At 41.8% G+C, this 57,671-nt stretch carries 54 protein-coding genes and 1 other RNA gene; 19 read left to right on the top strand and 36 right to left on the bottom strand.

Translation table 11 applies throughout. The features are described from left to right. Positions 1-144: 144 nt before the first annotated feature. The 3 genes from KCG35_RS01835 to KCG35_RS01845 all read right to left on the bottom strand — a co-directional run bounded on the left by KCG35_RS01835 (position 145) and on the right by KCG35_RS01845 (position 2,816). Positions 145-960: a substrate-binding periplasmic protein gene (locus tag KCG35_RS01835; protein ID WP_215817964.1), complete on the bottom strand. Its 816-nt coding sequence runs from the start codon at positions 958-960 to the stop codon at positions 145-147. Positions 961-1,510: 550 nt separating this feature from the next. Next, on the bottom strand, positions 1,511-2,374 hold the full coding sequence (locus KCG35_RS26815) for a transglycosylase SLT domain-containing protein (protein WP_309227261.1): 864 nt from the start codon (positions 2,372-2,374) through the stop codon (positions 1,511-1,513). Then, positions 2,367-2,816, bottom strand: coding sequence for a YMGG-like glycine zipper-containing protein (locus KCG35_RS01845; RefSeq protein WP_215817965.1), 450 nt, complete (start codon positions 2,814-2,816; stop codon positions 2,367-2,369). Before KCG35_RS01845 ends, KCG35_RS26815 begins: the two co-directional genes overlap by 8 nt. 789 nt (positions 2,817-3,605) lie before the next feature. Between KCG35_RS01845 and KCG35_RS01850 the strand changes: the two genes are divergently transcribed. Next, positions 3,606-4,961 carry a DegQ family serine endoprotease gene (locus KCG35_RS01850; protein ID WP_215817966.1) on the top strand — a complete coding sequence of 452 codons (1,356 nt, stop codon included), beginning with the start codon at positions 3,606-3,608 and terminating at the stop codon, positions 4,959-4,961. Between the two features lie 67 nt (positions 4,962-5,028). On the opposite strand, the gene KCG35_RS01855 is transcribed toward KCG35_RS01850, so the two are convergent. Then, entirely contained in the window at positions 5,029-5,631 is a 603-nt protein-coding gene (locus KCG35_RS01855) for a hypothetical protein (RefSeq protein ID WP_215817967.1), read from the bottom strand. Between the two features lie 300 nt (positions 5,632-5,931). Beyond that, positions 5,932-6,804 carry a patatin-like phospholipase family protein gene (locus tag KCG35_RS01860; RefSeq protein ID WP_215817968.1) on the bottom strand — a complete coding sequence of 291 codons (873 nt, stop codon included), beginning with the start codon at positions 6,802-6,804 and terminating at the stop codon, positions 5,932-5,934. A gap of 222 nt (positions 6,805-7,026) precedes the next feature. Between KCG35_RS01860 and ffs the strand changes: the two genes are divergently transcribed. Beyond that, positions 7,027-7,123, top strand: an RNA gene (gene ffs / locus KCG35_RS01865) — signal recognition particle sRNA small type. A gap of 256 nt (positions 7,124-7,379) precedes the next feature. Here ffs and KCG35_RS01870 read toward each other — a convergent pair. From KCG35_RS01870 to KCG35_RS01880, 3 genes are all read right to left on the bottom strand, one after another. Continuing rightward, entirely contained in the window at positions 7,380-8,117 is a 738-nt protein-coding gene (locus KCG35_RS01870; protein WP_215817969.1) for a substrate-binding periplasmic protein, read from the bottom strand. Positions 8,118-8,453: 336 nt separating this feature from the next. Beyond that, complete coding sequence (locus KCG35_RS01875) at positions 8,454-9,050, bottom strand: peptidylprolyl isomerase (RefSeq protein ID WP_215817970.1); 597 nt, start codon at positions 9,048-9,050, stop codon at positions 8,454-8,456. 289 nt (positions 9,051-9,339) lie between these two features. Then, positions 9,340-9,879, bottom strand: a complete 540-nt coding sequence (locus tag KCG35_RS01880) for a hypothetical protein (protein WP_215817971.1) — start codon at positions 9,877-9,879, stop codon at positions 9,340-9,342. 348 nt (positions 9,880-10,227) lie between these two features. On the opposite strand from KCG35_RS01880, the gene KCG35_RS01885 reads away from it, so the two are divergent. After that, on the top strand, positions 10,228-11,604 hold the full coding sequence (locus KCG35_RS01885; protein WP_215817972.1) for a substrate-binding domain-containing protein: 1,377 nt from the start codon (positions 10,228-10,230) through the stop codon (positions 11,602-11,604). 97 nt (positions 11,605-11,701) lie between these two features. Here KCG35_RS01885 and KCG35_RS01890 read toward each other — a convergent pair whose 3' ends face one another. The 3 genes from KCG35_RS01890 to KCG35_RS01900 form a co-directional block, all read right to left on the bottom strand. Then, positions 11,702-12,319 carry a YecA/YgfB family protein gene (locus KCG35_RS01890; protein WP_215817973.1) on the bottom strand — a complete coding sequence of 206 codons (618 nt, stop codon included), beginning with the start codon at positions 12,317-12,319 and terminating at the stop codon, positions 11,702-11,704. A gap of 227 nt (positions 12,320-12,546) precedes the next feature. Then, positions 12,547-13,050, bottom strand: coding sequence for a SprT-like domain-containing protein (locus KCG35_RS01895; protein ID WP_215817974.1), 504 nt, complete (start codon positions 13,048-13,050; stop codon positions 12,547-12,549). Positions 13,051-13,266: 216 nt separating this feature from the next. Continuing rightward, a complete protein-coding gene (locus tag KCG35_RS01900; RefSeq protein WP_215817975.1) occupies positions 13,267-13,875 on the bottom strand; it encodes a Yip1 family protein in 609 nt (202 codons plus the stop codon). A 407-nt stretch (positions 13,876-14,282) separates the two neighbouring features. Between KCG35_RS01900 and KCG35_RS01905 the strand changes: the two genes are divergently transcribed. Then, complete coding sequence (locus KCG35_RS01905; protein WP_215817976.1) at positions 14,283-15,098, top strand: DUF547 domain-containing protein; 816 nt, start codon at positions 14,283-14,285, stop codon at positions 15,096-15,098. A gap of 69 nt (positions 15,099-15,167) precedes the next feature. Here the strand turns inward: KCG35_RS01905 and ttcA are convergent, their stop codons facing one another. After that, positions 15,168-16,085: a tRNA 2-thiocytidine(32) synthetase TtcA gene (gene ttcA / locus KCG35_RS01910; protein ID WP_215817977.1), complete on the bottom strand. Its 918-nt coding sequence runs from the start codon at positions 16,083-16,085 to the stop codon at positions 15,168-15,170. A gap of 152 nt (positions 16,086-16,237) precedes the next feature. Between ttcA and KCG35_RS01915 the strand changes: the two genes are divergently transcribed. Continuing rightward, positions 16,238-16,573 (top strand): TraR/DksA family transcriptional regulator, encoded by a 336-nt coding sequence (locus KCG35_RS01915; protein WP_215817978.1) that lies wholly within the window; start codon positions 16,238-16,240, stop codon positions 16,571-16,573. A gap of 140 nt (positions 16,574-16,713) precedes the next feature. Here the strand turns inward: KCG35_RS01915 and KCG35_RS01920 are convergent, their stop codons facing one another. The 14 genes from KCG35_RS01920 to ccoN all read right to left on the bottom strand — a co-directional run bounded on the left by KCG35_RS01920 (position 16,714) and on the right by ccoN (position 30,687). Next, entirely contained in the window at positions 16,714-17,877 is a 1,164-nt protein-coding gene (locus KCG35_RS01920; RefSeq protein WP_215817979.1) for a glycerate kinase, read from the bottom strand. Positions 17,878-17,914: 37 nt separating this feature from the next. Further along, the gene (locus KCG35_RS01925; RefSeq protein ID WP_215817980.1) at positions 17,915-18,409 is read right to left on the bottom strand and encodes a hypothetical protein; all 495 of its coding nucleotides are present in this window, start codon (positions 18,407-18,409) and stop codon (positions 17,915-17,917) included. A gap of 453 nt (positions 18,410-18,862) precedes the next feature. After that, positions 18,863-19,396, bottom strand: a complete 534-nt coding sequence (locus KCG35_RS01930; protein WP_215817981.1) for an adenine phosphoribosyltransferase — start codon at positions 19,394-19,396, stop codon at positions 18,863-18,865. A gap of 20 nt (positions 19,397-19,416) precedes the next feature. Further along, positions 19,417-20,178, bottom strand: a complete 762-nt coding sequence (gene fnr, locus KCG35_RS01935; RefSeq protein WP_215817982.1) for a fumarate/nitrate reduction transcriptional regulator Fnr — start codon at positions 20,176-20,178, stop codon at positions 19,417-19,419. Positions 20,179-20,293: 115 nt separating this feature from the next. After that, positions 20,294-21,676, bottom strand: a complete 1,383-nt coding sequence (hemN, locus tag KCG35_RS01940; protein ID WP_215817983.1) for an oxygen-independent coproporphyrinogen III oxidase — start codon at positions 21,674-21,676, stop codon at positions 20,294-20,296. Between the two features lie 110 nt (positions 21,677-21,786). Further along, positions 21,787-22,515, bottom strand: a complete 729-nt coding sequence (locus KCG35_RS01945; protein ID WP_215817984.1) for a sulfite exporter TauE/SafE family protein — start codon at positions 22,513-22,515, stop codon at positions 21,787-21,789. Beyond that, on the bottom strand, positions 22,508-22,705 hold the full coding sequence (gene ccoS, locus KCG35_RS01950; protein ID WP_215817985.1) for a cbb3-type cytochrome oxidase assembly protein CcoS: 198 nt from the start codon (positions 22,703-22,705) through the stop codon (positions 22,508-22,510). The genes KCG35_RS01945 and ccoS overlap by 8 nt, the downstream gene beginning before the upstream one ends. 19 nt (positions 22,706-22,724) lie before the next feature. Further along, positions 22,725-25,259, bottom strand: a complete 2,535-nt coding sequence (locus tag KCG35_RS01955) for a heavy metal translocating P-type ATPase (RefSeq protein WP_230408949.1) — start codon at positions 25,257-25,259, stop codon at positions 22,725-22,727. Between the two features lie 15 nt (positions 25,260-25,274). Beyond that, on the bottom strand, positions 25,275-25,835 hold the full coding sequence (locus tag KCG35_RS01960; RefSeq protein ID WP_215817986.1) for a FixH family protein: 561 nt from the start codon (positions 25,833-25,835) through the stop codon (positions 25,275-25,277). An 11-nt stretch (positions 25,836-25,846) separates the two neighbouring features. Continuing rightward, a complete protein-coding gene (ccoG, locus tag KCG35_RS01965) occupies positions 25,847-27,256 on the bottom strand; it encodes a cytochrome c oxidase accessory protein CcoG (protein WP_215817987.1) in 1,410 nt (469 codons plus the stop codon). 113 nt (positions 27,257-27,369) lie between these two features. After that, positions 27,370-28,359 carry a cytochrome-c oxidase, cbb3-type subunit III gene (gene ccoP, locus KCG35_RS01970; RefSeq protein ID WP_215817988.1) on the bottom strand — a complete coding sequence of 330 codons (990 nt, stop codon included), beginning with the start codon at positions 28,357-28,359 and terminating at the stop codon, positions 27,370-27,372. Further along, positions 28,352-28,537 (bottom strand): cbb3-type cytochrome oxidase subunit 3, encoded by a 186-nt coding sequence (locus KCG35_RS01975; protein WP_230408955.1) that lies wholly within the window; start codon positions 28,535-28,537, stop codon positions 28,352-28,354. The genes ccoP and KCG35_RS01975 overlap by 8 nt, the downstream gene beginning before the upstream one ends. Beyond that, positions 28,537-29,244: a cytochrome-c oxidase, cbb3-type subunit II gene (gene ccoO, locus KCG35_RS01980; RefSeq protein WP_215817989.1), complete on the bottom strand. Its 708-nt coding sequence runs from the start codon at positions 29,242-29,244 to the stop codon at positions 28,537-28,539. Before ccoO ends, KCG35_RS01975 begins: the two co-directional genes overlap by 1 nt. Positions 29,245-29,259: 15 nt before the next feature. Further along, complete coding sequence (gene ccoN / locus KCG35_RS01985; RefSeq protein WP_215817990.1) at positions 29,260-30,687, bottom strand: cytochrome-c oxidase, cbb3-type subunit I; 1,428 nt, start codon at positions 30,685-30,687, stop codon at positions 29,260-29,262. 744 nt (positions 30,688-31,431) lie between these two features. Between ccoN and KCG35_RS01990 the strand changes: the two genes are divergently transcribed. Together KCG35_RS01990 and rlmM are read left to right on the top strand one after the other, a co-directional pair. After that, a complete protein-coding gene (locus tag KCG35_RS01990; protein ID WP_215817991.1) occupies positions 31,432-32,073 on the top strand; it encodes an alpha/beta fold hydrolase in 642 nt (213 codons plus the stop codon). Between the two features lie 136 nt (positions 32,074-32,209). Next, on the top strand, positions 32,210-33,301 hold the full coding sequence (gene rlmM / locus KCG35_RS01995; RefSeq protein WP_215817992.1) for a 23S rRNA (cytidine(2498)-2'-O)-methyltransferase RlmM: 1,092 nt from the start codon (positions 32,210-32,212) through the stop codon (positions 33,299-33,301). A 69-nt stretch (positions 33,302-33,370) separates the two neighbouring features. Here rlmM and KCG35_RS02000 read toward each other — a convergent pair whose 3' ends face one another. Further along, positions 33,371-33,694 (bottom strand): antibiotic biosynthesis monooxygenase family protein, encoded by a 324-nt coding sequence (locus tag KCG35_RS02000; protein ID WP_215817993.1) that lies wholly within the window; start codon positions 33,692-33,694, stop codon positions 33,371-33,373. Between the two features lie 119 nt (positions 33,695-33,813). Next, positions 33,814-34,047: a hypothetical protein gene (locus KCG35_RS02005; RefSeq protein ID WP_215817994.1), complete on the bottom strand. Its 234-nt coding sequence runs from the start codon at positions 34,045-34,047 to the stop codon at positions 33,814-33,816. Here KCG35_RS02005 and KCG35_RS02010 point away from each other — a divergent pair. Both KCG35_RS02010 and tusA read left to right on the top strand, forming a co-directional pair. Continuing rightward, positions 34,028-34,924 (top strand): hypothetical protein, encoded by an 897-nt coding sequence (locus tag KCG35_RS02010; protein ID WP_215817995.1) that lies wholly within the window; start codon positions 34,028-34,030, stop codon positions 34,922-34,924. The two genes, KCG35_RS02005 and KCG35_RS02010, sit on opposite strands and share 20 nt — an antisense overlap. 126 nt (positions 34,925-35,050) lie before the next feature. Further along, positions 35,051-35,296, top strand: a complete 246-nt coding sequence (gene tusA, locus KCG35_RS02015) for a sulfurtransferase TusA (RefSeq protein WP_215817996.1) — start codon at positions 35,051-35,053, stop codon at positions 35,294-35,296. Between the two features lie 110 nt (positions 35,297-35,406). On the opposite strand, the gene KCG35_RS02020 is transcribed toward tusA, so the two are convergent. The 4 genes from KCG35_RS02020 to KCG35_RS02035 all read right to left on the bottom strand — a co-directional run bounded on the left by KCG35_RS02020 (position 35,407) and on the right by KCG35_RS02035 (position 39,513). Continuing rightward, the gene (locus tag KCG35_RS02020; protein WP_215817997.1) at positions 35,407-36,102 is read right to left on the bottom strand and encodes a hypothetical protein; all 696 of its coding nucleotides are present in this window, start codon (positions 36,100-36,102) and stop codon (positions 35,407-35,409) included. Between the two features lie 134 nt (positions 36,103-36,236). After that, entirely contained in the window at positions 36,237-37,331 is a 1,095-nt protein-coding gene (locus tag KCG35_RS02025; protein WP_215817998.1) for a DUF3080 family protein, read from the bottom strand. Continuing rightward, the gene (locus tag KCG35_RS02030) at positions 37,331-38,716 is read right to left on the bottom strand and encodes an MATE family efflux transporter (protein ID WP_230408950.1); all 1,386 of its coding nucleotides are present in this window, start codon (positions 38,714-38,716) and stop codon (positions 37,331-37,333) included. The genes KCG35_RS02025 and KCG35_RS02030 overlap by 1 nt, the downstream gene beginning before the upstream one ends. Before the next feature lie 251 nt (positions 38,717-38,967). Continuing rightward, positions 38,968-39,513, bottom strand: coding sequence for an elongation factor P hydroxylase (locus KCG35_RS02035; RefSeq protein ID WP_215818000.1), 546 nt, complete (start codon positions 39,511-39,513; stop codon positions 38,968-38,970). Positions 39,514-39,950: 437 nt separating this feature from the next. On the opposite strand from KCG35_RS02035, the gene zapB reads away from it, so the two are divergent. Further along, complete coding sequence (gene zapB / locus KCG35_RS02040) at positions 39,951-40,160, top strand: cell division protein ZapB (RefSeq protein WP_215818001.1); 210 nt, start codon at positions 39,951-39,953, stop codon at positions 40,158-40,160. A gap of 222 nt (positions 40,161-40,382) precedes the next feature. On the opposite strand, the gene KCG35_RS02045 is transcribed toward zapB, so the two are convergent. Further along, positions 40,383-42,506 carry a methyl-accepting chemotaxis protein gene (locus KCG35_RS02045; protein ID WP_215818002.1) on the bottom strand — a complete coding sequence of 708 codons (2,124 nt, stop codon included), beginning with the start codon at positions 42,504-42,506 and terminating at the stop codon, positions 40,383-40,385. 252 nt (positions 42,507-42,758) lie between these two features. Here KCG35_RS02045 and aceK point away from each other — a divergent pair, with 252 nt between their 5' ends. Both aceK and KCG35_RS02055 read left to right on the top strand, forming a co-directional pair. Continuing rightward, positions 42,759-44,513: a bifunctional isocitrate dehydrogenase kinase/phosphatase gene (aceK, locus tag KCG35_RS02050; RefSeq protein WP_215818003.1), complete on the top strand. Its 1,755-nt coding sequence runs from the start codon at positions 42,759-42,761 to the stop codon at positions 44,511-44,513. A 113-nt stretch (positions 44,514-44,626) separates the two neighbouring features. Next, on the top strand, positions 44,627-49,186 hold the full coding sequence (locus KCG35_RS02055) for a PAS domain-containing protein (RefSeq protein ID WP_215818004.1): 4,560 nt from the start codon (positions 44,627-44,629) through the stop codon (positions 49,184-49,186). A 435-nt stretch (positions 49,187-49,621) separates the two neighbouring features. Here the strand turns inward: KCG35_RS02055 and KCG35_RS02060 are convergent, their stop codons facing one another. Next, on the bottom strand, positions 49,622-51,154 hold the full coding sequence (locus tag KCG35_RS02060; RefSeq protein WP_215818005.1) for a methyl-accepting chemotaxis protein: 1,533 nt from the start codon (positions 51,152-51,154) through the stop codon (positions 49,622-49,624). A 320-nt stretch (positions 51,155-51,474) separates the two neighbouring features. After that, a complete protein-coding gene (locus KCG35_RS02065) occupies positions 51,475-52,131 on the bottom strand; it encodes a substrate-binding periplasmic protein (protein ID WP_215818006.1) in 657 nt (218 codons plus the stop codon). Here KCG35_RS02065 and KCG35_RS02070 point away from each other — a divergent pair. The 7 genes from KCG35_RS02070 to KCG35_RS02100 all read left to right on the top strand — a co-directional run bounded on the left by KCG35_RS02070 (position 52,130) and on the right by KCG35_RS02100 (position 56,868). Continuing rightward, positions 52,130-52,327, top strand: coding sequence for a hypothetical protein (locus KCG35_RS02070; RefSeq protein WP_215818007.1), 198 nt, complete (start codon positions 52,130-52,132; stop codon positions 52,325-52,327). The genes KCG35_RS02065 and KCG35_RS02070 overlap by 2 nt on opposite strands. Before the next feature lie 272 nt (positions 52,328-52,599). Continuing rightward, positions 52,600-53,658: a DUF2157 domain-containing protein gene (locus KCG35_RS02075; protein WP_215818008.1), complete on the top strand. Its 1,059-nt coding sequence runs from the start codon at positions 52,600-52,602 to the stop codon at positions 53,656-53,658. Beyond that, the gene (locus KCG35_RS02080; RefSeq protein ID WP_215818009.1) at positions 53,655-54,713 is read left to right on the top strand and encodes a DUF4401 domain-containing protein; all 1,059 of its coding nucleotides are present in this window, start codon (positions 53,655-53,657) and stop codon (positions 54,711-54,713) included. The genes KCG35_RS02075 and KCG35_RS02080 overlap by 4 nt, the downstream gene beginning before the upstream one ends. Further along, a complete protein-coding gene (locus KCG35_RS02085; RefSeq protein ID WP_215818010.1) occupies positions 54,710-55,219 on the top strand; it encodes a GDYXXLXY domain-containing protein in 510 nt (169 codons plus the stop codon). The genes KCG35_RS02080 and KCG35_RS02085 overlap by 4 nt, the downstream gene beginning before the upstream one ends. Positions 55,220-55,354: 135 nt before the next feature. Continuing rightward, positions 55,355-55,852 (top strand): beta propeller repeat protein, encoded by a 498-nt coding sequence (locus tag KCG35_RS02090; RefSeq protein WP_215818011.1) that lies wholly within the window; start codon positions 55,355-55,357, stop codon positions 55,850-55,852. A 41-nt stretch (positions 55,853-55,893) separates the two neighbouring features. Then, positions 55,894-56,535: a WD40/YVTN/BNR-like repeat-containing protein gene (locus tag KCG35_RS02095; RefSeq protein WP_215818012.1), complete on the top strand. Its 642-nt coding sequence runs from the start codon at positions 55,894-55,896 to the stop codon at positions 56,533-56,535. 30 nt (positions 56,536-56,565) lie between these two features. Then, positions 56,566-56,868: a MoaD/ThiS family protein gene (locus KCG35_RS02100; RefSeq protein ID WP_215818013.1), complete on the top strand. Its 303-nt coding sequence runs from the start codon at positions 56,566-56,568 to the stop codon at positions 56,866-56,868. Positions 56,869-56,901: 33 nt separating this feature from the next. Here the strand turns inward: KCG35_RS02100 and KCG35_RS02105 are convergent, their stop codons facing one another. Next, positions 56,902-57,399 carry a YbaK/EbsC family protein gene (locus KCG35_RS02105; protein WP_215818014.1) on the bottom strand — a complete coding sequence of 166 codons (498 nt, stop codon included), beginning with the start codon at positions 57,397-57,399 and terminating at the stop codon, positions 56,902-56,904. Between the last annotated feature and the right edge of the window lie 272 nt (positions 57,400-57,671).

Raw genomic sequence — 57,671 nt, forward strand, 5'->3', positions numbered from 1 at the left:
GGTCCTTCACAATTCATTTTTAGGCTTTGTTGTCAGCGTTCTTCACCCCAGTCACTTATTAATATAAGCTCCTGGGGTTTCATCACTTGACGGCCGCGCCTAAAAAATCTTCGTTATGAGTATATACTGGCAGTGAATTGTTTTTTAATGTTTGTTTATTAGTGTTGGTTCAAGATACTTGTTGAGTAATCTTTCTAGAATACCTTCTGATTTAAGTTGTTTAAGTTTATGATTAAAAAAATCTCTGAGTTTTTTTCCTTGACTTGTTTTCGGGAAAAGCATATGGAATGACATGGGGGCTGTGCTGGGCAATGGTGAGTATCCAATATTATTATTTGCTAAAAAATTTTCACCAAGTGCGGCGAACCCAGCAATTATTTCAATTCGCTCAAGATAAAGATCTGCCCGGTTATGCAGTAGCATATTAAAAATTTTTCTTTGGCTGTTTTTGTATATGCTGATGTCAGAATCATTGAGATCATATGTTGAGTAGTTATAACCTTGCATACCTACTAAACGATATTGCTTGAGGTCTTTGTAGGAAGAAATATGAATACCATTTGGGTGATGTGCCTTAGCATAGAAGTAGTAAGTGTGTGTATCATAGTAGTTATTACTGTGCAGAAAATTATTTCTACGTTGTTTGTTTAATGAAGCATCAATCAACATATGATACCTTTTGCTATTTTTTACCTCATATTTACAACGATTCCAGTTAATCATATCAATTTTATAGGGTTGGTTTATTGGTTTTAAGATAGAGGCTAATACTTCAACAGAGTAGCCTTTAAGTTTTGTCTTCTCGCCTGGTATTCTTGAAAAGTAGGTAAAGGGTGGCCATTCTGCATCATCATCGCAGATACGTAATAAGGAGGGCAGTACTTGTTTTTCCTCAGCTAAAGTAACATTTGAAAGCGAGTAGAAACATGTTAAACACATCAGGATAATAAGTTTGTACATAACCTCCCTTTTCCAGGAAACTATTTGAATTTATTTTTGATTGGTATTATTTTAGTTATTTTTAGAATGATAATTTAAATATCTTTTTACTATACCCTTCGCAATTATTAATATAAGCGTTTAGTAGCACTTTTATATAAATTAAAATGACTACCGCAAGCAGGCTTCATTTCTTGACGGCTCAGCTAGTGCTTTTAAAAATGATATTGTAGCTTGCGAGTCTTGACAGTTCAGACTAGCTCCACTAAAAATCTTTCACCATGGGTATATGAGAGTGTCGCAAAAGGTCAGGAGCGAAGCAAAGGCAAGGCAAAAATCAGCGAAAAAGCGATCTAATAAATGAGCATTTTAAGCTGATTTTTAACGTAGTATTTGCAAGCGCAGTAGTTTTGCGATGTCCTCATGTTCAGTATTCTGTATATAGTGTAGCCTGATATCAGGCTACACCATATGTTTACGCTTTATATTTATACCAATGACTATGAATATCGTAAGAGTAGTGTTTTTGGAAGGTACTTTCCTTGTATATAGTTGAGCCTAGTGAGCTAATTTAACTTGCTTGATAAAGGGTCATGATTTTTTTGACATAGTTGAGCGTTTCTTTAAAAGGTGGAACTTTGTAGCCATACTTTTGAACATTACCATAACCAGCATTATAGGCTGCTAGAGCGAGTGCCACGTTGCCATTTATACCTCGCCGAGTCAGCATTTTTTTCAAATACCCTGAGCCGCCTTTAACATTCTGTCTAGGGTTAAATGCATTTCTTACCCCCATTTCTTTGGCTGTGGCAGGCATTAACTGCATTAATCCTTTTGCACCGACATGTGAGACTGCTTGAGGATTATAGTTTGATTCTGTTTTAACAACAGCATGAATGAGGACTGGGTTTAGTTTGTGTTCTACGGCTGTTTTACCAATGATTTTTCGGAATGGAACGTTATATTTTTTCTCTGCATAAGTTGAAGACTTAAGTAGTTTCTTAGGCAATGTATAATCGTTAGCTGCAAATGGGTTAGGGCCTTTACCGCCCAACTTCGCTAACTGTCGATAATGTCGGTAGGCTTTCTTTTGGGATGATTGTTTAGGTTTGTTAATTGACCATTGAACGGGTTGCCATTTCTGTGGTGCTAAACGACAGCTGGTACCAAACTGCTTTGGTTGTGGTTTACCACTAATCTCTAGCATGGTGAAATAGTCACGGCAGATTTGGTTTGCTTGTGAATAAGTAATAAAAACGGCTAAGTAACGCTCAACATTAGCCTCATCCTTATCGTGCCAGTTGGCAATTTCCCCATCTAATAGTTGTTCCTCTAATAGGGTATTTACATCAGAGGTTAGACGTTGTTCTTTTGTAAGATGAATACAGCCTACAACTAATAAGTAAGTACTGACTAGCATGATGTGTTTAAACACAAGTATGCCCCCGCTGTTTATTAAGCTTTGAACTACCTTTTTGACGGCCATAAATAATATAGTCACGACAAATTTGATTTCCTTGTCGCGTCTTATTGAGAGGTTTAATAGTGAAGCGGTTTCCAGTTCTGCTGTTTGTCCAGTTATAGTTTTTCTTGTTAGGGGTTGAACGAAGACCTTTTTCAGCACGGTTTTGATCAGAGGAGTCCATATAAGAACCAATGTAGCCACCAATGATACCACCGATGATGCCTCCACCTATCATACATGCATTACGTTTACTTGATTTTTTATCTTTGCAGGCGGCATACCCTAGGCCTGCCCCAACTCCTGCACCAGCAACGGCTCCCCAAAAGCTGTTGGACTGATAGTAGCCATCATTACAACCCGTAGTGAGAGCTATCGTTAAGAGCAGCGTACAACATCGCCAACATATAGACACAGAGACTGCCTCCTTAAAAGCATTTGAATACATTCTTCTGAGCGGTGGTAAATCATGTTATCAGGCTGAGAAAAGCACTTTTTGTAATAGGTTGATGGGTCTATTAGTAGACATACAAAACTGATTTACTCGATCCTTACAAGGTGTATGGAGCTTGTTATTGCTTGAGATCAGACTGATGATGGGAATTATTTTTCACCACTTCACTGACCTTGTCATACCCTACAGTTGTTAATATGAGCATAAATAACGTTATGTATAAGTGGGTTATCGATATGCGTGGTCTAGTGTGTTTTTACCTGTAAAGTGGTTGTTTTAAAAGGGTTTACATGTTGCAAATGTAATCAATGTCTCTTTTAATGGTCTGTAATTATGTGTTTTTTTTGAGTGCATAACAGGTCAACTGTAGCTTAAATCACACTGGCTAGGGCACTATTTGAAGAGCTTGATGTCTATTATTGCATTGTCATCATGTGAAATGTTTGGCATTAAGTGTATTTTACTTAACATGTCACTCTTTTTGGGCCGATGAGACTGTCGCAAATCAGGAGCGAAGCAAAGACAAGGCAAAAATCAGCGAAAAAGCAGAGTTTATATACCCATAACAAAGCCTAAAAATGATTTGTGAAGGGTATAGCTAATAAATGAGTATTTTGAGCTGATATTAACGCCGTATTTGTAAGCGCAGTAGTTTTTCGACAGCCTTCTATATGAGTGGAAGTAGTCGCGTTTAACCTTTTACTAAGAACAGTATTGATTTGTAAAACAGGGTATGTAGGAGGTCATTGAATGAAAGTAAAGTGTTGGCAGTCGCTCATGGTTATCATGGCAGCCATACTCATGCTACCAAATTTATCGGCAGCAGCTTTACCTGTAACGGATAGCCAGGGACAGCAGTTACCTACGTTAGCACCACTGGTTAAAAAAGTAACACCTGCCGTAGTTAATATATCGACTTATGCGAAGACAGCTGTCCAAAATCCATTATTGAGTGATCCGTTCTTTCGGCACTTTTTTAATGTTCCACCCACTCAACCCAGACAGCAAAGGCGTGCTCAAAGTGCTGGGTCAGGTGTCATTATTGATGCAAAAGAAGGTACAGTGATCACTAATTATCACGTCATTAAAGGCGCTGATGAAGTTAGGGTGACATTAGAAGATGGACGTACAATCAAGGCTAAAGTAGTGGGTAGTGATCCTGATGTCGATATTGCTGTACTTGATATTGATGCAGATAATCTTAAAGCGCTACCAATAGCAAACTCTGATAAATTGGCCGTTGGTGATTTTGTGATTGCTGTGGGTAATCCTTTTGGGTTGGGTCAAACAGTTACAACAGGTGTAGTCAGTGCTTTAGGACGTTCTGGTTTGGGTATTGAGGGGTACGAAAATTTTATTCAAACGGATGCGTCTATTAACCCAGGTAACTCTGGTGGTGCATTGGTTAACCTGCAAGGGGAATTAGTTGGAGTTAATACCGCTATCCTGGCCCCATCAGGAGGAAATGTAGGCATTGGTTTTGCTATTCCCACTAACATGGCGAAATCAAGCATGCAGCAAATACTTGATCATGGAGAGGTGAAGAGAGGCCAGATTGGTGTTTACATCCAAGACCTAACAGCCGATCTTGCTGAAGCATTTAATTTAGATGAGCAACAACGTGGCGTATTGATTAATGATGTTCAGCCAGGTTCAACGGCAGAAAAATCAGGATTACGTGATGGCGATATTATTATTGCTGTAGAAGGAAAGTCGATTAGTAATGCCGCACAGTTGCGTAATCAAATAGGCCTTAGACGGATTGGAGAAGAAGTCCAGATTACAATACTACGAGATAAAAAAGTAAAAGATCTTAGTGTTAAAATTGGTGGAGAAAAGCTTACTGGTGCCAGTAAAATACATAAGATTTTTGAAGGTGCTATTTTGCAAAATTCTCAAAGTGAAGATGGCGTGATTGTGCGAGATATTCAGGGTGGAAGTGCTGCAGCTTATACAGGGCTAAGACCTGGAGATCGAATTATTGCTGCCAACCGTCACTCAGTGAAAAATTTGCATGATTTACAGCAAGCTTTAAGTAAAGGAAGTAGTAAAATTTTACTGAGAATAGTGCGTGGTAATGCTGCATTATTCCTTGTTATCCAGTAAATTTTTGTGATTAAGGCTTGCTGTTTTAGTGGATTTACCAAGTAGCAGCAGGCCTTTTAATTGTTTATTAGGTATTTTTGGCAATTAAGGGTTTGATTTTGGAAAACTTATCTTTAATAGCACTGCCAATGTCATTTTTTTCAAATTTACTCTGATCAGTTAATCCCCGTGTATCAAGTCTATGCAAGTGTAGATAGGGTGTTTTGGCAGCAAACTCCCGTAAGTCTCCATTTACAAGTACAGGAAGGAACTCCATACCAATTTTTTTTTGATAAATACGATTTAAAAAATTTATTGCAGTCGTAAAGCTAAGATGACGCATACGTTTTTCATTCCCTAAGGGAATCCCAATAAAAAGTCCATTTTGGTTAATGGCTGCACCAGGATAAAGTATTACACCTGTTTTTTTTATTGCTGCTTCATTTATGTGACTAAATGTATCGTGAAATGCATAAGGATCAGGTAGAACTATAATACCTTCACGTTCTGTGCCTGCTAAGAGTACTTCGAAATTGGAATATACTTTTTTTACCGTTGGGCTATAGACACAAAAAGCTTTTGCAACGCGCTTGAAAAAGTCAGCCGCTTTATTTTTGTTAATGATTGATGATAAATCCCAAAATAGATCTGGGTTCTCAGGGTAGTCAGCAAGCTTTATAGGTGTTTTCACACAAGAGCCTTACATTATTTGTTGTTAGTTATTCCTTCATTAAACTGTCAGGTATCTTACTTATAAATGATTAAAGCGCTGAGATTATTTCCTGACATATCCTTATTGATTAAGCTGACAAGTGACTTGAACAGCAAAGCCACTTAAATTGCATAGTTAATTGAAGAAAAATCGTCACGAATATTACTTTTTTTATGAGTGATTATTTTGGACTTTAAGTTGTTATAGGCATGCGAAGCAATTCTGTCAATGGTTATAAACTGAGAAAATATGACAGTGGTTTGTTTGGGGTAAGGTAAATTAGGGATGGAGGTTTGTTGTTTGATGTAGTTTAAGAGGAACAATGTCCATAACTGTTTTATAGCCCATTTGAAAAAGGCATATTTTGTCATCATTAGTTAAATTAAACTCAACAGGAGAGTAGCTTCCAGTATTAACAATGACAGTTGATTGCCAAAATGAATCATTAATATACTCTCTTGAGAGTGTTGTCATGAACGTTCTGATGAGCATTGATAAGTAGTCTTTTATGGGCAGAAAAGAAGGGTTACTGGAAATTTTCTTATGATAGGTTTGACTTCTTAACCGAAAACAGACTACAGGTGTGCCATCTCCAGCCCAGTCACGATAAAGTGCATCTTCTGAGAGAATACTTCCATCAACTAAAATATGTTCGTCAAAGTGTTGAAAGCTGAAGATAAGGGGGATGGATATTGAAAATAAGACAGCTCTGGATACTTTCAAATCAGGTGTTGTTTGGGCATTAAAAATAACTGGCTGTGAAGTGACTACATCAGTAGCAACTATATGTAAGTCAGTTGTTAAGTCCTTAAAGTAAACTCCACCTAATTCATTATCTAACCATTTTTCAAAGATTGAGCCATTGGATAGTCCACCAGAACGAATTAAGTTCATCAGTGATTGTCCTTTGAACTGCTGAAAGTTTACATTAAGCACAAGCTTTTTTAGTTCACTGACGGACTTACCCAGAGCGTATAAGGCCGCAACAATGCTTCCACCAGAGACACCTACAATGCTGGTGAAGCTGAGTCCCAGCTCATTCAGTCCAGTAAGAATTCCAACATGGGCAGGTAAGCGTGTACCACCACCTGCTAGAATGGGTACAATTTTTCCCTCCTGGGTAGAGGGAGGAATGGGAACTGGTTCAGCCATTACTGTCATGATGGTTAAATAGTCTAGTCATAATAGATTAGTGTAAAAGAAGAATAAAGTTTTGTTATTTTCAAAAACTATCGAACACGTTTAGACGATAGTTCATAGCTATTAATTGTGAGGAAATATCACAAAAAACACCCTTGCAAAATGTGATTAAATCAGGGAGAATGCGCACCACGCTTGATACGGGGCATCCCCGTTAGTTGTTATGGAGGCCCTTGTTGGTCCCCTCGCAATGAATATCTGCGAACTCCGCCAGGCCCGGAAGGGAGCAACGGTAGCAGTGACTTCATGTGCCGAGGTGTGGCTGATAAGGGCCGCCGCCATTCCGATATCTTATCTATTTTTTAATTTAGAATTATCTCAAGTCACCTCAAATTGAGTACTCTTGCTTTTAGCGTGTAAAAGCCCAACGTCTAGAGTTTCTTAATTGTGCTGTTCAAGGTAGGACGGCTGATTGCTATAAGGTGGAAACTTTTCAGTTGATTAAAGGGTAGGGTTTAGCTGGGCCGCATCCATACGGTAGGCTAGCAAATCCATTCTAAAACGGTGTTGTTTTTGTAGTGTAAGTGTTACCTTTCCCGGTACTTATCAATGATGGCTTCAATACGACCTTCGTTTCTAAGGCTGCTTAAAGCGTTGTTGAGCAGTTTAATGGTTTCATCACTTGTGGCTTTATTCATTGCCAGCCAAAGACCACTTTTGCTAAATGTGAAAATACGTTCTATGTCGTCCATTCTTTGGCGCTGAGCGATAAATGGTCCAGATAAAGAACTTGTGGCCCATAAGTCAATTTTATCGATTTTCAGTTTCATTGCGTTTACGACATCATTTTTAGCTTTGATGACATTAATTTTTTTCTCTACTAAATAATCAGTGATGGCATCATCCGCATAGCTACCTACTGAATACTTATTCAAGTCGGCAAATTGGTTGATGCTAAGATTACGGCTTTTTTTAGCTAATATAATCCATTCTTCCTCAAATAATGGCCCTACCCACTTAAACTTATTTTCTCTTTCTGCTGTTCTAAAGGCGGAGTAAATGCCTTTACCTGGCTCATTAAGCGCCATGTTTAGCGCTCTATCCCATGATGCGTAGAGAGTAAGTTCAAGGTCTAACCCTGCGCGTTGAAATGTTTCTCTAACGATATCTGTGGCAAAGCCAGTCACTTTTTCATTACGACCAAAGCTACTATAGAGCACTGTCATATTGAGTGGCGGGAATGGTTCTGTAACCAAGTGGAAGGTTTGTGCTTCAGCATTTAGCCAAAACAGCATGGTTAAAGCAATCATAACCTTACGCAGCATGGTAAATCCTCAACGAATCTAAAATAGTAATACTAAAATGCGTGTATACTGGCTGTAACAATAGCTACCACAACACAGTAAGGGACTCCTTTAAGCCTAGAGCATGGTCTTACGTAATGTTTATTCTATGGATGAGTAGCATGGAATTTGTTGTTTTCTAACAATAAAAAGAGTTTGTCTTACCTTATAGTGTAGTAGTCTGTATGTACCCGACAAACGTTCTGTATAATAAAGCGTACCAACCTTGTCGCCAATGAAAAGTACTTAATCAACAAGGCTGGCTGGCATCGCAATTTGTGTTAGCTTGTTGGAAAGTGGCCTATTATTGAATGGTTATTATTTTTCTTTAGCTACTTTGTTATCGTTGCTAATTAGCGTCACTTGTTTAATTATAATGGGTTTTACAGGGACGTTTTGCATATTGTTGATGCTGTGAGTGGGTACATTAACTATTTTGTCAATGATCTCCATGCCTTGAGTAACTCGGCCAAAAACAGCATACCCATCACCTCGAACGCCATGATTTAGAAACGTGTTATTACTGACATTAACAAAAAACTGAGATGTGGCCGTATTAGGTGCAGGTAATCTTGCCATTGCTACTGTTCCACGCTCATTCTTTAAACCATTTTTAGCTTCATTTTTAATTGGGGAGCCTGTTGGTTTACGCTGCATATCAGCGTTGAACCCACCACCTTGTGCCATAAAGCCTGGAATAACACGGTGAAAAACGGTGCCATTGTAGAATTTTTGATCAATATAGCTTAGAAAATTTTTAACGGTAATAGGTGCTTTTTGTGGGTAAAGTTCCAGTTCAACATTCCCCACTGATGTTTCCAATCGAATATGAGGATTGGCAGCCCAGCTCGTCGAATTTAAGATTAGCAACCCTAGAATAAGAAGATTTAAGCCAGGTAGCTTCATTTTTATCATAATGATTAACCTTTGATATTCCGTTTTATTTAATACCACAGAATAACTATTTTATTATTGTGTATACAACAGTTGTGAAGTTGAAGTGGTCTAAGTTTTTGCCGTTCGTCATCAGTCAAAGAGTTTGTTGCAAAAGATTAGGAGCGAAGCAAAAACAAGGCAAAATCGGCGAAAAGCGGATTTTATAGCTAGTAAATGAACACTTTGAGCTGATTTTTACATAGTATTTGCACATGCAGTAGTTTTGCAGCAGCCTCCAGGGCTGGGGAGAGCCAGCCTATTTTTATATTCATGATTCATCGGGGCTGAGTGATAAATTACTGATATCGGGTGCGGTAGGTTTCGGTTTGGGGATTTCTTCAGGGCTGACTAAATAGCCTTCCATAGGCTTCAAGGTGATATCACTCACATCTGGGGCTGGAGGTGGCTGCGTCTTGTCTAGCTGACCCAAGTCAGCCCCAACAGGAGCTAGGGTCCAGTTTTCATCATCACTTGTTACTTGTTGAGGGGCTGTTGTTGTATCAACTGGCTCCGTTACAGGCATTGATGAATCAGTTGTTGTTGGTGTTTGGGAAGGTGCTTGCTCGGTTTGCCAGGGTTCTTTTGTGTTGGAATCAACGATCTGGCAGATAAGCCCTGCTTTTAAAAGTGTGCGCTCATACTTTTGTGCTGTGGTGATGTCTAGCTGGTTTTTGATGATGACCGGGCGGCCAGAGAAGAAGGCGTCAATCTGAGCCGGTGAGGCTTTGAATAACTTCGCTATGTTTGCCTTGGCCGTATCCTTGGAGATTTCTGGGGTAAGATTCCCAGTGAATATAATTTCATACATAGTCATTGTCATAACAAAGAAAAAAGTTGATCTGTTTAAAGGCTATGAACTTGAGGCGCTATTGTCCAGATTGAATAGGGCAAATGGTTGATTTCTTATGCTCATGGACATGGATTAAGTTGTTACCAGAAAATGCCGAAAAAGCTACACATAGCTATACTGGTGATAATCTCCTGATAAACGGGTTAAAGAGGGGGGTGGAAAAGTATGTTAATGAGCCTATTTAGTGATGGTTGTCATACGACGGTTAACGTAAGTGTGTGACCAGCTTCCACCAAGTGTCATGTCACTCTAAAAGTATGATAGGTTAACAGTAAAAAGTGATCGGTTATCATTAAGGGGGTTTCTTTGTTTAGCTATCTTCAGCGCACTGGTTTTATGCCATTGGTGGTACGTGGCATCATGGCTGGGATTTGCTGTTTTTCAATGACAGCGAAGGGACTTGAGCCTTTTACACGTTTAAGTGGTTCCGGAGCAGACGCTAACCTATTTAATATGGCTGGTTCGAATACCATTGGGGCTGAGCTTGGTCCTGAATTGGTGAAAGCTTATTTACAAGCTAAGCAAGTGCAGCAAATTAAAGTTGAAGAAACAGGGCTTAATGAAGTGAAGGTAACGGGAAGCGTGCCCTCACTTAAAAGAAACGTTAGTATCGCCATTTCAGCTCATGGTAGTTCTGATGGATTTCGTCAGCTTGAGGCGGGGAGTGTTCAAATTGGTGCAGCCTCAAGGCCTATTAAAGACTCTGAAGTACGTAAGCTTGGTGGTGATTCTATCCGAAGTGCTGACCATGAGTTTATTCTTGCCTTGGATGGCATTGCTGTCATTGTTAATGACAGTAGCCCCCTTAAGCAGCTTCAAGTAAAACAAGTGGCTGATGTCTTCAGTGGTCGTATTTTGCAATGGACTCAGCTAGGCTGGGGGGTTGATCCCATAAAATTATTAGCGAGGGATCCTCAATCTGGTACATGGGATACGTTTAACAACTTAGTTCTGAATGGCAGGGGAGAGCTAGCTACCTCAGCTGAGCGTTTGGAAAGTAATGATGAGCTGTCAAGAAATGTCGCCAATAATCCCAATGCGATTGGCTTTGTTAGTTTAAACACTATTGGTGGTGCAAAAGCTTTGGCGATTGCTGATGGTGGTGATCATTACATTAAGCCCAGTGCAGCTTCAGTTGCCACTGAGGACTATCCTTTAAGTCGCCGATTATATATGTACAGCTTGAGTGATGATGCTTTTGTGAAAGAGTTTTTAGCCTATACTCAAAGCCCTGAAGGGCAGGCTGTTGTTGAAAAGGCTGGGTTTATATCTCAGAAAGTGGCTCGCCTTCCACAAACTGATCTTTCAACCATGCCAAAAGAATATCAGGGTATGGTCAAAGGGCATCAGCGTTTATCAGTGAACTTTCGCTTTGTGGCTGGCAAAGCAGACTTGGATAATAAAGCTGTTCGAGATCTTAAACGCTTAGTCAATTTCTATGCTCAGCAGGGTGGGAATAAAAAACTTCTGTTAATAGGTTTTGCTGATGCAGATGTAAGAGCTTCTAAGCAGTCTCTTCTGGCTAAGCTGCGTGCTAAAGTTGTCTCACGCAAGCTAATTAAAGCAGGTATGTCCCACAATACTTTTAAGACCAAAGGCTATGGTGTGCTAGAGCTTGCATCAGGACAAAGCCTGGCAGGTAAAACAAAAAATCGTCGGGTTGAGGTTTGGATAGAAAAGTAGCCTAATAAGCAAAAGCTTTTAGCGCATGCATGGGAGCGCCAACTTGATGAGTGTTGGCGTTTTTAATAAGCACTTATTAGCAGTCAATAAATGGTATTTAGTGTTTTTTTGGCTTGTGTAGTTTTGCCGAGTTAGTCTTTGCTGAAGGCTTTTTAGTTTGGTCCTTCTTTTCTTCTGGACATTTATAAAATAAATAAAGCTCAGTCAGTAGCTCAGGTAGTTGTTCACACATATCAGCGATGAGTGCTTGATCCTCTGTCATTTCTGCAAACTCAGGTGCATCTGTGAATAGTCCTGAAAGTGCCATTATAGGTAACAGTAGCTCACTTGACTCCTGCTCATCAGCATCAAACCAGGCAGCCTCATCCAAAAATACAGCACTCATGAAGCCAATACACCAAGCCTGTATATCTGAGTCCTCTAAATCTTCATCTTCGTCCCACTCGTAAGGTAGCTCCAGTCCTTCCCCCAAAAATAGGGGCTGATCAAGCTGCTGTTGTGCTTGCTGGAGGGCGTTTTTAAGTGTTTGAAGATCCTGTGATGATAAATCAGGGGTACCATCAAAAATACAAGATATGATTTGGTCAATAGAGGGTTGCCGGGGACTAATAGCTGCAGCTGTTAGCAAGCCATGGGTGGCAATGTTATCTAAAATATCTTCATTCGTTGGGTCTGCTTCAAGAATGGAGGTGAGTGTGGACCAAGGTTCATTCATGTAATTTGCCATTTGATTGCTACAAAAATAAATGAATTTTAGCTTGTCCTGATTCGGATAGCGAGGAGGGTTTAAGTCACAAGTTGTCTGATTGTTTGAGAAGATGATGAGGTCGTTACCAGAAAGAACCAATATAGTGGGTTTTTTCCCTGACCTCAGCCATGACAATTTGATCAAGTTCTTTTAGATGACTGATGTTTGTTGAGCGTTGATTCTTTAAAGCTAGTTTAGCCATTGTTTTTTGAGTTAAGTGTATGCTGAAACTGTAGTGTAGCGCGACATTTTTGACAAAGGTATGTTGTGCCGCGTTGGGATCGTTTATGGCGTATGGCACTTAAAAAGTGTTGATGTTTGCAGGCACAGGAGTAGACATAGGGATATTGGCCTGTTGTGGAGATATCATAACGATGACAACGGTTGGCTGTTACCCCAAAAACAGTTTCCATAACAAATCGCCACTCTCGGCCATGGGGTTTAATGGTATGTCCATAAACGTGGGGGGCAACTAAGTGAGCAACCTCATGGGCAACCGTATGCTTGAGAAAGTGTTCTCTATGTTGCTTCAGTAATGAGGGATTAAAGCGTAATTGATTTGTATGCCAATTCGCTTGCCCAGCAACACTTCCACGTAAATCTAACACAAACCCAGGAAAAGCAAAGTAACATTGATAGTGTGTTTCTGCTTGCTTTATTAGTGAGTTAATTCGTTGTGCTATGGCTTGGTAAGGCATACGACAAAACACAATATAGTGTGGTTTAAAAGGCTCACTTTATTTCAACAAAGGATAATATTTACATGTACCACTATATCGTTTTTTATATACTCTAGCCAACGTATTCTTATTTGGTTCCCGTTACCTGTAGATATATTCTTCGCTTTGGCTCTAGCAGATAACGGGTAATTTAAGTTAGTCCTGGGGGTTTTATTTTAGAAAAAATAGTGGGTTTTATAGCATAAGATTTAGTCCTGGCCCGACGCCAGTTGCCAACAGTAAGACGGCAATAACAAGTAGTGATACAAATGCCACTAAACCCACACAAAGGACTGAACTGGCAAAGAAAAAACCTTGCTCTTTAGGAATATTCATGACGATGGGCAATCCAGCATAGAGTAAGTAAGTGGTATAGGCTGCTGCAGTAATACCTGCAATAAGGTATACCCAAATAGCCGGATATAAGCCAGTAATCCCCAATACAAATAAGGGAGTTGCTGTATAGGCAGAAAAAACAACACACTGAGCAAGTGATGTTGCCGTGCTATATGTTTGTGATAACCAATGGATAAGAAGTCCAACGATAAATACACCACCTAGTAAGGCAATGTAGCCCATGATGGCTATCATAGCCGCATTGTTTGCACTTAGCTTAATGATTTTATCCTGATTGAAATACCAGCCAATTTGAGTAGTACCTATGTAGTTACAAAGAATAGGTATTGCAGCAAGTAAAATGATATAAGTAAGGTAAATACGAGGGATGGATGTCGATTCTTGTCGTATTTTTAGCCATTCTTGTTGTGGGTGAATAATTAATCCAAAGACATGCATTATTCTCATAAGGTTCCTCCTTGAACACGCTGCTTAAGCAGGTAATGCGTGTTGATGTATTGACATCGCACCGTTTTTGGCCTGTTAGCAACTGTTATTATTATTTCCTTGTTTTTATTATGGTCTTTTGGTGCGTAAAGTATAAGAAGAAACAATTGAAGGTTATATGATAATTTCAAAAATGAAATAACGTATGAATTGTGTTTTTAGTCTCTATCGCTGACGCGAATGTTTCTTATTTTTACTCAGTAATGGTCATACTTGATATGAAGGGGAATACTATTTAGCTAATGCCCGCTATAGTGGCCTGAGGTTATAAGGATATGACTAGCCTTAATTACTATCGAGGTGGAAGATAAAAATAATTTATTCAAAGGATTGCAGGCTTGGTAATAGGTTGATGAGAGTTAATAGCTATGGCTGTGATACGTTTTTTGATAACGCTGTTAAGTTTTTGGGTAATACCTACCGTGTATGCTGCTCCCAAAGCTACTTATTGGGCATTTTGGGATAAAGCCACTCAAAGTAGTCATCAGATTGATCATCAGTTGTGGCAGTCGTTTCTTGATCAGTATCTTGTACTTGATAAGCAAAAGAATATTTATTTGGTGAATTATCAAGCGGCATCTAAAAAGGGAAGCTTATTGCTTTCAGACTATATTAAGCAGCTAACAGTGATAGATCCTCGTCAATATAACCTTAAAGAACAGTTTGCCTATTGGGTTAACCTGTATAATGCACTGACAGTGCAGCTAGTGCTGAAACATTACCCCGTTTCGTCAATAACAAAGCTTGGTGAAGGGCTGTTTAGTTTTGGTCCTTGGGAGGATCCTATTGTCAGCATTGTTAATCAATCACTCACACTAAATGATATTGAGCACCGAATTTTAAGACCAATTTGGCAAGACCCTCGCATCCACTATGTGGTTAATTGTGCCAGTATTGGTTGTCCTGATTTACAACCTAAAGCACTCACAGCTCAGCTTGCAGAACAGCAATTGGACGTTGCAGCAAAACGCTTTGTCAATCAGCGGAAGGGGGTTAGTTGGCAAGAAGGTGAATTACTTTTATCAAAAATCTATGACTGGTATAGCGATGATTTTGGGGAAAGTGAAGGAAGGGTAATTGCTCACTTATTACGCTATGCAGAAAAAAACTTAGCAGATAAATTAAGACAGTATCAGGGTGATATCAACTATCAGTACGACTGGCAGCTTAATGCGATACATTAAGCTGCCACTTTTTTAATACGACTAGCCACATTTATTTAACGCAAAAGTATACCTTTGGTCGCTCATATCCTAATTGGGGTGGATAAGTTTGACTGCTTCTATAGCTGTGTCATCATTCTCTGTTTTACTTTGGTGAAAGGGATTAATTTTTGGTGGATCAAATGCTTGATCACCATCTTCGCGTGGGGTGCCATCTGCAGTAATGTGCTTAAACGGATATAAGCTTGCATCTGCCAGGTGGGAGGGCACTACACTTTGTAAAGCGCTAAACATGCTTTCAATCCGGCCAGGGAACTGTTTATCCCACTGCCTTAGCATGGTTTTAATATTTTTACGTTGAAGGTTTTCCTGTGAACCACAAAGGTTGCAAGGAATAATTGGAAAATCCATGGTAGATGCGTATTTTTCAATGTCTTTTTCGCGGCAGTAAGCTAATGGGCGAATAACCATATGCTGTCCATCATCGCTAACTAACTTAGGAGGCATGCTTTTTAACTTGCCGCCATAAAACATATTTAACAGCATGGTTTCTAGAATATCGTCACGGTGATGTCCTAATGCTATTTTGGTCGCGCCCACTTCTTTCGCTGTTCTGTATAAAATGCCCCTGCGTAAACGAGAACAAAGTGCGCAGGTTGTTTTTCCCTCTGGAACTTTTTCTTTGACAATGCTGTAAGTGTCTTCTTCAACTACTCGAAAGTTTATCCCTAAGCTGTTTAGGTAATCGGGTAGCACATCTTCAGGAAAGCCTGGTTGTTTTTGGTCTAGGTTGATGGCAATGATATCAAAGCTAACAGGTGCATATTTTTTCAGGTTGAGTAAGATATCAAGCATGGTGTAACTGTCTTTACCCCCAGACAGGCAACACATAATTACATCACCATCTTCAATCATATTGAAATCAGCGATAGCACGCCCGACCTCACGCCGGATACGCTTTTGTAGTTTATTAAGATTGACTTGCTGATGGGGGTGAAGGTGTGTCATGGTGTTTACATTACTTCCAAGCTAACAAATAGCTGTGCATTATACCGAAACCCTTTTGAGCTGATAAGTAGCCTTATAGGCTTTACGTGATAGATAGTTATTACTTCTTTTTCAGCTGTTAGGGTAAGCAAGTGACTTTAAGGAGAAAGTCAATGGATTATCATTCAGTAAAGCTGCGCTTGAAAACACGAGAAAAAGAATTGGTACAGCGAATCGAGCGTATCAAGCAAAATATGCAAAAGAGTGCCAACAAGGATTGGTCTGAGCAGGCTCAAGAGCGGGAAAATGATGAAGTTATGGAAGCTCTGGGTCATGAAGCCGTTCAGGAACTTCGTCAGGTAAAGCAGGCCATACAGCGAATAGAGGAGGATGAATATGGTATATGTGAGCACTGTGGCCAAACGATTCCTGAGGCTCGGTTAGAAGTTATGCCCTATACTGCACGTTGTATTCGCTGTGCTGACCAACAACAAGCACTTTACCGTTAGCCTAAAAAATGGTCCTTCATATTTGCTTATAGCACGTTAATTTTAGTGCTTCTACACCTCTTACAATTTAGTTTCTAGTGTCATTATTATGTATAAGGCTGTATTTATTTAGCTTTTGCTATGAGTATGTACTTTTGACCTTATACTTTTTCGACATGGTAAGCTTTAACAAGTCGAAAAATTTCACGCATGGTTTGGTGTAGAAGCTCATCAGCATGAGCTATTGCATGCTCAAGGGACATGGGCTGGTTGATGATACTAAAAATGCTGGTAATACCTTGTTCGTGAGTAAGTTCTGCGCCCTTACCAATACTGCCTACTAAAGCGATAACTGGTAAATCATGCTGACTGGCAAGTTTGGCAATACCTACTGGCAGCTTTCCTTGGGAAGTCTGTTGGTTAACCTGTCCTTCGGCTGTAATGACAAGGTCCAGATTACTTTGTTCAAACAAATTGGTTAAGTTGAGATGTTCTGCGATAACTTCAAAACCAGAGTGAATAGATGTATTGGGCAAACTGGTCAGTAGTCCTGCCCCCATACCACCTGCAGCACCTGCTCCAGGCTGTTGTATGATTTCAAGTGCAGGTATATCAAAGTGCTTGGCTAGTAACTGGGTAAGGTTTTCAACCGCTTTATCCAGTGTGGGGATCATTTCAGGGGTAGCGCCTTTTTGAGGCCCAAAAACACTAGCAGCGCCATGTTCTCCCAGTAGGGGATTTGTGACATCACTGGCAATGATAAATTCTGTATTTTCAACTCTTGGGTCTACGTTGCTGCTATCAATAGACGCTAATTTCAACAGGCCTTCAGCACCTGGTGGTATAGGTTGTTGTTGATTATCCAGAAAACTATACCCTAATGTGCTTAGAGCACCTGCACCACCATCATGAGTGGCACTGCCTCCTAGCCCTAATATTATCTTATTACACTGTCTATCAAGAGCATTAAGTATTAACTGCCCAACTCCTTTGGTGGTGGTATAGAGTGGATTTTGCTGATCAAGTGTGAGCAAAGGTAAACCAGCGCAACTCGCCATCTCTATAATGGCTGTTTTATTATCAGCCAGAATGCCATAAAAGGCATCGACAGGTTGGTTTAATGGACCTGTAACTGTCAGATTAATTTTTTCTCCACCTGCATTATGTAAAAAAGCATCGACTGTACCTTCTCCACCATCTGCGAGGGGAAAAGATGTAATTTGAGTATTAGGTGCGATTGAGTGAATTGCTGAGGTACATGTTTGACATATTTCTAAGGCTGTCAGTGATCCTTTAAATGAGTCCGGTGCAATTAAGATATGCATGGCTCGGTCCCTGTCATTGCAGTGAATATCTAAACAACTATGCTGCTTCACTGTTATTTAAAATTAAAGTTTGATAGTGCTGTATAAATGATTCTAGATGTGCCTGAGGTCTTACATGATAAAAACGTCGCCAACATTTGGCTAGCGTATAAATATTACTGGGTTCAGATTCAATGAAGTTTTGATTACGTTTATAAATTAACCAAGCTATTGCTGTTGCATAGGATAAATTAGTAGCGAGCTCAGCATGTGGGTTCGCAAGAAATTCATGTTGACTGGCTAACCCGCGAATTTTACTTGCTAAGTCAGAGTGTTTAACTAAATAGCGGTCCCATATATTTTTATGCATCATTGGTGTAATACAGTAGATGCCTAATGAGCGTTGCTTCCTACGCTTCAAGTAAAAGCCTAATCCACTCTCTTGTGCCGCAGTCCCCAGTAGAAGGTTTTCTGCAAAAGGGGACCACATATCGATATAGTCTAATGTGGGTTTAATTACATAGTGGCGAAGTTCATCTGGACAGATTCCCATGGTCTCACTCTCTTATCGCAGCCCTAAAATCTCTATATAGGAAGCCATGCATAATATTGACCAATCTACAGGTAGGGCTGTTTATGGAAAGTAATCACTTGTTTTTATAATTACCTTTCCCATTAAGCTAGCCTATTTTTTACAAAAGTCACTGTAACTTGTTGAGTTAGTGCATTTAGTCCATGTAAAAAGCAAAAATAGCTACAGTAATCACGAGCGAAAATCGCCTTGGACTATTTTTTTTATGGCTCTCCTGAATGATGGTGTCAATTATTCAAACATGTATGTTGTTTTAAAGACAAAAGTATGACGGGGAGGTGAAGATTTGTAAGTGGTAAAGTTAAATTTGCTTTGATTGGAGGTCTTTTACATATTTAGTGCAGAAAAACAGCCCACTACCAGGTTATTAACCTGGTAGAGTCAACTATTGGTTGAGAGTGGTATTAATAGAGCCTAGAACGCACAGAGTGTAAACGTTGGAATATTGGCATCTTGTAATTTCGTGCTACCACCTAAGTCTGGCAAATCAATAATAGCGGCTGCCTCATATATGTGGGCACCTAACCGCCTTATCAGTGTAGCCGCAGCAAGTAGCGTTCCACCCGTTGCAATTAAATCATCAATGAGCAGGACTGAGTCATTTGCATCCAACGCTCCACGTTGTACCTCGATGGTAGCTTGCCCATACTCTAAGTCGTAGGTTTCCGTTTCTGTTTCAGCAGGGAGCTTGCCTTGCTTGCGAAGTAAAACTAACGGTTTGTTTAGCGCATAGGCGATAACAGCACCAGGCAAAAAACCACGTGCATCAAGCGCCGCAATATGGGTTATTTCAGTGTCTACATACCGTTGTATCAGACTATCAATAACCATTCTGTGTGCTTTGGGAGACTGGTAGATGGGAGTAACATCTCGAAAGACAACACCAGGTGCTGGCCAATCATTAACACTACGTATTAATGACTTAATATAATATTCGTCAAAAATCATAGAAAGCGGATTACTTATTGTTAGGTATCAGTGCTGCCATTTTTCTTAACTTCAACAGGTTTACCCCCTGCTAAAGAACACAAGTTAATGGGGTCAACAACTTTGACTTCTTTACCATTAGCGACAATTAAGCCATTTTTTTGGAAACGGGTGAAAACGCGACTGACAGTTTCAACGGCTAGACCCAGATAATTACCCATTTCATTGCGAGACATGGGGAGTCGGAATGACTGAGATGAGTAGCCGCGGCGTCTAAAGCGTGTTGCCAGGTTGACAAGGAAAGTAGCAATACGTTCATCAGCATTTTTTTTGCTTAATAAAAGCATCATTTGCTGATCCTCACGAATCTCTTTGCTCATAATCCGCATTAATTGACGACGTAATTCAGGCAAAGATTCCGCAAGTTCATCCAGGCGGTCAAAAGGAATTTCACAAACTGTTGTTGTTTCAATAGCTTGAGCAGAAACAGGATAGGCATCGCTGTCGACACCACTCATTCCTACTAACTCACTAGGCAAGTGAAAACCAGTAATTTGTTCATCACCGTCATTAGTAGAGGTATAGGTTTTCAGTGCTCCAGAGCGGACAGCGTAAATGGAAGTAAATTTATCTCCTTCAAGAAACAGGTGCTCCCCTTTTCGCAAAGGGCGTCCCCGTTTGATGATTTTATCAAGTAAATCAATATCTTCGGTATTTAAAGCGATAGGCAAGCAAAGAGGTTGCAATGCACACTCTTTACAGGCCACTTGATTGAACTGTTTTACAGTAGGTTTCGACGTCATGCTGTGAGGGCCTCTAATCAACTTCCGTCGTCATATATGTTTAATGCTAGTATCTGATTAGAGGCTATTGTAGGGGAAACTACTAAAAACTCCAACGGGAATTACTAAGAAGAGGTCATATTACTTTCGAAAAGCGCGTTGTTTCATTATTTGCGGCCAAGTATTGATCAAATACCATACATATATTACGGATGAGTAGTTGACCTTTTGGCTGCACCAATAGGCTGTCTTTATTAATGATAAGCAAGCTATCATCTACCATTGACTGTAATGCTTCTAACTCATAAGCAAAATGTTTATTAAAATCAATTTCAAACTGTTGCTCTATTTGAGGAATGTTTAGCTCAAAGTGGCAAATCAGCTGACTGATAATTTCTCTACGAAGAAGGTCTTCTGTCGATAAAACAAAACCACGCTGAAATGGGAAGACGTTTTGACTTACTTGTTGACTGTATTCATTCAATTTTGACAGGTTTTGCCAGTAGGTATTGCCTATCTGGCTAATAGCCGAGCAACCAAAGCCCAACAGATCGCACTCTTTATGCGTGGTATAGCCTTGAAAGTTGCGATGAAGCTGCCCTGTGACTTTCGCTTCTGTCAGTTCATCATCTGGCAGTGCAAAGTGATCCATCCCAATATACACATAACCAGCATCGATAAGGTGCTCAATAGTATGTTTTAGAATGGAAAGCTTTTCAGCAGGTGTTGGTAAATCTTTTTCATTAATTCGGCGTTGTGGTTTAAACCGGTCAGGGAGGTGCGCATAGTTGAAGATGGATAATCGATTAGGCGCCAGCTCAAGGACTTTGTTTAAGCTAGTCAAAAAGCTTTGAGTGTTTTGATGAGGCAACCCATAAATTAAATCAACATTAATGGACTTGAAGCTTAGTGTTCGTGCGGCATCAATAACCGCTAAAGTTTCTTCTTCAGTTTGAACACGGTTTACAGCCTGCTGTACGACAGGATTAAAATCTTGAATCCCCAGACTGATACGGTTGAAGCCCAACTGGCGCAAATGGCCCATTGTTGCCCAGTCAGCTTCTCTTGGATCTATTTCTATTGAGTAATCAGCACTCGCATCATCAACAAGTTGGAAATAATCATTCGTTTTTTCCATTAACTGCTGCATTAATTCCAAGCTTAAATAAGTGGGTGTTCCACCACCCCAATGTAGTTGAGTTACCTCTCGTTGCCCAAAGTACTCTGCATGGAAATGCATCTCACGAATAAGGTTTTTAATGTAGCCCACCGCCTGGTTACGCTGTTTCGTGATAACCTTATTACAAGCGCAGTAATAGCAAATGTTAGAGCAAAATGGAATGTGAAAATAAAGCGAAAGAGGCGTATTTAACTGCTTGCTTTGCTTAGCTGCATTTAAATAGGCTGCTTCGGAAAATGGTGCAGTAAACTCAACGGCGGTTGGGTACGATGTGTACCTTGGACCGTTTACTGCGTAGCGGTGAATCAATTGACTGTCCCACTCAAGCGCTTGCACCATAATTAAAGTTGCCTCTCCTAATCATATTCAGGAGACCAGTTTAGGTACGTTTGGTGTGGTTTGTCTTGATGTGCATCAAGCGCAATTTAGCTAGACACACGTTATAACTACTAATGCGACATATGATGTGTAACAGGGGGGTTAGTATTGGATAATAATGATTGAGTAACTGACATGAGCCAAGCTTGATGAGGGCCAGGTATGGTCCAACAGCCAAAAAGAATGACAGAAACTCCTAGCAGCTGGCGAATACCGCGATTATTTAACAGGCGATGTAGTTGTTGGGCAAATAAACCTGAGGCAATCATAATAGGTAATGTTCCCAGCCCAAAGGTAGCCATTAAGGTCGCGGCTTTCCAAGTATTGCCTGTAGCGGCAGCCCAGGTAAGTGAACTGTAAACTAAGCCGCAAGGTAACCATCCCCAAAGTCCACCAAGAATAAGTGCATGTTTGAATGATTTAATGGGCATGAATTTTTGGGTTAGCGGTTTTATATAGAGCCAAAGATGTCCACCAGCCTTTTCCAAGTAGGTCAATCCACGCCACCAGTTGGCTAGGTAGAGTCCCATTGCAATTAATAATAGGCCTGCAAAAGTTCTTAAACCTGCTCCTAGTCCCAGTGACTGGATAGCCCACCCAAATGACCCCAGTAATAAACCTGCAAGCGCATAACTAATAATTCGCCCTAAGTTAAAAAGAGCAAGATAAAAGCTGGATAAACTTCCAGAAGGCGTCGAAAGAGAAAGTGCTCCCATTAGTCCACCACACATGCCAAGGCAGTGTCCTGCACCTAATAACCCCAACAGAAATGCAGTGCCGTAACTACTAAAATCAATCATTTGCTTTGTTTTCTGATGCTTGTTTAGAAGGTGTTGGTTGTTGTGGTGAAGGCTCTTGATCAAAGAGAATACTGTGGCTCGGGCTTTCAAGGTCATCATACTGTCCATTATCAACAGCCCAGAAGAATGCCCAAACGGCAACCGCAACAAAAATAAGGGCGAGTGGAATCAGTAAGTAGATAATATCCATGAGTACATAGTTTCTCTTGTCAGGGCGCAGTCTCCAGAGGCGTTATTTGAGAAGGCTGAGTCTGAAGGTGTTGTTTGGTTGAGCACTTGCTTGTGCGAGTCAAGCGTAAGGCGTTTGCAACGACAAGCAATGAGCTACTCGCCATACCAATAGCAGCCATCCAGGGTTGAATAATACCACAAGCGGCTAAAGGGAGAGCGACAAGATTATAACTCAGTGCCCAGACTAAGTTGGTGCGAATGGTATTACGGGTTTGTTTAGCAATATCAAATACAGTAAGGAGGCTATTTAACTGGTTATTTAACAGAACAATATCTGCTGTATTTTTCGCCAAATCACTGCCGCAGCCAAGTGATACAGATACATTAGCGGCTGCAAGAATAGGTACATCATTGATGCCATCCCCAACCATCAAGACATTTTTGCCCTGTTGTTGCAGTGTTTGTAGCTGTGCAAGTTTATCTTCTGGCGTCATATTGGCTTGCCAGGATGAAATCGATAGTGTCTCTGCCACACGCTTGACGACATTAGGCTGGTCGCCACTCAACAAGCTAAGCTGCATATTTTGCTGTTGTAAGTCATGGATAGTGTGTGCACTATCTTGTCTCAAAGTATCAGCCAGTTTGATCCAGCCTAACACTTCTTGTTCACTGGCAAAGAGTAGCCATTGCCCCACAGGCTCCGGGGGATCAAGTAGAGGAATGTTTAGCCATGAGCAAATAAATACAGACTTACCAACCCGGTATCGTTGTGCTTTTCGTATTTCTGGATTGCTGTCATTTGAGCTTGCTGGGTGAGAAGAGATACTACCTTCAATACCATAACCTGGGTGATTAGTAACACTTTTTGCTCGAAGAGGGGTTGCTCGTTCAGCAAATGTTTTGGCTATTGGGTGTTCAGAGTGGGCTTCAAGTGCTGCAATAAGGTCTAGCATAGTTTCTGGAGACAGTGTGCTATTTGTGGGTATCACTTGCTCCAGTGTTAGTTTTCCTTCTGTTAAAGTCCCTGTTTTATCAAAAATAATATGATTTATATGCGTAAGTGATTCCAGTACATGGTTGCCTGTAATGAGGAGGCCTTGTTGATAGAGTCTACCCATGGCTGCAGTGAGTGCAGTTGGGGTTGCCAGTGAAAGTGCACAAGGACAGGTGACAACCAGCACTGCCAGCGTAATCCAAAAGGCATCGGCAGGGTTATGTTGTGACCAGTAGCTGTAAACCACTGCAGCAATCAGTATCACTGCAGTAACAAAATAACTGGCCACGCGATCAGCAAGTTGTGCAATAAATGGTTTTTCTTGCTGGGCTTGCTCCAGTAAAGAAACGATATGCGCTAGACGTGTGGTTTGGCCTGTAGCGGTTACTTGGATATCAATGGCATGTTCGACATTGATTGTGCCTGCTAAAACAGTATCGCTGACTTGCTTGGTAACCGGCAGGTATTCACCGGTTAGCATCGCTTCGTTACATGTCGTTTGTCCTTGAATAATAACACCGTCAGCAGGTACGGGCTCACCTGGCTTGATGCGCAGGGTGTAACCCATCTCAACTTCTATTGCCGCTATTGCCTGCTCTTGGCTATTATCATCAATGCGTGTTGCTTTATCAGGTAGAAGCTTTAAAAGACCAGAACCTTGCTGGGTTGTATGGTGACGTGCTCGCATTTCAAGAAAACGGCTGATTAACAAGAAGAAGGTAAACATGCACACAGAGTCAAAATAGACTTCACCAGAACCCGTGAGCATGGCCCAGGTACTGGCTGTATAGGCTGCGCCAATGGCTGTAGCAACAGGGAAGTCCATACTTAAGTGGCGTGCTTTTACATCCCGCCAAGCGGCTTTAAAAAATGGTTGCGCAGCATAAAAGACAACAGGTGTTGCTAAGAGAAAGCTAACCCACCGAATAAAATCACGATAACTGTCTTCCATCCCCTGCAAAGCACCAGCATACAATGCGATGGCATACATCATGACCTGCATGGTACCTATCCCGGCAACGGCTAAGCGGCGAATAGATTTGCGGTATTCCTGCTGTGCAAGTTGTTGCTGCTTGTCCATGGAGAAAGGGTGTGGCAAGTAACCAATATAAGCGATATGTTGCATGATTTCGCTTAATTTAACGTGCTCAGGAAGGTATTGAATATAAGCGCGATGTGTTGTGAGGTTAACTGAGGCCTGCTCAACACCTTTGAGTTGATTTAAGTGTTTTTCTAGCAGCCAGATACAAGCAGCACAAGTGATGCCTTCAATACTTAAGCTTACATGGCATTGCCCATTGAGCTGTTGACTCACTAACTGAGTTTGAAGGGCTTTACGATCATATACGGTGTAGTCAGTGGTAGGTGCTTTATCTTGGCCTAGCTTGAGTGCTTGTTCAGTTCGATATTGATAATAGTGGGCGAGTCCTTCTCCTTCTATGGCTTCTGCAACAAATTGGCAACCTGGGCAACACATTGGGTGTGATGTGCCATTAATAACGGCAAAGCAGGGCGCTTTACCAGAAATAGTTTCACCACAGTGGTAGCACGTCGACTGATTTGCCATTTGTTTTGCCATACTACACCTAATAACCTACTCGTTTGCAATCTTCATTGTGGCAGGTTGTAAAGCGATGGTGATCGATGTTGTATCAATATAACTGCCGCCAATTAAGCGCCAGCCTTCTCGGTGCTTTTGTTTATCCACTGCTTTAGGCGTTTCAAGGTGAATATAGCGCTTACCCGTTATTTCGTGAGGCAGAAAGCCTTCATACTCGTTATCTATGTTGAGTTGAACAGGGAGTGTTGCATCCTCTTCGGGTAAGGTTGGCGATATAAAGCTTAGCGTTAAAGCACGAGGCATATTGTCTTGATCTGGCGAGAGTGTAATTCTTACCCGCTTTTGTGCATTATCCAAATATACCTTCGCTGTGAGTCCTAGAGCTTGAGCATGACGGTCTCGCTTCAGCTCTTTTTCTATGGCCAAGCCTTCTTTGTAATAGTCATCAACAACCAGTGAATCAGCATTACGAACTGCAATAGCAATATATGAGCTACCCAGAATGATAGCTAAAATAGGAATAGCCAATAAAAAGCCTAGCCAAAAACGGCCATGCTTTTTATCTTCTGAGGAAAGAGGGTGATTTTGTGCCATGTTATTACTCTTTACTGCGAAGCAGGAGCGAGGAAGCGACTTTCTTGAGTCGTCTTGATTGCTTCATCATCCTTCGCCTGAACTGAAAAAACAAATGTACTATTAGGTCGTTTTATCACATCAGCTTTAACCTTGATGCGGATAATGAACTCTTCAACCAAGCCACTTTCAACCTGAATATGCTGTTTGGGTTCGATAATTGGACTATTTAATCCCTCGATCTTTAAAGCATACTGATGGGGTTGAGTGTCCATATTAGCGACTTTCACCGTGTATAGATTTTCAATAAAGCCATCAGCTGTTTTATTGTATAAACTACTGCGATCTCGAATGACTTCTAGCCCAACTGGTATTCGATCAGATATGGTGTAACTAAACAGTCCAATCATGACAAGCAAGGCAGTCATGTAGCCCATTAGCCGGGGGCGAAATAGCGCTGATTTTTCTCCCGCCAAAGTATTTTGTGTTGTATAACTAATGAGCCCTTTTGGATAACTCATGCGTTCCATTATGTTATCACAGGCATCAATACATGCTGCACAGCCAATACACTCATACTGCAGTCCATCGCGAATATCGATACCGGTAGGGCAGACTTGTACACACATCTGGCAGTCGATGCAATCACCTAAACCTTTCTGTTGGTAGTCTGCTCCTTTTTTACGAGGACCTCTTTTTTCTCCACGTTGTGAGTTGTAAGAAACAATAAGTGTATTACTGTCAAACATGACACTTTGGAAGCGAGCGTAAGGGCACATATAAATACAGACCTGTTCTCGCATCCATCCGGCATTGCCATAGGTTGCTAGTGTAAAAAAGGCAATCCAAAAGTAGGCCCAGCCACTGGCTTCACCACTAAAGAAGGCTGGAATCAGATCGCGAATCGGAGAAAAGTAACCTACAAAAGTAAAGCCAGTAGCGAGTGCGATAAGTACCCACAACATATGCTTAGCTGATTTTTTTAGAAATTTTTGACCAGTGAAAGGGGCTTTATCCAGCCTCATTCGTTTATTGCGGTCACCTTCTGTTATCCGCTCAGCCCACATAAATACCCAGGTAAAAACACTTTGTGGGCAAGCGTAGCCACACCAAACCCGGCCAGCCCAAACAGTAATAAAAAATAAACCGAAGGCACAGATAATTAGTAGCCATGACAAGAGCATAAAATCTTGTGGCCAGAAAGTGATGCCGAGAATATGAAATTTGCGTTCAGGTAGGTCAAACAGAATTGCCTGTCGGTCATTCCAGTTGAGCCAAGCTACACCAAAGTAAAGCAGAAATAACAACGTGCCGCCGATGATACGATAATTTCGAAAAACACCTTTGAACGCTCGTGGGTAGATCTTGTCTTTTTTCTGGTAAAGATCAACCACTTCAATCATTTCGGGTGTTTCACGGTCTTTTACACTATCTTGCGACATATCCTTGAGCCTGCTAAGAAACAACGTGAGTGTAGGATGGTTTTGGCCATACGCACTTATTTGGCCAAGCTGCCTGGTGATAAAAAACACCAGGCAACTGAAGGAAGGTTTTTTTACTTAGCTTGCGCAGTTTTTGTAGCGTTTTCAGCTTGTTTTGCTTTTTGAGCCAAGCTGTAGATGTAAGTCGCTACTAGGTGGACTCGGTTTTCACCAAGTACGTCTTTCCAAGCAGGCATAGCACCATTTCGACCATTACGAATTGTGTACTCAACTTGATGTTGTGCTCCACCATAAAGCCAGATGTTATCAGTCAGGTTGGGAGCGCCAATATCATTACTGATGTTGGCATTCAGGTAACTACCTTTACCCTCAACACCATGACAAGCTGAACATTTGCCAATATAGTCTTCTTTGCCTTTGGTTAGCTGGTCTTCAGTTGCTTTGGTTTTAACCCCACTTAATGAACGAACGTAAAGGGAAACGTTGGTGACTTCCTGGTTAGACATAAACTGGCCCCAAGCAGGCATTTGACCTCGGCGACCTTCTAGTAAAGTCGTTTTGATAGTCTTTGCTTCATGGCCGTACAGCCAGTCATTATCACTTAAGTTAGGAAAGCCGAAACGACCTTGCGCTGCAGAGCCGTGACAAATAGCACAGTTGTTGGCAAATACACGTTTACCAATAGTAACAGCGGTTTCATTTTGGGCTAGCTCAGGGATGGGCGTTTTTGTGTATTGGTCAAATACAGGGCCATATTGATCATCGATGCGTTTTACTTCATTTTTATACTGCATGGTTGATGACCAGCCATCAGGGTATTGATCTTTTGCAACTAAGCCCAGAATCCCATTAAATTTTCCTGGCAGTATTCCTGGAAATAGAACCAGGTAGGCAGCGCCAAACACAATGGTGGCTACAAATAAGTAAAACCACCACTGAGGTAAAGGATTATCATACTCTTCAATCCCATCAAAGCTATGGCCCATTGTTTGCTCTGTGAGATTTGGCCGTTGTCTACGGCGAGTAGCAAATAACAACCAAACAATTAGTCCTAAGCAAGTCAGGGTGAGCACAAAAACCCACCCAGTCCAGAAATTACTCATGATGTTTTAGCTCCTGGTTGGCAGAGTTTGGGCTGGCAAATTCATCCATAAAGGGTAAATTGGCGGCTTCATCAAACTGTTTTTTTCGCTTACTGCTATAAGCCCAAAAGCACACAGCTAAAAAAGCGATCATGGCAAACACTGTTGCCAAGCCGCGTAAGGTATTGATATCTATCATCACTCAGCCACCTCTGCTGTAGGGAGAGCTGAAGCGGGTTTTACACCACGAATACCCCTTGGCACATAAGTACCCAAGACTTGAAGGTAGGCAACCAAAGCATCAAGCTCAGTTTTCCCGGCAACATTAGCCGAAGCTGAACTGACTTGCTCATCCGTATAGGGAACACCTACTTTACGAAGTGCTTCCATTTTGGCAGCGGTATGTTTGCCATCTAAAACATTTTCTGCCAAGAATGGATAAGGAGGCATAACAGATTCTGGAACCACATCTCTAGGGTTGATTAAGTGCGCGCGGTGCCACTCATCGGAGTAACGCCCACCAACCCGCGCTAAATCAGGACCAGTACGTTTAGAACCCCATAAAAATGGATGGTCGTAGATACTCTCAGCACCTAATGAATAGTGTCCATAGCGTTCTGTTTCTGCACGGAATGGACGAATCATTTGCGAGTGACAGCCTACACAGCCTTCTCGGATGTAAATATCACGGCCTTCAAGCTGTAATGGGGTGTAGGGATTTACAGTAAGCTGAACGACTTCCTGCTCACCACCACTGAGATTTTGCTCATAGGCCATTTTGTTTTCAGTCAAGGCCTTATCGAAGAACAAAGGGACGATCTCAACCAGGCCACCAAAGCTAATGGCAACTACGATTAAAATCACCATCAGGCCAACATTTTTCTCAACAATGTCATGGTTTTTCATTGGTGTACTGCTCCCTTAAGCCATTTGTGCTGCAGCACGAACTTGTTCTGGATCAGACTCACTCACAGTGCGCCATGTGTTATAAGCCATAAAGAACATGCCTGTTAGGAAAAATAGACCGCCGATGGTTCTGACAATGTAGCCAAACTCACTGGCTGCAACAGATTCAACAAAGCTGTACATCAATGTGCCGTCTTTATGTACTGCACGCCACATAAGGCCTTGCATAATGCCGTTAACCCACATCGAGGCGATGTACAATACGGTACCAATGGTGGCTAACCAGAAGTGAACATTTATGAGGTCAGTGCTATACATCTTTTCTTTGCCAAACAGACGAGGAATTAGGTGGTATACAGCACCAATTGAAATCATTGCAACCCAGCCCAGTGCACCTGAGTGTACATGTCCAATTGTCCAGTCGGTGTAATGGGACAGGGCATTTACTGTTTTGATAGACATCATCGGACCTTCGAAGGTGGACATACCGTAGAAGGACAGAGATACCACCAAGAAACGCAGAATGGGGTCAGTTTGTAACTTATGCCATGCGCCAGATAGTGTCATCATGCCGTTGATCATACCGCCCCAAGAAGGAGCTAATAGAATAAGTGACATGACCATACCCAGAGTTTGTGCCCAGTCGGGTAAAGCGGTGTAGTGCAGGTGGTGAGGACCAGCCCAGATGTAGATCGCAATCAAAGCCCAGAAATGTACGATAGAAAGGCGATAAGAATATACAGGGCGACCCGCTTGCTTGGGCACAAAGTAATACATCATGCCAAGGAAGCCTGCTGTCAGGAAAAAGCCAACAGCATTGTGACCATACCACCATTGAATCATGGCATCTTGAGCACCTGCATAGGCAGAATAAGATTTCCACAGGGTTACTGGAATTTCCATATTATTAATAATATGGAGCAGGGCGATCGTGATAATAAATGCACCATAAAACCAATTAGCAACATAGATATGCTTAGTGCGGCGTTTCATGATGGTGCCGAAAAAGACTATTGCATAGCAGACCCAGACCACAGTAATTAAAATATCGATGGGCCATTCCAGCTCAGCATATTCTTTGGAAGTGGTAATCCCCAGTGGTAATGTGATGGCGGCTGCGACAATAACCAGCTGCCAGCCCCAAAAGGTGAAAGCGGCTAATGCGTTAGAAATCAAAGGAGCCTGACAGGTGCGCTGTACGACATAATAGGATGTTGCGAACAATGCACATCCGCCAAAGGCGAAGATAACAGCGTTGGTATGTAAGGGGCGCAATCGACCGAAACTTAACCAGGGAATCCCTGCTGACAAGTCTGGGAAAACCAGCTCGGCAGCAATGAATACACCCACTGCCATACCAACGATCCCCCAAATGACCGTCATAATGGCAAACTGGCGGACGACCTTGTAGTTGTACTCTGTATGGTTGGTTGCTGTGCTCATGTTACGGTTCCATAAGTTGCGACTTCCGGAATAAAAACGGTGAAGTGGTGGTAGGCTGGTGAAGCGAAGGCAATAGGGCGCACTGAAGTCAGCTGCTGAGGTGACTTCAAAGAGAAGTTGGCAATTGTTGACTTACACAACAGGCACCTGAACAAACATGTGTTCAGCTTGTGTACCTCTACCAAAGCGCTCATCAGGTATATTATGTTATTTGTTCTTTGCTAATAGTTTAGCCGTTGTTTTTGTATATAGAGGGTCGACTGATAATCTAATGGGCAACAGGTTGTGTACGGTTACCGCTTTATTTCAGAGAGGTGACGCGTACGCTTGTTAGCAAGGCATTTGTTAACGAAGTTAATTCCTGCCATTTAAGAAACGTAAGTCACAGTGCGAATAGGTTCGCTCATAGGTCTATAGATCAGACTACGTTCACTGCTTTAGTTGTTGCTAATTTATTTCAAACTTCCCCCGGCGAGGCGCGAGGATACGCGCTGAGTACATTATATGTCAATATGGTGACGTTATTGCGACATTTTTTAGTGAGGTTGACCTGTATTATATTGACTTAAATCAAGACATGACTATTGTGCCATAATTACCGGCTGTTGGCAGTTTAATAAGCGGAAATATGTATAAAATATTTACATCAGATGATCTGCTACTGTTGAAGCTGTGTAGTAAACTGCAGTGTCGTATTACAGAAATAAAAATTTAAGGTTATTGCTAAACAATCGGACGGACATAATGTTCTCTGAATTACCTTTATGTTGGACCTATACTCACCAGGAAAATGCGCCTTGTTTTGTTTTTGCTCATGGTGCAGGGGCTCCTATGGATAGCCCTTTTATGTCTTATTTTACTGAAGCGATTGCAGGGCTTGGTGTAAATGTTATGCGCTTTGAATTTCCTTATATGGACCAGCGACGACATTCAGGCAAAAAGCGTCCACCAGACCGACAACCAAAACTTATTGCTTGTTGGGAATATATGGTGCAACAGTTGCAGACACAGCAAAAGGTTATTATCGGTGGAAAATCAATGGGTGGTAGAATGGCGACCCTATTAGCTGCTAGTCAAACGTTACCGGCTAATGTTCAGGGTATTGTTTGTTTAGGGTATCCGTTTTATGCGGCAGGAAAGCGCGATAAACCACGCATTGAGCATTTACAAACACTTAAGTTGCCTACGTGTATTGTTCAGGGAACACGTGATTCGTTGGGGAATAAGCATTATGTACAAGACTACAGTTTGAGTGCTGCTATTCAGATTCATTGGCTTGCTGAAGCTGGTCATGATTTAGTCCCAAGTAAACGTAGTGGTTTCTTAAAAGAAGAACATTGGCTGCAAGCCGCCAAGTGGGTCGCGCACTTTTGCCATGAAATCTAAAGTGTCGTCTAAAGGGTGGTTGTCACTGGTTAACAGTTGTCTGTGAGTTTGTCATAATCCCTGCTAAAGCAAACGCTTTGGGTAACGCAGCCCGTACTCATTAATGTGTTCATTGAGGCAATAATTGCAAGGTGTTATGAAGTTAAAATTACCTGAACCATTTACCCATCTGGTGTTGTATTGCCGGGCAGGTTTTGAAAAAGAGTGTGCAGCGGAGATTACAGCTGTGTCGGCATCATTAGGTGTTGCAGGCTATGTCCAGGCAAAACCCCAGCAAGGGTTCGTCGTCTTTCACTGCTTGGAAGGGGAGGAAAAAGATGCTTGCTGGCTACAGACCAAAATCAGCTTGGACGCTTTAGTCTTTACTCGGCAGTGGCTGGCGGCTGGTCCTTTCTTAGATGACTTACCGCCAACGGATCGCCTAACACCTATCCTGGAAGTGATAGAGGGTTGGCCTCACGTCGGACAGTTATGGTTGGAATACCCTGATACCAATGAAGGAAAACAGTTACACCGTTTTTGTAAGAAATTAACTGTGCCACTCCGTAAGGCATTAAAAGCGAAAAAAGTACTATCTGAACAAGAAAATACCCAACTTCCCAGTATGCACTTGTTCTTTTTAAATGGTCAGCAGTGTTATGTGGGTATTAATTTAGCGGGGCGTGGAGCTCGTTGGTTCAATGGGATTCCAAGGCTGAAGTTTCCTAGTCAGGCACCCAGTCGTTCTACCTTAAAACTAGCGGAAGCTTGGCATTGTTTACTTCCTAAAGAAGATGCTGACCGCTTGTTACAGCCTGGTATGAAAGCGGTTGATCTTGGTGCAGCCCCTGGTGGTTGGACGTGGCAGCTTGTCAGTCGTCATATTCGTGTTACAGCTGTTGACAATGGTCCAATGGATCAGGAGTTGATGGAGTCTGGCCTGGTGGAGCATAAGCGTGCTGATGGGTTTACTTTTGAGCCAGCTAAACCCGTTGATTGGCTAGTGTGTGATATTGTCGATAAGCCAGCTCGGGTAACGGATATGGTTATCCGCTGGTTAACCCATGAGTGGACCCGTCATGCTGTTTTCAATTTGAAGTTGCCTATGAAACAGCGTTATCAAGCTGTTACGGCAGCCCATGACCGATTACATGATGCATTTCGAGAAGCTGGCTTTAACTATCGTATAATAACCAAGCAGCTTTACCATGACCGAGAAGAAGTGACCGTTGTTGTTTTGCGAGATTAATACTTGAAAGGCTAAATTTACGCGCTTTACTTTTTCTTTAGAAGCTCTTTAACACCACATTATATTTTATTAGCGATGTGGTGTTATGGATGTTAATCCTAAGTGCCGTGCACTGTGTATATAAATACGCACTTCCTCTTCAAAACAAAGCATTGGACGTATTTGTCCTACCAGTTTCTGACGAGCTTCACTATAAAGCCACTTTTGCCATGACTGAACGTCTGTCCAGTGACTGATAAGTAGTCGATGATTGGCATCATTGACATCAACCAGTGATTCAGCAGAAATAAAGCCAGGTGATACAACAACCGTTTGTAGTGCTTCTTTTAACAGTAATTCGTAGTTAGGCTCAACACCCTCGGAGAGCTGGCGGCTCACAATTACCTTTATCATTATGTTCCCCCATAAAATGACTAGATCTAGCTTTGAAAGAGAAGCTTGTGTAAATCGTTAACACTAAATGAAGCTGGTCAGTACGCTTTCTTAAATTATGATGTTTGGATTTACTTGAATTAGGCTTGTATAGAGCAGTATAGCCGGTACTTTCTGGCAAGATCACTTACTAAATACTCATTAATGATTACCATATAAAAAATAGCCGCTGAAAAATAAAAAATGACAAAATGATGATTTTTTTTGCGAATTTTTATGACTTCTGCTAATCCTGAAGATAGGCCAATACCCGTTGGGTGATGTAGGTTGTTGGTATTGGAGAGAGGTAGATCGATGGCTAAGTCTGTAAGCACTTCCGTGACTTCAATATATCCCTGGAATTATGCGCTACAGTTTTGGCATAGTCGGCAACAGCCTGCTCGTCCGGTTATTGGTATGAGCTGGTACAACCAGCCTGTGTCTGCCTCTCAGTTAAGAGAATACTTAACCAGCTGTGGCTTAGATGTTGTGGAGGCTTTTCGGTCAGCAGAGTGGAGTGGTTATTTCGAAAACCAGTTACCTCCTTTATTTCCTTTAGTGATGAGCTTTCCTCTTCACACACAATTACTACTGAGCCACCATGCTAGCCAGTTAGCCATGTGGTTACGTATTGTTTCGTGTCAGGTACGTGTTTATCAGGCTTTGAGTCCACTGCATAACTTTGATTTTAGTATTCATTATTATTCTTCAGACAGTGAGTTTCCCTGGGTAAGAATATTAGGTTATCAATTGGAACAACTGGTTTGGGAGTGCGAGTTAGCTTTTAGCACGAGTAATAAAGAAGTTTACCCAAAAGAAGCTGTTGAGCAGAAGCAGCAGGTTTTGTGTCCCGTTACGCAGACAATTCCATCCAGCTTCAATGTAGGACGTTGGTATTTACATGCAGCTCAAGCGAAGCAGTTTTCACAGTTAGTACGTGACTTTCATCCTGCACATTTATCCAATGTAATGGCTAAATGTTTAGGTTATCAGCGGGCTACAGTGAATGCGGTGTGGTTACTGTCTGCAGCACTGAGTTATTTACCGCTGCCACGTTACCCCTTACAGATTCTGGGTCATTTTCCCAGCCCTGCTTATGTTGACTCGGTGGTGGAGCTAAAAGCGAATCAAGGGCCTCATGGGCATGATTTTCGGATTGTCTCTGCAGCTACGCCGCGATTAGCTTTGGGGCAGTTAATGGCACTACCATAGTTTAATGTCTCCTAACCCACTAAATACAGAGTTCGTCGTATATAGAAAACGAATGAATGATGATTAGAGTCCATTAAGCGATTTTGTTAAAGTTGTGTTTTATTGACTTGATGAATCGTATTCACTATGAATCCACAAGCTGACTATATTCTTGATACCTGTGGCTTAATGTGTCCTGAGCCTGTTATGTTGCTACACAATAAAATTAGGGAATTGCAGGCTGGTGAAGTATTACAGGTGGTGGCTACAGACCCCTCCACGACACGTGATATTCCAAAGTTTTGTACTTTTTTGCAGCATGAGCTGATTGCTCAGGAGCAAAACGACACGCAGTATATTTACTATATTCGCAAAGGCGCTGAGGCTGGTTAATAGGACGATATCTTTCGGTTTTGTGAGTAATAACATAGCTTTCCCTTTTTACAGTTAAGCAAAAGGGAAAGTTACGCTGATGTGTCTGCCCTTAATGTTTGGGTATTAAATCAAGGGTCAACTAATAAAGAAAAAGCGGCTATCGCATCAGGGTCGTTAGCTTTAATTTTATTAGCAATGCGATGATGAAAAAAATATTTAAACCCATCATGCTGTTGTGCAGGAAACAAGCAAGGGTCTCCTTTTAGCACGGGTGTGGATTTAACTTTATTTTTATCAATAATCATCGCAAAAATCATTCCGTTGTTGAGTAACTGCCAGCTTATAACTTCTTCCAGGGAAAAAGAGGCGAAATTATCGGTGGTAATAATGGCATGGGTGCCAATACTGTCAGGAATTTCATGGACGACATCATCTGGACCTTGAAATGCTGTTTTGTAGTACTCAGCAGCAGTTTCCAGCTCGACCACTTTGTGGATAGGGGCTTGATAAAAGATTTCATCAATACCCTGGTCATAGTAGCCTTCCCAGTGGCCATTTAACGGATCCCTGAGCTCATCGCAGGCAACAATATCGTTCAGCCAAGGCACTAAGGCCACTACTTCCCCATTAGTACGTAAGGCCCAACATAGGATCTTCATACTAAACAGCTTATTGGGATTCGCATCATTGCTGTAAAGCATTTCCAAGCCATCAAGCTCGGGAGACAGGCGAATGATACGTTTAGACTCTTCCGGTGAGATGGGCCTCCGTGTGAACATGTCAATGACATTGTCTGTGCGCTTACGAGCGTGCACGTTACTCATAGCTAACCCCTCTCAGTTCGTGGTGTCTAATTATTGTTTTTATATCCGGCCTAACCGACACCACAAAATAGTGACTTCATTTACTAGTATAGTTAGTGGGTTTTTACCAACGCAAATCTGGATAGTCATTTAAGTTATGAAGAGTGTCGTCGAAGGGAGCTTACAGGTATAGCACATTGTTTGAGTATCTGTTTCCAATACGCAATATGTCGTGTGGTTTGCTGTTTAAGCGTGGCATGTAGCCCAGTATTATCCGCTACAGTTTTTGCTATGAATTGCTTCATGGCCGGTGGGATATTTTCATGAGGTAATGTTTTGAGTAAATGCTGATGAGCTATTTGCCATTGATTTAACTGCTGGCTGAGTTGGGCAAGATAGGGTTGAACCTGTTGTAAGTAAAACTTCTGTAATACTTGGCTGAGTATACGGGCTTGTGGTGTCGGGCGGTGTTGAGGGCAAATCTGCTGAACAGACACAGCTGTCATCAACTGATTAGCTTTTTTTAACATGGTATTAGCTAACACGCTAGCACGAATGAGTTCCCCACCAGTTGCGCGTTGTTGAAGTTTTTGCAGGTGTTGATTGAGTTGTTGGCTTAACATGTGTACATCTTGTATAGGCGTGTCTCGTTGCTGACTAAAAGTGGTCAGGTAGCTCAGTGCTTGTAGTGTGGGCGTCAGGCTAGGAGGATGGTCAGAAAGTGGCGGAGTGGCCAGACTGAAGTGATGTAGCATTTCGCTGGAGTTATATAAGGCATTCCAATAAATGGAAGGTAATTGTGCTTGCTTAACCGTCATCCACTGTCGAAGGGTTTCACGAAGCTCAGCTGAGGTGCTTTCTGGATGTTGGAGGCAGGCTGAGAGTTCTGGAAGTAATTGCCGTTCATAAATAGCTTGCTGGGTAATGGGCATTACTTTACCCAGTGCACTGTTTCGTTCAGCAATTCGCTGGGTTAGTGAGTGGCAGTGCTTGATCGAAAGAATAGCAAGAAAGTTTAGCCGAATATCTTGTGGTGTTATCCAGCGCGCTGACCGACTAGGGTATTGCCACCATGTCCAATCAATGTTCAGCGTAGGTGTAGGTTGTTCTAAACCACGAGCCAAACGAGATAAATAGTTATCGAATTTGGCTGTGGGTGAGTCATTATTGCAGCCCGTTAATAAGAGCAGGTTGCACAGTAATAACAGGGAAAGACACACTTGTTGAGCAAGCGGTTGTTTTTCCGTCACTAACTTACCTGATTGGCGGTGGCTATGGGATTCGCAGAGATTATGTGTTGCTGGCTAATATAAACAACTCGTGCCAATAGCAGGATCGCGGCAGTTGTAAGTCCACAAACTAAGCCAATCCAAAAGCCTGCAGGTCCCATTGCTGGGGTAATTAAATCGGTTAAGCCAAACAGATAACCTGTAGGTAGACCTATACCCCAATAAGCAATGATAACGACCATCATGGGTATTTTTGTGTCTTTGTAACCACGCAAAATGCCATTGGCGGCAACCTGTAAACCATCAGAAAACTGAAACACTGCGGCATACCATAGCAACCCTACCGTTAGCTCAATCACTTTTGCATCGCTGGTGTAAACCTCGGTGAGGAACTGAGGAAATGCCAACATACAGCTTGCTGAAAAAACGGCATAACCTAGTGCAAGCATAATACCCAGTTGCCCTGATTTTTTTGCGCTATTTGGCTGTTGAGCCCCTAACCAGTGACCAATACGAATAGTGACGGCCATTGCAATACTAAAGGGCACCATAAAGGCAATCGAAGAAATATTGATGGCAATCTGGTGGCTAGCCACAATTTCTGCGCCCAGGCGCCCCAGCAATAGGCTAACCACAGAGAAGATACTGGCTTCGGCAAAGATGGAAATTCCCATAGGCACGCCTAGTGCGAGTAGCTCTTTGATCTTGCCAAGCTGGGGGCGTGACCAGTGACGAAAGAGCCCAAAATGCTTAAGCGATGGGGCTAAGTGTGTGTAAATAGCAATCAACAGCATCATTGTTGTTGCTACAGTGGCTGTCGCCCAGCCACAACCCACAGCGCCTAAAGCAGGGAAGCCAAACTTACCGTACATGAATATATAGTTAGCGGGAATATTCAGCATTAAACCAACCAGCATAAATATCATACCAGGCTTGGTTTTCCCTACACCTTCACAGTAGCTGGTAAATACATTAAATAAGCTTAAGGCTGGCATACCAAAAGCAAGTGCTGTTAAATATTGGCTGGAAAGAGGAATGATGTCAGGGTCAACATCAAGCCAAATTAATAGTGGTTTAATATTTGCCAATAAAATAGCTAATAACAAACCGCAGCCCAGACCAATCCAAAGTCCTTGCTGACCATAGCTACCTATTTCATCATTACGGTTGGCACCAAACAGGTGAGCGACAGTAGGTGTCAATGCCATATAGGTGCCTTTGGCAAGTAGATAAAGTGGTACCCAAACACCTGCACCAATAGCAACACCTGCCAGATCTAGAGCACCAAGCTGACCAGCCATAATAGTATCGGTTAACCCCATACCAGAAGCCGCCAGTTGGGTAATAATAATCGGGTAAGCCAAGTGCAGAATATGCCTTGCTTCCTGAAGTATCCCTTTGCTCATGAAACTCCTACTCATAAACTACGTGAAGCGATATATCTCGGTAGCGGCCATAATAGAGAGGCAGAGAACATTGCCAGAAATGGTATGTTGCGTAATGGTGGCCGGCTAAGGATAACGTAAGAAGCGCGTAAAAATGTAGAGCGGGTATTGTATCATTTTTTAAAAGAAAGCCCAGTTTTTAACACCAGCAAAGTAAAAGGAAAACAGCTGTTGAGAGTGGCCTCAACCCTCATTTTATAAGGGATAAATAATTAACAGTGCTTTGGTGAAAATAACGCCAAATTAATTGTTTTTTCTGTTTGATAAAATTGACTGAGTGCTTGCCGAAACTTTTCTGCTCGCACAGGTAATCCCTGATGAGCATAAGCTTTAACTTGTTGGTAAATGGCATCTTTAAAGGGCTGAGGATTAATAGCCTCATTATTTAAATTATCAATACTTACCTTAAATAGATAACCCGCAGCTACTGATAAAATCCACTCTACAGCTTGGGGGTTGACTTCTACTTTCTCGAAAAGCTGCTGTTGGGCTTTGGTTCTCCCATCAGGTTCATACCAGTAGCCATAATCAACCAGCTGTCGTCGCTGGTTTCCAGCAATAAACCAGTGTGCGCATTCATGTAAGGCACTGCTGAAATAACCATGGGCAAAATAAATCCCGTGGTAAGGGCATTGGTCACTGGCTGGTAAGTAAATAGGCTCATCATCACCTTTGATTAGATAAGTGTTATGCGTTTCAGCAAAACACTGATTGAACAGGTTAATGAGGTCTTGGTAATGATGCTGAGTACAGCTCAAGTTTTTTCTCCAGCGGCCAACGAATGACTAAAGGCAAGATAAGTCAGTAATAAGCGCAATGATTATAAGTGAATGGAAAAATATCATCAAAATGTCATGGCGGTTTGGCAAGGGGCTACGTATTCTTTAACTGATACACCACGTTGTTGTTTGCTGCGTTGACAGGGGGGGAATTAACGGGAGACGAAATATTATCTTTCATGGTTTTCCGTTGAGTGTCACTTTTTAAAGGTATCAATAATCAACCCGTAAGGAGCGTAGGCATTTCCTGCTTGTCTAATCCTAACCGATTGTTGGAGATGGACCTTGTCTTTAGGTAGGAAGGCACTTTGAGAATATGTTTTATGTGCTTCACAGTTAAAACGTGATTTAATTTATGTTTTTCAGTGTCTATAATCTGCGGTCATTGTTGTTGATAAAAATAGAAAGAGCGCATTATGTCGAATGATCATTTAGCCAAGTTAGAAGAAAAAGTACAACATGTGATTGATACTGTTGGTATCCAAAAAATGGAGCTGGAAGAGCTACGTGAGCAAAAGTCCAGATTAGAGGATGAAAATGCCACGTTACGGGAAGAACTAGCCAATTGGAGCGACCGTTTAGGTAGTTTGCTGGGACGTCTTGAAGGTGTTGCAGAAGAAGTCTGAGCGACTACACAGCAGAGGTAAGTTCTGGCTAAACGGATTATGTTGTCTTTTGCGTTAATGCGATGCCAGCATGATGGAAAGTGAGGGTATTAATTTGCAACTTGAGTGGTTAGCAAATTTGTCTTGCATTTCTATACACATGTTAGGTAGTGGTGACTGCCTAACATGTTTATGCCTCTCCTGAATTATTTGATGGTATATTGTGTGGGGATATTCAGGTGATTAAAATTTAAAGCGGTTTATTTTTCCACTTAACTCATCTGAAAGGTGACTTAATTGCTCACTTTGCCTGCTTGAGTTGTCAGCGCCTTCTGCCACTTCACCTGCCACATCACTAATGGTGGTGACATTTTTAGTAATATCCTCAGAAACGGCATGCTGTTGCTCAGCAGCACTGGCAATTTGTGTTGCCATATCATTAATACGACTGATGGCGTGAACAACTTCTTCTAATCGTTTGGCTGCTTGTTGCGACTGTTCAACGGAAGTATGTGTCATTTCACTGCCCCGACTCATTGTTTGAACGGCTTGTTCAGTGCGATCTTGAAGGGCATTGATGGTTTGACGAATTTCATCTGTTGAATTTTGAGTCCGGCTTGCTAGAGTTCTGACTTCATCGGCCACTACAGCAAACCCTCGTCCCTGTTCGCCTGCTCGGGCTGCTTCAATGGCTGCATTTAATGCCAGTAAATTCGTTTGTTCAGCAATAGAAATAATCACATCTAATATACTGCTAATATTTTCGCTATCTTCTTTTAGTTGCTCAATAACACTCACTGCATGAGCTACTTCATCAGATAACTGTTGTATGGTTGACGCGCTACGATTAACAATATCCTGGCCTTCTAATACCGATTCATTAGCCGCTCCAGCAGACTGTGCTGTTTCTGCTGCATTATTAGCGACTTCATTAGCGGCACATGACATTTCATTAATTGCGGTGGCTACTTGATCAATTTCAGCACGTTGTCTTTGGACGCCATTACTGGTCTCTTGAGCAATTTGAGAGCTTTGCGCAGCAGAGTCATCTACTTGATCGATAGTTTGTGCAACATCCTTCACCATGTTCTGAATTTTTTCAATAAACAGGTTAACACGGCTTGCTAAACTCCCCACTTCATCACGACGGTCTATTTCAATTCGGCGGGTTAAATCACCATCACGTTCTGCCAGATCATCTACCAGGCTAACAACTTCTTTTAGTGGTTTGGATATTGATGCAGCAACTCGCCATAACACCAGTAACGCTAAAGCGGTGATAAGAGATCCTGTAATCAGCTGTCCAACCAGGCTTTCGTTAAATTGCTTCGAAACTTGTGCAGACATGGCTTGAACATCGGCAAAGGCGACATTTTTGGGAACAGAAATAACCAATGCCCACGGTGTTTTGGATTGGCCTACCGTAAAAATGGCGGTACTGGTAATAAGCTCCTCATTCTCTGTAACAACACTGTTTCCTTGTCGAATAGCATCCATAACAGATTTCCACTCGCTCATAGTTGCTACAGGCTTACCGATTAGAGATGGATCACCTGTATTAGCCACCATCACCCCGTTAAAACTGATCAATGCAACGCTGCCACTGCCTTCATACAATTGCGTATTAATTTCTGTGCTAATTTCTTGTAGAAAATTGAGTGAGTAATCAATACCTGTTATACCAAGAAATTTCCCATTACTACTGATGGGTACAACAAAAGATGAAAGTAAAGTCATTACACCCTGGATATCATAAGCTGCGGGGTCGATGATGCATTCATTTGACGTTTCTTTTGGACATAAATAGTACTCGCTTTCTCTAATTCCTGTTGCAGTCTTTTTACTTGAGTAGAGACTCATAAGTGGACGGCCATCAACTTTTCCTGAAGCACTTCGGTTCCAATAAATTGCGAACTGGCCTGACGAAGGCATAGAGTGTATATATTCACCATTCTGATACATGACATCATTGGCATCAAAAGCATTTGCTTCCCAACCAGTATAAGTACCTAAAAAGTCACTATTAGCCTCAATTAAATGTTTTGCCATACCACTGACAATTTCACGACTATTCGCAACTTGTACAGGAGCCCCACTTTGATAATAAGCTTGTAGATTTTGCGCAAAGGTTCTGGCTGCGGTCATGGCCTTTTCCAAACGACGTTGCATGCGCTGTGCTTTGCCTGAGGTGAGCGATGAGAGACTTTCCTTGATTTTGTCGGACATGAGGGTTTGTGAAGTTTCGCTGACATAACGCTGGGTGTTTAGTGAGGAGTACAATGCGTAGCCCACGACGGCAAATAGCGAAATAACCAGGCAAATGCTTGTATAAACTAGGATACTTGTTTGAACTGAGCGAAACTGCATACTGACGGCTCCACATCATTAATTATGATTTGTACCTTTGATGACACAATGCTTTGTTGTGTTCTTTTTTGAAAATTATTGATTGCACGTATAAAAAAATATAAATAAGGGTACAGTTTTTCATTATGGCAGAAGATTTATAAAACCACCTAAAAATACTTACCTAAGGGCATATGATGGTTACTTGAATTATTCTCCAAAAATAATAAATTGGGTTTGAATTAATAATTACTATAAATACAGGGAAATAAAATGAGCAATCAATGGGGTCAGTGTATCGCATCATCCGTGCTTGAAGGTTTTGCAAACTATCGATCAACATTTACTTATATTACTTTAGGCGCAAAGAAGCGTTTTGAGTCCGCCTGTTGGCTTGATGTACAACAAGCCTCTATGGATCGTATTAACCTTTATGATGATGCTGTAGCTGCTGTGACAGACTGTTTGACACAGGAAGTCGCTCAAGGGTATACACAGCTCAGTATATGGAAAGATGCTAAACGTTTTTATGCCGAATTAGTGCGTAGTCGAACAGATGGGGAGTTGGCCGAAACATTTTTTAATTCGATTTTTTGTCGTATTTTTCGTCACTACGAAATAAAACCAGAGAATTTATTTGTTTTTTCTACCCAACCAAAGGTTAAAGCCGCTGATGAAGCCTCAATTATTATTAGCTATCGTCCGGCATTTGGCTTGGTGAAAATGGTTGACAGGATTCTGATGGATTTTAGTTTCGCTATTCCTTATGCAGATCGACGTCAGGATGTGGTCAATATTATTCGTACTGCTCAGCACCAGTTGGGATTTGTCTTTGCGGATAGCAAAGACATGGAAATTGATATCATTCGTTCAGTATTTTTTCGTAATAAAGCGGCATATCTGGTGGGAAGAGTTCGAATTCGAGAAGATACCAAACCTTTTATTATTGCGTTGATGAATAATGAGAAGGGAGGGATATACGTTGATGCATTGATTACTGATCCTGATGAGGTCAGTATTATTTTTAGTTTTACCCGTTCTTATTTTATGGTTGATGCGCCAGTACCTGCTGCTTTTATCGCATTTTTGCAAGACCTTTTACCCTGGAAACAACGCTATGAATTATATAATTCAATCGGTTTTTATAAGCACGGTAAAACAGAGTTTTATAGAGACTTTGTTCAGCATTTAGATAAAACAGATGATCAATTTGTCATTGCTCCAGGTGTAAGAGGAATGGTGATGATTGCATTCACGCTGCCTTCTAGTCAGACGGTCTTTAAAGTCATTAAGGATAATATTGCACCACAAAAAGAAGTGAATAAGGAAACGGTTAAAAAGAAATATTATTTAGTCAAAATGCATGACCGTGTTGGACGTATGGCAGACACTCAAGAATTTTCTCACTTTGTTTTTCCAACAGATCGTTTTCACCCAGAGTTATTAGCGGAGTTATTGGCTGATGCGCCTTCTGTGGTTCGGGTTGTTGATGACTTGGTCATTATTGATCATCTGTATACGGAACGGCGGATGATACCCTTAAATTTATACATAAAAGATGCCACTGAACAACAGTTAGATGCTGTTTTGGATGATTTTGGTAATGCGATAAAGCAACTTGCAGCAGCCAATATTTTCCCTGGTGATATGTTGTTGAAAAATTTTGGTGTTACCCGACATGGGCGCATTGTTTTTTATGATTATGATGAAATTTGTTACTTAACTGAGTGTAACTTTCGTCGAATACCCCCGCCACGCTTTCCTGAAGATGAGATGGCTGCTGAGCCTTGGTATTCAGTTGGGGTTAATGATGTTTTTCCTGAAGAGTTTGCCATTTTTATTTTTGCAGATACACGAATTCGTAAGTGTTTTACTGAGCTGCATGGTGATCTGTTTGATGCAAGTTACTGGCAACGTATTCAGCAAGTCATACGTGAAAAAGAGGTTGTGGATGTATTTCCTTATCGGCGAAAGCGGCGTTTAGCTCGACGAATGGGTGAACCAAGGATTCAGGCACGAGAGGAGTAGAGCAAGATAGTATTCAAAAATGCTTAATAATTACGATTCACTGTAGTCTCAATGAAGCAGCTAAACTTAATAACAACTATATTTGTATGGCTGTTTGATTGAGATGTGAGGTTATGCTGGAGCGACCCAGGCGTGTATTAAAGCATACTTACCTTTATATAACCCTCACAACATTTCTTGGGCTAGGGGGGCTGTTAGTAAGTGTGCAACAGCTTCATGGAAGTGAGCCGCCTAAGCTATCAAATGAGGGGACTTCGTTTCAAATACTACCTTCAACGGTAGCGGGTGGCGATTTGATTCCCAATTTATCGCTCAGTTTGGTGGAGCAGCAATGGGTCGAACTCCATAAAACCCTTAATGTGGGTATGTTATGGTCCCCTGAGCCTTTTTTACAGGAGGAAAAAGGCATTTTACGTGGATTAATAATTGATTATTTATCCATCGCACAAGCCAGTTTAGGCATCTCACAGTTGAATATCAGACTTTACCCTGATGCTCAAACGTTACTTCAGGCAGTAGAGCAGAATAAGCTTCATATGATATTGATCTCAACGGATCATCAACTGTTGGTTGACGATGAAAGACTGCTGACGACGATACCGATGATTAATAGTTATCCTGTGTTAGTTGTTCCCAGATTTAATCGAAATATCAGCGAGCTTGCAGACCTTAACCATAAAACCATTGCTTTGTCCCAAGATTTTCCTGCATTAACAAGTCTTCAACAACAGTTTCCTCAAATTAATATTCAGCAAGTAGCAACCATAAAAGCAGCACTAAAAACGGTAAAACAAAATCAGGCTGATGCATTTGTGGGAGAACTCATTCGTACTACATACCAACTTGAAACGTTAGGGGTGGTTGATTTTAACGTGTTGGGTCCGGTCGACCTGAAGGCGGGACAGTATGTATTTGCTGTTCGCCGAGATATGTCCATGTTGCACTTTTTATTAACACAGTGGTTACAGCAACTAACAACGGATCACCATCAACGCTTTTTTAAACCATGGGTTTCTTCAACTGTGGCCTTGGCCTTGGATAGTCCTCCCTTGAACTTGACTGAGCAGGAGAAAGCCTGGTTACAAGCACATCCGGTGATAAAAGTGGGGGTGGATCGAAGTTGGAAGCCATTGGATTTTATTAATGATGATAATCAACATGTAGGCGTGAGCGCCGAGTACTTAAAACGGTTGGCAAAACAGGTCAATGTGCGATTTGAGGTTGTTGGTAGTGATAGTTGGCGACGACTATTGCAAGGTATTCAGTATGGTGAGGTAGACATGCTTTCTGCCACTATGCTCACCGAAGAGAGAAAGCGCAATATGTTATTTAGTCAGGCATATTTACAGATGCCTTGGGCTATTGCTACTCGTGTTGATGCACCTTTCATTAGTGATATTGCTGATTTAACAGGTCAGACGGTTGCGGTTGTAGCTGACTATGCTATCCAGGAAAAGCTGCAACATCAGTATCCCCTTGTTAATTTGATTATTACTGAAAATTTAGAAGAGAGCTTAGCGATTTTACTGGATGGAGAAGCGCACGCGATTGTTGGCAATCAAGCAATGCTGACTGACTATATTCAGCGACAGTACTTGGGAAAACTTAAACTGGCCGCCTTACTCAAGGAAACGCCTGCTTCTATTCATTTTGCTATACGGATGGATTGGCCTGAGCTAGAGGGCATTATCAACAAAGCATTGTCCAGTATGAGTCAACAACAGCATTTACAAATTCGTGAAAAGTGGTTGGCCGATCGTTATCAAACTCAGGCGTTTATGCCGCTATGGACGCTTTGGCTAGCGTTCATCACGCTTATTGCACTTGCTTGTAGCTACTTGTTTTACAGGGTACGTCAACTGCAGAAGGATCAAATAGCGGCTTGGCAACAGGTTGACGACCACAAGCAGTCAATGTTGCAACTACTGGAGAGCTTGCCTATGCCCGTTGCTTTAATTGACAAGCAGGGATACTGCTTACAAATGAACTATGCTTGGCGCCAGTTGTTGACTGATGACTTTGGGGATAAGGATGAGCTTTCATCACAACACGGGGATGAGGGAGATCCCATCAGATCTGAGCATCAAACACAATTAGCTTTTTTGCCTTGTTTACCAGATTTACAACCTTGGCCAGATGTTCGGAGGCTCATTGACCATCTTGCTGAGTGTGAAAAAACATGTTTTGAGCTACAAGGCGTCAATAAAGCTGGACAACCCTGGCGTTGGCAGGTGTCTTTGCATGGCTGTTTTGTTAATGAGACATTAGAAGAAGCGGTGTTAGCGATTGAAATTTTTGATAAGCAGGAAAAAGCACGGCATCGTTACTATGAAGCTGAATTGCTGTTAGCACAGTTGACAGAGCATTGTCCTGTCGTGTTGTTTCAATGCCAAATTGACCAGGACGGTCAGTGGGCGTTTTCTTTTATAAGCAATAATGTATCAAAAGCTTATGGCGTTAACCGTCAGGCTATCCTACAAGACAGTACATCACTTTTGCAGCATGTGTATGCTGAAGACCGTGAACCTCTAAAAGCGTCTTTTGAGCTGGCAGGAGTACGCATGGCACGTTGGCAACACTGCTTTAGGTTGCAACTACCTGATGGGCATATGTGCTGGATTGAAGGTCAGGCACTACCTCGCCAAGATAAAAATAAGCAGTTGATTTGGGTAGGTTACTGGGCTGATATCACTGTTCGCTATCAAGCTGAGCAAACATTAAAGGAAAGTGAGGCTCGATATCGCTCTTTAGTGGATAACTTATCTTGTGTGGTTTATCGCTGTAAGTTGGATACGCATTGGACGATGGAGTTTATCAGCGACAACATTAAGACCATCACAGGTTATTCTGCTGAAAGCATGCTGGAAAATACTGAACATAGTTTTAAAGAGCTCATTTTTGAAAAAGACCGAGAGAAGGTTGATCATACCGTTTGGCGTGCAGTTGCCATAAGAAAGCCCTATGAGATTGAATATCGACTGAAAACAACAATGGGTGAGCCTTGTTGGGTGTATGAACAGGGGCAGGCTATTTTTTCTGAGGAGGGAGAAGCATTGCACCTTGATGGGGTGATTGTTGATATCAATCAGCGTAAGAAGCAAGAGTTGGCGCTATTTGCGGCAAAACAGGCAGCAGAAGAGGCCACTCAACATCAGCTTGAAGTCCTGGCTATGCTAACCCGAGAAATTGCCTGCCCAACAGACAGGCTTTATGGCTTGGCTGAATTGCTGCAACAGACTCAATTGAATGCACGTCAACAAAATATTACGGATCGTTTGCTGAATACAATTAACGCGCTCCAAAAAAATGTAAATGATATGCAAGATTTTGCTGCATTAGAGACAGAGCAAGTGGAAATTCAGCACAACCCACTTCGGCTGCTTCCCATGTTGGAGGCGCTTATTGTTGAAACCTATGAAGCTTGTCAACAAAAGGGCTTACAGTTTAAAACCTATATTGATCAAGGAATCGCCTTAGAGCTATGGGGAGACCAGCAACATCTAGAGCAAATTTTACGAAACTTATTAGGCAATGCTGTTAAATACACCAGTCAGGGCCATGTATCATTTTCGGTCAAACGGCTTTGGGCCAATGAAAATCAACAGCAGATTGGCTTTTCGATTAAAGATACTGGGCCTGGTATTCCTGATATCCTTCAACAGACACTCTCGCGCCCTTACTTTTATTCGCAGTTAGATAACCAGGAATCCATTTCAGGTATTGGCTTGGGACTGGCAGTCAGTTGTAAGCTTGCACAGCAAATGAAGGGTGAGCTGTGTATTCAAAATTATGCGCCTACGGGGTGTCAGGCAACTTATAGTCAGCGGTTCGATATTAAGCAGCCTAGCTTACTTCCCTTATTTTCGGGGCAGGCCGTCACAGCGCTATTGTGTCATGAACGCTGGTTTAGCCATACCTTATTAGACTATTGTCATTGTTGGGGGTTACATCCTATACAACCCGCTCTTGTTGTGAATAAGGCAGAACAACTGGCTGACTTTTTATCTTTGCAGCAAGCATCGTTATTAATTGCTTCTAAAGAAACCATTGACTTGTTGATTGGCCTGACTCCCTATGAGCTGCATACCGTTTGCCAGTTATTAAAAGTGGGGCTGATTGTGCTTGATGGACCGTCTGAAACAGGCTCAGCTATTTATGAAGCTCATCGTAAAGCTGATTCTCCGCTTATTTTTGTAAATACTAAACCTTTCCTCTCAAGTAATCTGCTTGAAGCCTGTGAACAGGCACTAGGCATTAAGCCACCTGCTGAGCTTAAACAGGGCGTCCTACCTTCTCGTTTAGACTTGGCAAAAGTGACGACTATGTTGATCAATCCAATGGCATTAACGCGATTGTTTGGCACAGGCCAGCGCTTACAGTTGGAACTGTTTGAGTTTCAGGAGTTAGGTGAGCTCTGTATGCTTGCCCTTGAAGACGCCATTGAGGCGGGTGATATAGCACAAATCAAACAGATGGCAGGAAAGTTTAAGGCCGCTGCTAATGTGATTTCTGCTGGACCTTTGGCAGAAGCTTGCCATGCACTTATTGAATTGGCAGAGCACGAGCCGCAAAAATTAGCAGGGGTATGGGAAGATTTACAACAAGTATGGTTACGAACTCAAAAAGCCTTGAAGCGCTTATTAGATCAGCCCTCACAACAGACAGGTTCCTGATTCTTGCAGGGCAACCGCACAACACCTGTTTCACAAACCCATTGTCCCGTAACGTTATAAAAGCCATTTTCTAAAGTATATTTATCCAACGTTTGCATAATACCTTCGAACACGCTGTGAATCCCTTCCCTGGAGGCAAGATAGTTGCGGCAAACAGTTCGATATGCATTATTCAGCCGTTGTCTACCACTGGCGTACATCGAAATACCATAGGTGTTCATTTAATCATGATTGAGGTGTAGCAAAATGTCGGTTTGCAGTGTTTGAATGGAGGGGGAAACAGATGTTGGGGGCTAATTCATGTCGCTGAAGATAGAAAAAAAGTAATGAGAAAATCGTGATAAAAAAATGCAGCCCGGAGGCTGCAAAGGTTGGGTTTGTGCTTTTCTTTGGAGTGTTTCTTGGGCTTGTGTTGGGTTAAAGTTTAAAGTCGGGTTATATTTTAAAGCGGCTCATCATGCCCTGAATATTATTGGCTAATGTTTCCACTTCACCACTTTTCTCACCGGTTTCTTTGGCTCGCTCAGCCGTCTCTTCAGCAACCATCGAAATATTGACGATGTTTTCATTGATTTCGCTGATGACTGAGCTTTGCTCTTGAGAAGCTTCAGCAATGTGTGAGTTCATTTCAGCAATGGTATTAACTGCTCCCAGAATTTCATTGATGGCTTCACCAGCATCAGAGACTTTGGTGACACCACTTGAAGCATGGTGCTCCAGATTAACAATGCCTTTTTCAACAGTTTCACTGCAGGAGCGAAGATTAAGAATACTTTGATGAATTTCATCCGTTGATTCATTGGTTTTTTGGGCAAGCGTGCGGACTTCATCCGCAACTACCGCAAACCCTCGTCCTGCTTCTCCTGCACGAGCAGCCTCAATAGCCGCGTTCAGGGCGAGTAAGTTGGTTTGTTCTGAAATACTTTTGATGACATCAAGCACTGTTCCGATGTTTTCACCTTCGGTAATGAGTTGCTGAGTAGCTTGTGTGACCGAAGTGATTTCATTAGCCAATGACTGAATGACGGTAACGGCTTGATTAACGATATTGTTGCCTTCTTCCGCCTTATGATTGGCATCTGAGGCAGACTCAGATGCCGCATTGGCATTACTGGCAACATTACCAATGGATTGGGACATCTCTGACGTTGCAGTAGCGACCATATCAATTTTGGTCTGTTGATTAAGTACACCTTCAGAGGTCTCATCAATAATCTGGCGGCTTTCTACAGCGGTTGACTGGAGTTTTTCTGACAGTGAAAACAGCTCGGTAACGATGGTTTGTAAGTTTTCAACAAAACCGTTGAAGCCTTCAGCTAATGCGCTGATTTCTGTCGCAGAGTTAGTTTCTAAACGCTGGGTGAGATCACCCTCACCACTGGCAATATCATGTATTGCTGTGCCAATTTGATTGAGTGGTTTAAGGACAATGCGCATGATGATAAAAAATATCAATAATGCAATAAGCACATCGAGAATGAGCGCCTGGATGATTTGGCGCATGAGGACGCCTTGTAATATCTCTTGGATCTTTGAGTCATCCACGAATATTTCAACAGTCCCTACTTCTTGAAGTTCTCCGTCATCATTGAACAGCAGGGTTTCAGTAAGCTTCTCAGAAAACACTTTTGGTAAAGCTTTTGACTTAACGATTTCACTTGCTTCATCTTTGATAAACAAGGCCAAGACTTCAGTTTTGGACTTAACACTAATACCGCTGATAAAGTCAGCCTGCATCTCAGACAAAACGTTTTTATCAATAAATTCGGGTTCATAGTTCCAAATAGGACCAGGTAAGCTGACGGAGAGACGTTCAATAGTTGCTTTAGCTTGCTGGGTTAAGTTCTCTTCCAGTTGGGATGCAGTTCGACTGTAGTTATAGTAACCAAAGAGGGCTAACACTATCGTCACTACGACAGTAAACTCTAAAATCAGGCGTGCACGAATACTTTTTGGATATATGGACATAGCCTACACCTAGCGAACATTGCCTCAAAATCAATTGTGGCTATTGGGGGTTATGTCCCTGTCCTTAGGTGAATCAAATGGCTGACTAAAAATCCCCTGTTAAGCGTAATCCCCATGAGCACGATGGCTACTATTGCTCTTATCGTCAATCTAGCTAAATCGTTGTTTTTACCATCATCACTGATGAGTGACTTTGTATTCCAGTCTAGTACAAAAATGCCTAAGTGAAATAAAAATAATACGAGGATGAAAGCTAATGATAAAAAAGGCAGGAAGCCAAATGCCTGATAAGGCACTTGGCAGGTAATTGAGAGTGGGTTTTAATATTTCTCGGCAATTTGAGTCATAATTGTGTTGTCTTCACGAATTCTAGCAATTTCACTCCATATTTGGTTCATTTCATCCATGGTGAGTCGGCTTTGTTTAGAAAATGCTAAAAAATATGACTTTGATTTAATAGGGGTTTTGCTGATTTTTAGTTTTCCAGAAAAGGCCGGCGTTTTACTAAGATGCTGTATAACATTGGGGATAGTTACTACCGAACCTTTACTGTCGCGCAGCAGGTTTTGTAAGGTTTGCTTATCCCCCAAGGCCGTTGCACTGACAAAAAGTCCTGCTTCTTTTAAGTCATCTGCAATGGAGTAACCTTTTGGAGTTCTAACTGGTTGTGGAATTGTTTTCATATCGCCATTGTACTCGTAGGAATTGCCTGTAGCCGTGACAACTACATACTCCACTTGTGATACACGGAACTGAGATTTCACCGCTGTTTTGGCATCGGGTGGGTAAACCAGGAATTCAGCACGCTCATCTTTATAGGAGGCAGTTGCTACACCATCATAGCGGCCTTTTTTAGCATCACGTAAACAGCGACTCCATGGCAAAGGGGTAATTTCCAGTTTAACGTCCATGTTTTTCATTGCCATGCGGATAATATCAATATGCATGCCCTTCGCTTCGCCACGCTCAGTCATCATGAACGGGTACCACAGGCCTCGATCTGAACAAATTCGTACCTTGCGAACAGCTGCCCACGCGTTATTGCAGGTGATCAAGATTAAGAAAATGGTGGCTAAAAACTTCATTGCCAATAATGCTCCAAAGGGTAAATTGTATGCCAAGCTTTCTTTGTTGCATCCCGCTGGTGGGGAGTCCTATCACCCTGATCCCTAACTCGCGTTGAGTTACTTCCTGAAGATACATGTTTGCGAAACAGTGAGAAAAAAGTTCCAGCTTCTTTCAAAATGCCTTCGCTGAGCATGTAGCTTGATGAATTTAACCTATCGACAATAGTAGTGGACCAAGATAGTTCAGTGAAATGTGAACTATTTTGCAATACTTTTTGTGTAACACCAATAGTTCAAGCACTACTTAACAAAATACTCTGTGTTCTAGTTACAGCTTAGCTTATCTTCCTGGTGACGAGAGTTGTTGAGCTGGTTAACATGGCAGCGTCAAAGGCAGACATTAAGATTGTCAAAATAACTATGACTTCAACTTCATCAATGATCACTTCAACAAATTCAACATCGCCTACACCTGAACAGCTTCATCATTTATTTCAACAGGGCGCCTTGCCTCGTCAAGTGTACTATCAGGCTTTGGATATAATCAGGCCCGATGATTATTGGATTCGTTGGGCTGAACGACACTTAATGCTGATTGGTAGCATACTGCTACTGGTGGGTATTATGTTCTTTTTTGCGTACAACTGGCAGGAGCTTCATCGGTTCGGCAAGTTAGGGGTGTTGGAAGCCAGTGTGTCTCTAACGGCATTGTTGTCGTTGGTTTCGCGATTTTCGCTTACGGTTCGACAAGTGTTACTGACATCAGCCGTTGTACTTACGGGGATTTTATTCGCTGTCTTTGGTCAAATATACCAAACAGGTGCTGATGCTTATACCTTGTTTTTGTCATGGGCGGCAGTCACTTTACCCTGGGTTATTTTTGCACGATTAGCCACACCATGGGTTGTGTGGTTTATTGTGAGTGAAATTGCCTGTTGGCTATTTTGGGAACAAGTGTTGTCTATTCAGTTTGTTGGATGGAATGATTTGCGTTGGTTGAGTATGGCGGTTTTAGCCGGCTTTTTATTGCTGGTGAATAGTAGCCAGATACGAACGTCAGTGCTAGCGACAAAATTACATTGGTTTTATATGGCGGTGATGTTTAGTGTGATGGTCATTCCAGCCCTGAAAATCGTCATCGATGATTACCATGTTAATAGTCAAACGTGGGGAGTAGCCATTATCTGGCTGGTACTGTCGTGTATCATGATTATTTTTTACCGCTTTATCAGTAAACAAATTTATGGGTTAACCATAACTGCATTTCAAATGACAGTTGTACTGCTAACGTGGTTGTTACACCACGTGTCGGATATGCGGCTAACGGATACATCAAAACTGTTTTTATTTGGTTTATTGATTGTGACGACTATTTCGCTGTTGGTTATTATTTTACGTAGTCAGGCACGACTGATGCGCAAGGAGGCAAAAGCGTGAAAATCTACGAAAGTTATCAGGCACTGCTTGCGTCACCAGAACTTAGTTCGCAACTTTCGGACGAGCAGCAACAGCACGCATTAAAAGTGCTTGAACAAAGCCAACAACCTCAGGATCCACTGATCTTTCGAATTTTGATTGCCGTTAGTGGATGGATAGCCGCATTATTCTTTCTCTCTAGCTTGTTAGTTGCAGGCTTGTTTGACAAAGGTATGAATGCCATGGGCTATGGCTTCTTGCTATTAATGGGGGCTATTTTTTGGATTAATTCCACTCATCGCACTTTTTTTCGGCATTTAGCGTTAGCATTGAGTATGGCTGGGAATGGACTTGTACTTTTTGGTATGGGTGAGTTTTGGGGCATTGAAACGTTATTACCCATCATTGTTATGCAAGCCTTACTGACAGGTATGAGTTATCCTTTTGTGTCGAGTAACTCATTTCGCTTTATCCAGCCGATGCTTCTGGGAATATTAGTCTTTATTTGGCTCTATGATGAGCCAAGTCATACGGGACTTATTGTCTGGACCTGGTTGTTACTGTTATTGCAGTTATTGTTTTTTATTGGTTTAAGACCACTACCCGCATTGTTACCGTTAGCCTACGCAGTATCGATATTGCTGCCGATAAGTGTGCTTTTACCCATTTGGGTGCCTAATTTTGATTCCAACTTAACGGTTATTGCTGTAGCTATTGAACCTGCTTTTCGTATAGCAATGGCGGTTGGCTTGCTATTATTGTCATTACATATCAGTACAGATACACCCTGGAACCAACCTTGGTTTTATATCGTGGTGATCTCGTGTGTTATTCTCGCGTTTTTTGCAAACTCTGGGTTATTGCTTTCACTATTTATACTGATATTGGCTTATATCTTAGCGGATAGGCTATTGAAAGTGATTGCTTATCTCTTTTTAGCGGTTTTTTTAAGCTTTTTTTATTACAACCTGCAAATTTCGTTATTGAATAAGTCTTACTTATTAATGGCCAGTGGCAGTGCAATGTTGTTAGTGCGTTGGCTATTAGGCCTTTTTTTCAAGGAGTCTGATGTATGATCAGTCAGCTTCAGCGCTGGGGTATTGTGGCTGGCTGGTTGCTGGTCATGATTGCAATTAATTGGAGTATTCTGCAAAAGGAGCAGGTACTTGCTTCTGGGCTGCAGGTTCGACTAGCGTTAGCACCTGTTGATCCACGCTCACTGATGCAGGGAGACTACATGCGCCTGCGATATGCATTACTCAGTGAAGTACCTACGAAGCAATTAGCACCAGAAGGGCAGTTGATTATTCGCCTGGATAAACAACATGTGGCGTCTTTTGTCGGTATATATCAGCCAGGGCAGTCTCTACAGCAAGGTGAGTTATTATTACACTATCGTCGTTATGGCCGACATGTAAAATTGGGGGCTGAAAGTTATTTGTTTGAGGAAGGTAAGGCAAGCTTACTCAGTGAGGCTGCATACGGTGAGTTGCGTGTAGCAAACGATGGTAAGAGTGTATTAGTGGGATTGCTTGATCAAAATTTTCACTATTTAGATAATTTATTTAAAAACCAAGAGTAAATACTTTCCTGTGAGCAAGATTAATACGTTCTTCATCTTTTATTTCTAAGTACGCAACGTCAATTTTATACCCTCATTTTTTATGATCACGATTACAGGTCAAAGAATGATACTGGCGTATTGTGGAGATAATGAATGAAGGTGAGGATATTGGTTGGCACTCGAAAAGGTGCATTTATATTAACATCAAATGAAGCCCGTAAACGCTGGGAGATTCAAGGCCCTTTGTTTGGTGGTTGGGAAATCTATCACTTAAAAGGTTCTTCAGTGGACCCCAATCGACTCTATGCTTCACAAACCAGTAGTTGGTTTGGGCAAGTTATTCAACGCTCAAGTGATGGAGGAAAAACCTGGGAGCAGCCAGGTACACCACCTGGTGAGTCTAAAGCAACAGATGAAGGGATGCCAAAAGGCGAGAGTAATAAATTTGTTTATGACACCTCACTTGATACTGGCAAACCACTGACCACTCACCAGTGGTATGATGGTACTCAGCATCCTTGGGAGTTTAAGCGTGTATGGCATTTAGAGCCTTCTCTCAATGATCCTGATACGATTTATGCAGGAGTAGAAGATGCGGCATTATTTAAGTCGATTGATGGGGACAAACCTGGCAGGAGCTTGCAGGATTAAGAGCGTGTTCAGGGGCAGAATGGTCACCTGGGGCGGGTGGTATGTGTCTTCACACTATTTTACTGGACCCCAACAATAACAAACGGATTTTTGTGGCAATTTCTGCAGCAGGTGTATTTCGCACGGACGATGGCGGTCTTAGCTGGAAGCCTATAAATAAAGGACTTAAGTCAGAGTATATTCCTGATCCAGACGCTGAAGTAGGACATTGCGTTCATCGTATCGCCTGCCATCCTTCGCAAACTGACGTATTATTTATGCAAAAACACTGGGATGTCATGCGTAGTGATAATGCCGGTGACTCTTGGTATGAGGTCAGTGGTGATTTACCCTCAGATTTTGGTTTTCCCATTGTGGTGCATACCCATGAACCCGAAACGATTTATGTCATTCCTATAAAAAGTGATTCAGAGCATTATCCCCCAGAAGGTAAGCTTCGGGTTTATAGAAGTCGTAGTGGCGGTAACCAGTGGGAAGCACTGACCAATGGTCTGCCACAGCAAAACTGTTATGTGAATGTATTGCGTGATGCGATGGCGGTAGACTCACTTCAGCAGTGTGGTATCTATTTTGGTACGACGGGAGGACAAGTTTATGCTTCAGCAGATGCAGGTGATAGTTGGCAGCCTATTGTACGAGATTTGCCTGCAGTACTTTCAGTGGAAGTACAAACGATAGCATAAAAAAACAAAGTATTAGTGAGATACTATTTTATGGCGAAAGTCTGTGTAGCATTACCTCATCATTTACAGCTATTAGCGCACTGTGATGCCAAAGTATATCTGGATATTGAGGGAGAGGTTACTCAGCATACTATTTTAAGCGCTTTAGAAAAAAATTATCCTATGTTGAGTGGTACAATCCGAGATCATGTGACACTACAACGAAGGCCGCGTATTCGTTTTTTTGCTTGTGGTATGGATATATCGCATCAACCACCAGACAAGCCACTTCCTGATGCAATCATGCAGGGTGAAGAACCTTTTTTAATTATAGGGGCTATTGCTGGCGGTTAATTTATACGCTTTGCTAAGGGGGAAGTCATTAAATTAAATGGCGATATCAGGTAACCACATTGTCTGATTTTCAAGATTTTTTAATAAATTGGGTAGTGCAGCTCCTGAAAAAGCAATGGTTATTTCGGGCTTACCTGGTGTATACATAATGTCTTGAAATGTTGTAAGTAAAGGATCAACAATCAAGGGAATTTCACTGGGTAAACCAAAAGGACATAATGCCCCAGGAACACAGCCAGTGACTTCTGTCATTTCTGTATCACTACCAATGGCGGGGCGCTTGCCAATGACATGCTTAATGAGTTTGGCATCGAGTCGTTGGTCTCTATGCGTTAAAAAAACACAATAACTACCACCTTTTAGTTTAAGAAATAAACTTTTCGTTGGTGCTGCGGTCCAGCCAAGTGCTTCTCCAATACGGGCATCTGTTTCAAAATCTAAAATAGGCTCATGCTCCCATTGTTCAAACGGGATTTCTGTTTTATTGAGCAAGGTAAGATTGTATAGATAAATTTGTTCTAGCGACAACACTGTTTTGACTCCTTTATTTCTTACTTTATCATTGAGTAGCTAACAGTTTTTTGAAACGTAAGAAGGTGATCATATCAGATTAATTAACGTTAAGCTTTAAAGTGAGAGCAGATTTCTCAAGCACCTTTGTTCAACGTTTGCATAATGCCTTTCGAACATGTCGTGAATCCTTCCTAGTGGTAAACGATTCGACGAGCATTATTCAGCCGTTGTCTACCACGGCCGTACATCGAAATACCACAGGTATTCATTTAATGATGATTGAGGTATAG

The organism is Zooshikella harenae, assembly GCF_018837975.1.
GTDB lineage: Bacteria > Pseudomonadota > Gammaproteobacteria > Pseudomonadales > Zooshikellaceae > Zooshikella > Zooshikella harenae.

What these genes read in the sequence shown, in the direction of transcription:
- KCG35_RS01835 (WP_215817964.1), bottom strand. Translation starts at nt 960, where the DNA reads ATGTACAAACTTATTATCCTGATGTGTTTAACATGTTTCTACTCGCTT.
- KCG35_RS01850 (WP_215817966.1), top strand. Translation starts at nt 3,606, where the DNA reads ATGAAAGTAAAGTGTTGGCAGTCGCTCATGGTTATCATGGCAGCCATA.
- KCG35_RS01860 (WP_215817968.1), bottom strand. Translation starts at nt 6,804, where the DNA reads ATGGCTGAACCAGTTCCCATTCCTCCCTCTACCCAGGAGGGAAAAATT.
- KCG35_RS01870 (WP_215817969.1), bottom strand. Translation starts at nt 8,117, where the DNA reads ATGCTGCGTAAGGTTATGATTGCTTTAACCATGCTGTTTTGGCTAAAT.
- KCG35_RS01875 (WP_215817970.1), bottom strand. Translation starts at nt 9,050, where the DNA reads ATGATAAAAATGAAGCTACCTGGCTTAAATCTTCTTATTCTAGGGTTG.
- KCG35_RS01880 (WP_215817971.1), bottom strand. Translation starts at nt 9,879, where the DNA reads ATGTATGAAATTATATTCACTGGGAATCTTACCCCAGAAATCTCCAAG.
- KCG35_RS01890 (WP_215817973.1), bottom strand. Translation starts at nt 12,319, where the DNA reads ATGAATGAACCTTGGTCCACACTCACCTCCATTCTTGAAGCAGACCCA.
- KCG35_RS01895 (WP_215817974.1), bottom strand. Translation starts at nt 13,050, where the DNA reads ATGCCTTACCAAGCCATAGCACAACGAATTAACTCACTAATAAAGCAA.
- KCG35_RS01900 (WP_215817975.1), bottom strand. Translation starts at nt 13,875, where the DNA reads ATGAGAATAATGCATGTCTTTGGATTAATTATTCACCCACAACAAGAA.
- KCG35_RS01905 (WP_215817976.1), top strand. Translation starts at nt 14,283, where the DNA reads ATGGCTGTGATACGTTTTTTGATAACGCTGTTAAGTTTTTGGGTAATA.
- ttcA (WP_215817977.1), bottom strand. Translation starts at nt 16,085, where the DNA reads ATGACACACCTTCACCCCCATCAGCAAGTCAATCTTAATAAACTACAA.
- KCG35_RS01915 (WP_215817978.1), top strand. Translation starts at nt 16,238, where the DNA reads ATGGATTATCATTCAGTAAAGCTGCGCTTGAAAACACGAGAAAAAGAA.
- KCG35_RS01920 (WP_215817979.1), bottom strand. Translation starts at nt 17,877, where the DNA reads ATGCATATCTTAATTGCACCGGACTCATTTAAAGGATCACTGACAGCC.
- KCG35_RS01925 (WP_215817980.1), bottom strand. Translation starts at nt 18,409, where the DNA reads ATGGGAATCTGTCCAGATGAACTTCGCCACTATGTAATTAAACCCACA.
- KCG35_RS01930 (WP_215817981.1), bottom strand. Translation starts at nt 19,396, where the DNA reads ATGATTTTTGACGAATATTATATTAAGTCATTAATACGTAGTGTTAAT.
- fnr (WP_215817982.1), bottom strand. Translation starts at nt 20,178, where the DNA reads ATGACGTCGAAACCTACTGTAAAACAGTTCAATCAAGTGGCCTGTAAA.
- hemN (WP_215817983.1), bottom strand. Translation starts at nt 21,676, where the DNA reads ATGGTGCAAGCGCTTGAGTGGGACAGTCAATTGATTCACCGCTACGCA.
- KCG35_RS01945 (WP_215817984.1), bottom strand. Translation starts at nt 22,515, where the DNA reads ATGATTGATTTTAGTAGTTACGGCACTGCATTTCTGTTGGGGTTATTA.
- ccoS (WP_215817985.1), bottom strand. Translation starts at nt 22,705, where the DNA reads ATGGATATTATCTACTTACTGATTCCACTCGCCCTTATTTTTGTTGCG.
- KCG35_RS01955 (WP_230408949.1), bottom strand. Translation starts at nt 25,259, where the DNA reads ATGGCAAAACAAATGGCAAATCAGTCGACGTGCTACCACTGTGGTGAA.
- KCG35_RS01960 (WP_215817986.1), bottom strand. Translation starts at nt 25,835, where the DNA reads ATGGCACAAAATCACCCTCTTTCCTCAGAAGATAAAAAGCATGGCCGT.
- ccoG (WP_215817987.1), bottom strand. Translation starts at nt 27,256, where the DNA reads ATGTCGCAAGATAGTGTAAAAGACCGTGAAACACCCGAAATGATTGAA.
- ccoP (WP_215817988.1), bottom strand. Translation starts at nt 28,359, where the DNA reads ATGAGTAATTTCTGGACTGGGTGGGTTTTTGTGCTCACCCTGACTTGC.
- KCG35_RS01975 (WP_230408955.1), bottom strand. Translation starts at nt 28,537, where the DNA reads ATGATAGATATCAATACCTTACGCGGCTTGGCAACAGTGTTTGCCATG.
- ccoO (WP_215817989.1), bottom strand. Translation starts at nt 29,244, where the DNA reads ATGAAAAACCATGACATTGTTGAGAAAAATGTTGGCCTGATGGTGATT.
- ccoN (WP_215817990.1), bottom strand. Translation starts at nt 30,687, where the DNA reads ATGAGCACAGCAACCAACCATACAGAGTACAACTACAAGGTCGTCCGC.
- KCG35_RS01990 (WP_215817991.1), top strand. Translation starts at nt 31,432, where the DNA reads ATGTTCTCTGAATTACCTTTATGTTGGACCTATACTCACCAGGAAAAT.
- rlmM (WP_215817992.1), top strand. Translation starts at nt 32,210, where the DNA reads ATGAAGTTAAAATTACCTGAACCATTTACCCATCTGGTGTTGTATTGC.
- KCG35_RS02000 (WP_215817993.1), bottom strand. Translation starts at nt 33,694, where the DNA reads ATGATAAAGGTAATTGTGAGCCGCCAGCTCTCCGAGGGTGTTGAGCCT.
- KCG35_RS02010 (WP_215817995.1), top strand. Translation starts at nt 34,028, where the DNA reads ATGGCTAAGTCTGTAAGCACTTCCGTGACTTCAATATATCCCTGGAAT.
- tusA (WP_215817996.1), top strand. Translation starts at nt 35,051, where the DNA reads ATGAATCCACAAGCTGACTATATTCTTGATACCTGTGGCTTAATGTGT.
- KCG35_RS02020 (WP_215817997.1), bottom strand. Translation starts at nt 36,102, where the DNA reads ATGAGTAACGTGCACGCTCGTAAGCGCACAGACAATGTCATTGACATG.
- KCG35_RS02030 (WP_230408950.1), bottom strand. Translation starts at nt 38,716, where the DNA reads ATGAGCAAAGGGATACTTCAGGAAGCAAGGCATATTCTGCACTTGGCT.
- zapB (WP_215818001.1), top strand. Translation starts at nt 39,951, where the DNA reads ATGTCGAATGATCATTTAGCCAAGTTAGAAGAAAAAGTACAACATGTG.
- KCG35_RS02045 (WP_215818002.1), bottom strand. Translation starts at nt 42,506, where the DNA reads ATGCAGTTTCGCTCAGTTCAAACAAGTATCCTAGTTTATACAAGCATT.
- aceK (WP_215818003.1), top strand. Translation starts at nt 42,759, where the DNA reads ATGAGCAATCAATGGGGTCAGTGTATCGCATCATCCGTGCTTGAAGGT.
- KCG35_RS02055 (WP_215818004.1), top strand. Translation starts at nt 44,627, where the DNA reads ATGCTGGAGCGACCCAGGCGTGTATTAAAGCATACTTACCTTTATATA.
- KCG35_RS02060 (WP_215818005.1), bottom strand. Translation starts at nt 51,154, where the DNA reads ATGTCCATATATCCAAAAAGTATTCGTGCACGCCTGATTTTAGAGTTT.
- KCG35_RS02070 (WP_215818007.1), top strand. Translation starts at nt 52,130, where the DNA reads ATGAACGGGTACCACAGGCCTCGATCTGAACAAATTCGTACCTTGCGA.
- KCG35_RS02065 (WP_215818006.1), bottom strand. Translation starts at nt 52,131, where the DNA reads ATGATGACTGAGCGTGGCGAAGCGAAGGGCATGCATATTGATATTATC.
- KCG35_RS02075 (WP_215818008.1), top strand. Translation starts at nt 52,600, where the DNA reads ATGGCAGCGTCAAAGGCAGACATTAAGATTGTCAAAATAACTATGACT.
- KCG35_RS02085 (WP_215818010.1), top strand. Translation starts at nt 54,710, where the DNA reads ATGATCAGTCAGCTTCAGCGCTGGGGTATTGTGGCTGGCTGGTTGCTG.
- KCG35_RS02090 (WP_215818011.1), top strand. Translation starts at nt 55,355, where the DNA reads ATGAAGGTGAGGATATTGGTTGGCACTCGAAAAGGTGCATTTATATTA.
- KCG35_RS02095 (WP_215818012.1), top strand. Translation starts at nt 55,894, where the DNA reads ATGTGTCTTCACACTATTTTACTGGACCCCAACAATAACAAACGGATT.
- KCG35_RS02100 (WP_215818013.1), top strand. Translation starts at nt 56,566, where the DNA reads ATGGCGAAAGTCTGTGTAGCATTACCTCATCATTTACAGCTATTAGCG.